Source organism: Periweissella cryptocerci, from assembly GCF_004358325.1.
GTDB lineage: Bacteria > Bacillota > Bacilli > Lactobacillales > Lactobacillaceae > Periweissella > Periweissella cryptocerci.
This window is the reverse complement of sequence record NZ_CP037940.1, coordinates 2768236-2825906: the sequence shown is the minus strand read 5'-3', so window position 1 is coordinate 2825906 and position 57671 is coordinate 2768236. Positions and strand designations below refer to the sequence as shown.

Below are 57671 nucleotides of genomic sequence, written 5' to 3'. Positions count from 1 at the left end.
AATGGGGTAAAGAGTACGAATATTGCGCCGACATATGAAGCAACGATATCGAACATTTTCGACTTCATTCTATCACCTCCAATTTTATGCTGCTTACTATTGACATTGTACCAATATTTGCTGTTTTAGTGAACCTAATAGCTTAGCGTTAATAAAATTTTAATCGATTAGCCTCTTGTTAAAACGTTCATCTATACGCTTTTGTTGATTTTCAACTCGTGTGTTCATTTGATTACGTCTTTTGTTAGCCGCTTCCATTTTTTGTCGAACTTCACGTTGGTGCAGTTCAAATTTCGTATTTTCTTTTTTTAATTTACTAAACATGACTCACTATTTTCTTATATTACAAAGCGCATCCCCCGAATACCAGGGAATGCGCGTACATATTTGACCGTGATGTCGTTAAACTAGTACATGAAAAAAATACCCATAAATTACAGATTCGAAGATCAATAAAGCAATTGACATTTAACATGTATCCATATATTCTGAGGTTACGAAATGATTTCTAGTCCGTCGAGACAAATGAGATCCGGAGCGCAACCTCATGTAAATGGAGTTGCGTTTTTTGTCGTTCAAGGAGGTCTCATGGCTGAACCAGATTCTTGCAATTTCATTTTATTTATGGTGTAATACTCGTATTAATAGGCGGCATCGTCTCACAAAATACCCGTATTACATTCTTTCTTGAATGCGATACGGGTATTTTGCGTTTTATACGAAAAACGTTTCTATGACTGGCCGAATTGAAATACTTAAAAGCGATTACTGAAGTGCTCGAACCGTTTATCAATGACCACTCACTAACGTTTTTCACCATCCATTCACTTATGAGGCACAGGGTAATCTCAAACGTTCAATCAATTAGAGATAAAACCCACGAAATTCACAAGCGTATCATTATGGATAACTGCCCTATTTCGATAAACTTAATATGTACTATTGAAAGTTTTTTCCTTGTGTATTAGGGATAATACTAAATAAGGATGGTGTTATCATGCCAACAAATGACAATAACCAAGCTCATAAAGATGCCCACGACATTGTAAATAGATATACAAAATCACCCGCAGAAGCGAAAGCTGAGCAACAATTACAAGCTGTTCTAGAAATGGAATCTTCAGAAAAAAACGGCAGCAACAAACTCTCAAGATCCACAAAAATAATGTTTCTCGCACTAGGTATTTTACCGGCTTTTTTAACCATTGCTATAATCGCTGCTCCTGCGGATGATTCATTCACTAGCTCTCCTCAAGTTACTCAATCAGCAAGCGGCGGTTCTGATGAAGTTGAGGATTTATCAGAACCAGAAGCATCCGCTGAAGAATACAACCCTGAAGAATTTAATTCCCAAATGGAAGGAAATTTAACAGCTAACGACATCAGCGGTGATATTTACGATTCTTCCGATTTTTTATCTGGGCATGAAGATATTTACAATATTGATGTTGCTCAAAAGGTAAAATACTGGTCTAATTCAGAAAAGCAAGAATTAGCTGATATGTATTTATCAATTTCCGAATTAGCCTTTGCTACGGCAGGCGGAACTGACTCTGATATAAAGCCGGTAATCCATATATATGCCGAAGATGGTACACAAATTGCTCACGAAGGCGTATTTTCTGATGTTATGAAAGTCGATTAGCGATACCTCTTACTGGATAGCTACCCTATTTCAATATACTTATTATATAACCATTGAAAGTTTTTTCTTTGTGTATTAGGGATAATACTAAATAAGGATGGTACAAGACCATGAAAAAAGAACACACACATCGTTTCGCTTTACTTACAATCATTTTATTATCATCTATTTTCATAACTGGTTGCGGTTCAAAAAGCGCTGCAAATAACACAAGCGACTCCGAATCATCTATCTCACAAAGTTCAGAAACTTCTGATGACTCTGCTGATGCGGATGCCGAATGGACTGAAGAAACCGCATCAAGCCTAGACAAAGAAAAATCAGGTATCGATACCGACAGCATTGATCGTGAACAATTGGTAGAAAATTTATCATCCGGTTCCTCTGTTTGGAATACGGAGTATGATTACACTGACAATATGATTGTTATGACCGCAAAAGGTGACGCAATTGATGAAATCAATGGATATACTGATGATTTCGTTGATGGAATCGATATTTCAATTCAATGGAACGCAATCACTGATACCGCAATCGAATTGGCTGATACAATCGACAAAGCAATCCCTGAAATAGGTGTTCGCATTCTTAACCCGCGTGATAGTCGCAGATCGTTATTCGAATATCAAAATGGTTCTGTCACTTATGATTTTATGACTGACGAGACAACTGATTAATTTCGTAAAATACAAAAATGCTAAATTAGATGAACATTCTCGTTCTCATCCATCAACATTCGTCCATTGATATGTTGATCAGTAAACCTAAGTTCCTTTACTTTTATTTTTAAGGTAACGTATACCCCTGCCCCCATTTCTGCTCTCTCGTACTCAACTTCTGTAACATTATTAATTTTAGTGCTGTCAATAAAGAACCCATCAGCATTCTCAGTAAATACTTGACCTGTTTCTGGATATAATTTCATTTGCGATCTCCTTTCGTTTCTTAAGCAACTTTATCATATCAAGCGAAACTTAGCGAATGCAAAAAGCGCATCCCCTGCATGCCAGGAAATGCGCGTACATAAAAACAAAAAAAGAGCCATTATTTGCATTTACAAGCTCAATTTTGGCTGAATAATACAAATAACGGCAATATTTCGATTATTAAAATAGAATTCTCTAACTTTACGGCGATTACGTAGTTGCTGAATGTGTAATGATATGACCGTGATGCCAATAAACTATCTAACTTAAAATGTGCATACATATTAGTCACCCTGACTCTAACTGGTCTACTCTGTCGGGTGGAAAGAAGAATTACTATGGCATCACTATACAAACGTGGTAAAACGTGGACTGCGGTAGTTTCTGTCGTTGAAGATGGCAAACGGAACCGCTTAACCAAATCAGGCTTCAAAACAAAAAAAGACGCTGAACAATATGCTTATGATTTAGAGTCACAAAAGCATTTTGGCAAACGTCTTACAGCTTCAGAAATCACCTTTGCTGCATACTTTAAGAATTGGTACACTCATTATAAACAAGGACAAGTTCGTCCGTCAACTTTGCGCATGTATACAACTTTTGAGAACACTGTTAAAAATCTATTTGGTGACACTACTTTAAAAGAGCTTAACGCTAAGCTGCTACAAGCAAAAATTAGTGAATATTCGCTCTCGCATTCAAAAAACACCATGAAAATGTTAGTGAATGCGATTCGAACAAGCTTGAAAGATGCGGTCATTGATAACTACCTGCCCAAAGACCCTTCTGTAAGGCTCATATCTGGTGGCTACGACGGAAAACAACCGGATGACAAGTATCTAGAGGGTAATCAATTCAAACAGCTACAGCGGCACTTATATTCGCAATCAGACAAATTTTCGGCTATTACGTTGATTGGCTTAGAAACTGGTATGCGATTCGGCGAGATTATCGCATTGAATAAAGATGACATTAATTTACAAAATATGACCATCTCAATCACCAAAGCATTTTCCTCGCCAACTGGTCAAATCACGAAGCCGAAAAATTCACAATCAATCAGAAAAATAGCGATCAGTGAACAATTGGTAAATTACTTACGTGTTTATATGTTCAAAGTGAGAACAATGCAGTTGTTCGTTAATGATGGTCGCTACGCTGGTCAATACATGCAAGACTCTTACATGAATAAAATGTTCAAGCGAATTCTCGATAATGCTCATATTTCCAAGAAAATAACCTTTCACGGCCTTCGTCATTCACATGCTAGTTTTTTACTTGGAGCTGGAGTTGATATCGCATACGTTTCCCGACGGCTTGGGCACAAGAACACACTCGTTACTCAAAAGGTATATGCTCACATGTTATCGAGCCAACTGGCAGAAGAACAGGACAAGACGTTGTCAGCTCTAAGTCAACAAACGTCAACAAATGGCAAAACGAGTGCTCTAAAAGCCCGGTATAAAAGGATTTAATTCTTGCAATATTATACGCCGTATAGCATAATAAAGGTGTCAAATAGATATACTAACGGAGGATAAACTCATGAACACAGGGAAAAAATTATACAAATCAGATGATCGCATCATTGCTGGCGTTATCGGCGGCGTGGCCGATTACTTTAATATCGACCACACTTTAGCACGGATTGTGGTAGTCATCATCGGCTTATTCACAAACTTTGCGCTAGTAATTGCATACATCGTCGCGGCATTGCTTATGCCTGATAAGCCTAAGCGCACGCATCGTGAATCACGCGATGGTTCTTACACCAGTTACTACGATGCTAGTAACGAAGGCGACGTTCAATAGTTAAAAAGGAGTTGAGGCAATCGCCTCAACTCCTTTTGTTTACCTCTATATCTGGCGCCATTTCGGCTGACGTGAGATTGAATAACATTGGCCACTTTGCTCATCACAATATTGTACGTTGCCAGAAAATTTTCAAATGATCTTTCCGTTAATAATGGGCCACTTTTCACACCTATTTCTTGTAAGAACGCCTCGGCTTTTTCTTTATTACTAGAAACTTGAGTAATACCACGCTTCTTTTGAGCATCTTTCGTTAACCAATGCTTTTCTGATTTTGATTTAGTGACTATTGTCTTGTTTCGTCCAAAACCACGTTCAACGGCTAAATTCATACTTTTTTCAAACGACCGCCGTAGTTTACTTTTCCCAAGCGCAAGAAATAATACTTGTGCATTAGTTTTCTTCGCCCTAGACAGCACAGTATTAAAAGGAGTTGAGGCAATCGCCTCAACTCCTTTTGTTTACTTCTATTTATTCTAGTGCGGAATTGTCGTTTCTGGACTTTTCAGCCATCGAATTACTGATACTCTATTGTTAGCGTTGTTTTTCTCTTACTTGTTCAAAATATCATCAATCATTTTGAGCTCTTCAGCAGATAAATCAGCGTTTTCAGCGTATTTTAGGTTGTCTAACAAGTGATTAGTGTGTGATGCACCAATCACGACTGAAGGCACGCGTTCGTCCTTGAGTAACCATGCTAGCGCCATTTGTGAAAGCTTTTGACCACGCTGCTTAGCAATATCATTCAAGGCGTTTAACTTCGCTACCACCTTGTCGCTACCACCTTCACCAAGCATCGCTTTGTTTGACCAGTGTAATGGCATATCAGCTGGAATACCATCTAAGTACCGATCAGTTAGCAAGCCTTCAGCCAATGGGCCATATGGGATTACGCCTGCGTGGTGCTTGGCAGCGGCTTCGAGCAAACCATCTGCTTCAACTTCACGGTTCAACATGTTGTATGAAACTTGGTTACCAACAAATGGTGTGTGCAATTCTTCAAAGATTTCGGCAATTTCGTTGAATTGTTCGGTCGTGTAATTTGAAACCCCAACGTACAATGCCTTACCTTGACGGACCATTAAATCCATCGCTTCGGCGGTTTCGCGCACATTAACTTCTGGATCCCACTTGTGAGCATAAAAAATGTCAACGTAATCCAAGTGCATGCGTTGCAGTGAAAGATCCATCGCTTGCATTACTGATTTTTTTGACATTGATTCCCCAAAAGGACCTGGGAACAAGTGGAAGCCGGCTTTAGTTGTGATAACCAATTCGTTACGGTATGGCTTTAAGTCCTTTTCAAATACGTAACCAAATGTTTCTTCGGCCGTCCCATTAGTTGGGCCGTAGTTTGATGCATTATCAAATGAGAAAATCCCATTATCAAAGGCGTTCAAAATCACTTCGCGGGAATTACTGAGTGGTTGTTGGTCACCCAAGTTACGCCACAAGCCAAATGATAAGCTTGGTAACAACATCCCCGTGTCGGCAACTCGATTATAAGGTAACTTTTCGTAACGATCTTCTGCAGCTGCAAAAACCATGATTTAATATCCTCCAAAAATACGTTTTATCTTTAACTATCCGTTGTCTTGTTCTTTGATTGCCCCAATGGCTGCCGCTAGCTGTGTACCAGCGATAATACCACCCTTCGTAATCAATTGTTCCATTGGAAAATCCAAAATTGGTCGATTAGCGAGTGTGGGTTGTAATAATTGACCATTCTCTAAAATTAAACGGTCGCCGGCAATCATTGTTTTGGTTGCAATGTGATAAAGCGCCAGCATCCCGGCCACGTTCACAAGGACCAGTAATTCACCATTAAATTCCAGCACAGTTTCGTCAGCGATGAATTTAATATTGGTCGTAAACGGTAATTGGATTGGGTCGAGCACCTCATGCGTTCCCATAATTACCAATTCGGGATAATCGGCGACAAATGAACTCAAGTTACCAATCGCATGTTCATTTGCGCTCGTAACCAGCACCCCAAACAAATGCATCCCTGCTAACTCAGCAGTATTTGCAAGTGATTGGATGACCGTCCGATAATGTTTTGTTATCCCTGTATCAATTAACGTATACCGATTACCGTTCGTCAAGACCGTCAAATACTGCCATTCACCGCCAAATTCGACTGGTAGCGCCAAAATATTATCTGCTACGCGCACCGCTTTCATAATTATAATCCTTCAGCTAAGTAATTTCTGACCATCTGCAACATTTCAGCGTTAAATTCGCTACCTTGCAACATACCATCATGATACGCAATCACATTTTCAATGGGAAGCTCAGCTAGCTTGGCCACCGAATCAATGGCAGTTGGGTAGTCGGGCGTGTTCTGCGGTGCTGGCGGCGTTAATTTGTCGCCATCAATACGTAACGCATCCCCAGTGATTAACAATTTGTCTTGTGCATCATACAATGACATGTGCCCTGGCGTGTGGCCTGGGGTCGCAACAAACTGCCATGTTCGCCCAAATGTCATGGTATCGCCATCGCTAACAATTTTGGTGACGTTATCATTGGCGCGGCCAAATTTATCTTGGAAAGCAGCGGGTAGCGTTTGCATCCGTTCCGGTGTTAACTTAACAAATGGCTGTTCACCATTCAAGTATGAAACTTCTTCGTCTAAGGCAATTACGAGGGCTTCTGGATAATCGTTTAGAATCGCTGCGACGCCACCAATGTGATCAAAATCTTGGTGAGTCAAAATAATCCCGACCAACTCTTTTTCACCGAGGCCATCTGCAACGAGCTCTTCTTTAATGAGTGGCCAACCACCTGGCAGCCCACTATCAACAAGCATAATTTGGTCTTCGTTAACTAAAACCGGTAGCCGAAATGAAAATGGGTGGCCACCTAAATCAGCCGTAATGTGTAAAACATGGAGATTTTTATTGATTTGCATAAAGCGCCTCCTTATTTAGTCGGTCGTAGTCTCGCGGACAATTTCGGCATCCAACAAACGAATCAAGAGACGCTTACGGGCCCGTGGGCGTTCGATGGCTTTCGTGTAAATCGCATGCTTAGCTTGAACGAGTTGCCATTCTGCCTCAAAATTGGGGTTAGTTTGTGCTTGTGCTGCTAAATATTCTTCTAAAGTCATGGTATTCACCTCATTAATTTTTTATTAATCTAATAGTTTTATTTTACCAATATTAATGCCAAAAACCTATGAAAATAGCTCAAATTCGCAATTTACGTGAATTTATACACTGGGCCATCTTCGGTATTTTGCACGTCCACGGTTAAATCATAGTCATGAAACAGCCATTCGTCACGCTCGTTGATGTAAAACATGATCCCGGCTTGGCGCACTAAAACGATTGGGTCAAGCGGTTCAGCATCGCGAGACAGCGCTACTGAAAATCCTTGATGCACATTGGTCGTGCCATACGTTTTTCCGTAAAAGCGCACTCCATCACCTGATTTTAACGCCATTTCATTTTGAAACCACTCAAGTGCTTGTTCCGTAATTACTAACTTCATCTTTCCCCGCCCCCGATCTTCAAGTGTTCACAGCCTTACAAGTTCTATTATAATAGAAAATTCACAAAAAAATAGCACTTTAACACTTGTACGTTACTCAATGCCGTGCTACATTTATCTTGCTATATTTAGAAAAAGGACGTGAATAAAAAATGGCTGAAGACAAACAATTTCCTATGACCCAAGATGGTAAGGAAAAACTTGAAGCAGAATTAAACGATATGATTATGGTAACGCGTGGTGAAATTACCAAGCGTATCCAAATCGCCCGCTCTTTTGGTGACCTTTCTGAAAACTCAGAATACCAATCAGCAAAGGACGAACAAGCCTTCGTTGAAGGACGCATCAAGACTTTGCAAAACATGCTCCAATACTCAGTAATTATCGATTCAGATGCAATTGCGGCTGACGAAGTTGCTATCGGTAAAACTGTTACTTTTAAGGAATTACCCGACGAAGAACCTGAAACATACGCAATTGTCGGTGCCGTTGAAGCTGATCCTTTGAGCGGTAAAATTTCAAATGAATCACCAATCGCAGCGGCCCTTAACGGTCACAAAGTTGGCGAAAAGATTGCCGTTCCATTGCCAAACGGTGGCTCAATGGACGTTGAAATCATTAAAGTTGAAAACAACTAATGCAAAAGCGTAAACCAGTATGATTTGGTTTACGCTTTTTTGTTGTTGGAATTGAATAAACTTGGCCACTACGTGCCAGCAAATTACTTGGCGCACCACGCTGGAAGCAGCCTCCCAAGCCAAAGTTCGGTCTTGGTCGGTTCGGACAAGCTGGGAGTCTAAGGAATAAATTCCTTAGACTCCTCATCTTATCCTCAGCGGAAATATGTGATTCACACATATTCCCCCAGTCGCGGTGTAAAGGCTGCGCCCACCAAGCAATTCGCCGGCACTCCGTTAGTTAGTAATAATTTTCAGACTAGCAAAAAGTCGCTGTTCGCTGAAAATCATTGAAAACCAACTGAGTGACTGAAAATCACTTTGTGGCCGGCAGGCTTTACACCGAAATGGGACGAACCTGACACCACGTGTCGGGTTTGTCGCTGAGGGTAGATGAGCAGTCTTTTGGCTTTAGCCATTAGACTGCCAGCTATCCCGAATTGCCAAAGACCGCCCTTTGGCTTGGGCATGTGCTTCCATCTCGGTGCACAATGTGATTTTCTGGCACGCAGTGGCATCATACATCTCATCACATTTTATAAATTCCACGTCAGACGGAATAGAACCGAAATAATCCGCATGAAACTTGTTAGACACAACAAAAAAGCACACTTACCTTGCTCATGGGTAAATGTGCTTTTTAAAACTTTCGCATCGAAAAACTTCAACGTACGCATTGTTATAGTATTCTTCGATATCTCTAATTCTATCTTATTTGCTAGTAATTATGCAAATTTTAGCATAAGGTATCACTCAATCTTCAAACTTACTTCACATTGTAACTGTTTTTGTCTACTAATTTACTTAATTTTAATTGGATAATGCATAAATTGGATTTATTTGACCTTTTTTTATCACTCCAATTTAACTTATAGTTTACACTTGTCGTTGTGCGCTTTTGCTTGATTTTCTTATTAAAATATTGGCAGTTTTTTTATATTGATTTCGGATACTAATCGCCTTGATCCATTTTCCCTTGTACTTTACTTTGTGGATTCTAATGACATCTTCAGAATTATTTTTGATTGGTAAACTATTACCACTATTAAAATGACCTAGCCGAAATAGATTCCCTTTGGCTTGGCCATTTAACATCACTGTCGCTTGATTAATCCCGTTTTATTAAAGGTCCGTGCCACGTAGTATCCTTTTGGGAAACTTTTAGTTTTGTTAAATTGATAGTAAGAACCGCGTAATTTTTTCGGTACTGTCAGGTGAACATTTGGTCGCGCGCTTGAACTAGTTCTCTTACTTGCGGTGACGGCCCCCACCGAAAGCTGTTGCACATTTTTCAAGAGTGGAAGAAACTTAGGCCTTTGGTTATTTAGGCTTAATTTATTCTAACGTTGGATTATCAGTTCTATACTTTTGTGTAAGTACATCACTAAATCGGTTATAACTGATTTGAGTGAATCTGCAATCTGTGGTTGGTAATCGTTTTTCGCTAGTTTGAGTATTATTACTAACTAACGGAGTGCCGGTAAATTGCTTGGTGGGCGCAGCCTTTACACCGCGACTGGGGTGATATGTGTGCAACACATGTCGCCGCTGAGGATGAGATGAGGAGTCTTAGGGATTTATTCCTTAGACTCCCAGCTTATCCGAACCTCACAAGACCGCATTTTGGCTTGGGAGGTTGCTTCCAGCGCGGTGCGCCAAGTAATTTACTGGCACGCAGTGGCAAATTTTATTCAATCCTACATCAGGATAGAGCCATTATGTATGAAAAAAATGCTCACCTCACGTATGAGATGGGCATTTTTGATTATATATTACAAGTTAATCTTGGCGAATGCTTCGTCAGCAATGTCCTTCAATGCCTTAGCAGAAGCAGCCATCTTGGTTGCTTCGCTATCTGACAATGGAGTTTCGATTACTGAAGCAACACCTTGGTTGTTGATGATTGCTGGTGTACCGATGTAGATATCGTTCAAGCCGTATTGGCCGTCCATATATGCGCCAACTGGTAACACAGCGTTTTCGTTCTTCAAGATTGCTTTTGAAATACGCATCAAGGCAGTAGCAACACCGTAGAAAGTGGCACCCTTGCGGTCAATGATTTCGTAAGCCTTGTGAGCAGTTGCGTAAAGAATTGCATCCAAATCTTCGTCAGAGATGTTAGCGTCCTTAGCAAAGGCCTTAATTGAACGACCACCGATAGTAGCTTCGTCAAAGTTAGCGAATTCTGAATCACCGTGTTCACCCAAGATGTAAGCATCAACGGAACGTGGGTCAACGTTGAACTTCTTACCCAAGTCAGCACGCAAACGTGCAGTATCGAGTGAAGTACCTGAACCAAAGACACGCGTAGTTGGCAAACCTGACAACTTTTGTGCGGCAAGAGTCAAGATATCAACTGGGTTAGCAGCAACCAAGATGATACCGTCGAAGCCTGAGGCCATCAATGGTTCGATGATTGACTTCATAATACCCAAGTTCTTATCAACTAAGTCCAAACGAGTTTCACCAGGCTTTTGTGGTGCACCTGCAGTGATAACTACCAAGTCAGCGTCGCCGGCGTCTTCGTAACCACCACCGTAAATGTTCTTAGGTGCAGTGAAGGCTTGGGCATCTTCAATGTCCATTGCGTCCCCAACAGTGCGTTCCTTGAACACGTCAACAATAACGAATTCTTCAGCTAAACCTTGTTGTGCCATGGCAAATGCGTATGATGAACCAACCGCACCGTCACCGACTAAAACTACTTTATGATGTTGTAATGACATGAGAAACATTCCTCCAAATATATGTCTACGGTCTTTATTGACCGGACTATTAACTACTTATTTATATCATTGTTTCGCCTAATAATCTAGCGATATTCGCAATTTTTACAACTGCAACCGTTTCCAGTACCAAATTTTTTCGGTAGAACAATGCAATACATTTATATCTTAGGACCATTGTTGGGCAGATGCAATCATAACGCCTTAAATTTTTAATTCGATTGCTTCGCCCAAACTTAGTGAATACAAGACAACGTGACTCACTGGCAGTGATTGCATTGCGGCTAGGGCTTTGGCGTATAGCCGTAGTTGCCCTTGATAACGCGCAAGTAATTCAGCTTGCCCGCCGACTTTATTATTTGGCCGGATATAATCAGTTTTATAATCGAATAAAACTACCTGCTGATCTGGCGTCGTAAAGTAGCCATCCATAATCCCGTGAATTAAAATCCGTTCATCGCCACCAGAATAATTCTGATAAATATCCCGGGCATGCATCAACAAACTAAATGGCTGTTCCCGTTTAACTGTGGCAGCATTTGCTTGTAACTGCTTGCCAAAACTACTTGTAAACAGGGTCAAAAGCGTATCTACACGAATTAACGTCCCGATATCATTGGTAATAATCTGTTGTTGCACCAAACGGTCAATCTCCGCCTCAATCACTGCCCGTGTAATCGGTTTGGTCAAATCAAGCTGTTGCAAAACTAAGTGAGTCGCTGAACCAACCGCAGTTGCCGATGGCCGGTTTTCACCCTGCGCAATAAATTCAGGTTGGGCAAAATCATTGTCGGCCACTAAACGATTACCCTCTGATTGCCCCGCTCCATCTAAAACTAATTGTGGTGCTTGTAAAACGTCAGGATCATCGAAAAGCCGTTTAACTTCACTGACACTTTGATAAGCGGTCGTTTGCGTTGCCGCAACGTGATTATATTGATACTCCAAGATCTGACGCATTTGTTCAAAGTCAGCGGACACCGCCGCGTGTTGTTCCGGTTCAACCGAATTTTCAGCGCCCAGTGGATTCATGCCGCCAGCAACATGTAACGCTTGTACCTTGGTACCATCAAAAAACTCAACTTGCATTTCACTAGGATTGGCTACTAATTTGCGGTTTGGTGTGACCTCATCAAAAATCGTTGGGAAATTAGGATGCCGCACGATGCCCATTCCGAGCCAGTCCATGAAATTATTGGCTTTCAGCCGGACATATTCTGGTAGAACTAAATCTGGCGTTAAGTCGCCTTGTAACCAGCGGTCTTTGACTTGTTGCGCTGAATCATAGGCCCCAACAATATAAAGTTGTTGTTCCGCCCGTGTTAACGCGACGTATAAGACCCGCATTTGTTCCGCCCAGATTCGGCGTTTTTGTTTTAAGCGAATCAAGGCTTGTTGTGGGGTATCCATAAGCAAGCGTGTCGTTGGTTCCATGTACGTCATGGCAACCCCTTCGTCCGCGTCAATTATCAAATTTTGCCGTAAATCCATTTCGTTGAATTTGTGCGTGGCATCTAATAAGAATACGATTGGGAATTCCAGTCCTTTTGAACCGTGAATTGTCATTACCTGCACTGCATTTTCCGTTACTTCGGCTGAAGCAACGGCTAAATCCTTATCATTTTTACGTAATTGTTCAACGTAACTGATGAAGCGGAACAAACCAATATAACTGCTCTGCTCAAAGCTTTGGGCACGTTCATAAAGTGCATGCAGATTAGCTTGCCGTTGTAGTCCAGCTGGCATACCACCAACATACTCGAGGTAACCGGTATCCTCATAGACCCGCCAAATCAATTCAACGAGTTTGTTTTGCTGTGCAGCTTCACGCCAAGTAGCAAGCTGCGTCATAAATTTGGTCAACTGCTCATTTACTTGCCGGCCGAAAGTCCCACTCATCGCTTCAATTTCAGAACCAGCATCCGCAAATTTTTCTAAAAATAATTGGAGCGCCTCATAAAAATTACCGCTTTTTTTCACGGCTCGAATCAAAGCTAGGCCGTTTTCATCTAGACCAACAATTGGTGAGCGCAACGTTGCCACCAACGGAATGTCTTGGTACGGATTATCAATCACCTGCAATAAGCTCAGCATGACATTAATTTCCGTCGTTTGGAAATAATTGTCCGCATCGTTAATTGCCACTGGGATATTTTCTTGCTTAAAGATATCTAACAATTTCAAATTAGCTTTACGCGTTGATTCCAAAATCGCAATATCTGACCACTGAACTGGACGCATTGCTTGGGCTTTACGATCATAGACTTCACCGGCAGTAATTAACTGCTGGATTTGTTGGGCGACAATTAATAGTTGTCCTGTCATTTTGTCTGGTACAACTTGCGCTGTATCAGTTACTTCATCACCCGCTTCTTCGAGGTAAACCATCATCGTAGCGGTCTGTGGTAATTCACTTGGATAATCGGTGGCACCAGCGACTAACTTTGCGGGTCCGTCATAACTCAAATCACCAAGTTGTTTATCCATTAATTGCGTAAAAATTAAATTGGTAAAGTTCGTGACATTGGCTTGGGACCGGAAATTTTCCGCCAACACGATTCGCTGACCGTCTTGATTATCAGATTCACCAAACTTTTCGTACTTAGCCGTAAACAAACTTGGATCAGCCAGACGAAAGCCGTAAATTGATTGCTTAACATCCCCCACCATAAACATGTTGTGCCCGTTACTCAAGGCACTCAAGACCGTTTCTTGCAATGGGTTAATGTCTTGATATTCATCGACCATTACTTCGCGGAACCGTGCCTGTAAGGTTTGTGCAGTCACATTATCACTCAAAATTTCTAATGCAAAATGTTCCAAGTCACTAAAGTCCAAGACTTGTTTTTTACGTTTAGTCGCATTAAATGCCGCGGTAAACGCTTTGACAACTTTCACTAATTCAGCAACCGCGTCGCCAGTCTTAGCCAAAACTTGGAGCAAACTGTTTTCATCCAGCAAGAAAAAATCATCACGCAATTTCGTCATTTCCGTTTTCACATTATCGCGAATATTTTTGGATAGCGTTAAAGCGTCTTTGGCGTCTGGATCCATGTCTTTACCGGCGCGACCTTGAATAGTTGGCCAAGCAAAGTTGGCGATGGTTTGCCGAATTTCATCCCATTCGCCTGTCAGCAATTGACCAGTAACGGCATTGAGTAATGTCGCTTCCTCTTGGAATTGGGCAAGGCGTTTGGCAATATTTTTATCATCATCAAAAACTTGTAATTCCAAGATGGCGTTGTTGTATTGTTCAACCGACCGTGCAAGTGTGCTTTTTAGTTCCGGCTGAAGCTTTGATTTATAAAAATCACTAGCAACAAAATGCCCATCTGCGAGTGCGTAATGCTGGGCAAGCGTATCTAACCAACCGTCAAAATCAGGGCGTGCGTTGGCAAAATCATACAATTCCAACACTGCCTGTTGCATACCGTTATCGTTACGGTCAGTTGAGAGTGTTTCGACCAAATCACCGAATTGATCATCAGTTTCATATAAATCATTAAACACGATTTCCAAGACGTCTTGTTGCATCAATTCGACTTCGGCAGTATCAGCAAGCAAACGAAACTGTGGGTCCAAGTCAATTACATGGTAGTAGTTTTCAATTAATCGGAGTGCAAATGCATGCAATGTCGAAATGTTTGCATTAGGCAATAATATTAATTGCTGTTGTAAATAAGTTAATCTAGCGGCGTTTTCCGGTTTTTGGATCGCATCCTTCAATGCGACTTCAATCCGGTCGCGCATTTCTCTGGCGGCAGCTTCCGTGAACGTAACAATCAATAATTGATCCACGCTGACTGGGTCAGTTGGCGATAATATTTTTTCAATCACCCGGGCAACTAAGACTGTCGTTTTCCCGGATCCTGCGGAAGCAGAGACTAATATATTATGGCCACTTTCAACGACCGCGCGTTGCTGATTGGGCGTAAATTTAGGCATTGTTCCCCTCCTTTTCAGCTTGTAGTAGCGCCAAGATTTCTTTGCTTGATAGGCTTTCAATCAAGTGATATTTATTATCAATTAGCGCATCAAAACTCATCACTGGTTTGAACGGTGAATACTGGAGCGCCGTTTTTTGATCGGACCATTTAGCTGGAAAGATTGGAAATTCCCCAGCTAAAATATTGGCACCCGTTGCAATTAAGATTGCTTGGTTATGTTCTAACAATAGTTCTAGATCACTTTCTGCAATCAAATCACCGGTTTTACTAAAGTCACCGTTGGCTTTTATTTTGAAGCCAAAATGTTTAGCTGCGCCGTTTTCTTCAAGTCCATCATCCAAACTACTTAAGAAATCTGGATTTTCAACTAATAAACCATGATATTGAAACGCTTCCTGCTGAGCTTTGGTGGCGACTTCAAGTCCCGCTGCATCGAGCACATCTGGCAACCATTGTTTACTACTTAAGTCTTTTAACTTCGTTTTGGGATTATAAATATGCGCAAACACGGCACCACCAATTTCAATTGGTTTGGCAAACTGGTGCGCATTTAGTTGGAGCGCCTGCAAGTATGTCAGCAGTTGCAACGCCATCCCATGATAGGCATCCCGGTAATCGAATTTTTTATCACCGGACTTATAATCGACCACCGAGACAAACAATTTCTCGCCGACTTGATCAACATCCACGCGATCGATTTTTCCCCGAATATCGAGTTTACGGCCTTGACCTAAATCATATACTAGCGGTTGCCAACCTTTCGTTGAGTTAATTCGCCCAAATTGCACTTCAGTTGCAAATGGCACACTATTGTTAGCGCGACTGGCACTAACAATGCCACTGAACGTCGTTTGGAGCGTATTGACTAATTGCCGTTGAATATACTGTAACCGTGGTGAACTTTGCAAAATTTTGAACGTGGGATCCATTAGGACGAGCCCACTTAACTCGTTAACCAATGCCGTTGCTGCTTGCTTTGATAATTGGCCAGGTGTCTGATCTTCTGCAATTAGCCGCTTCATAATTAAATCCAACACACTATGGAAAAACTGACCCGTATCAGCCGGACTAAGTTCAAAGACTTGGCGTTCTTGAAGGCGTAACCCATACCGTAAAAAATACTCGTATGGATTATTGTTATACGCCTCTAATTGTGAAATTGAAGTATGCAATTCCTGACCAAATAACGCATTCACAAATTCTGGCCGCAGTTGCACTGCTTGATTGTGATAATTTAATGCGGTCATCACACTTTGCATAATTGGTTCTTTTTCCAGTAGGTACCGATATAACGCATTCCAGCCGGGCGCAAATGGCTGTTGCTGGGTGGTTAGTTCACGTGCTAATTCAGCAACATAGCTAACCGCTGAGCGTGGTGTTCCAATATATTGCCATAACTGTTCATCAGTAGTTGGTTTTAACGGACTCGCAGTCCACTGACCGATTGGTAAATTGAACGCTTGTTGAATTTGTGCGTAGTATGGCGACATCAACTGTGGTTTGTCACTCGTATCTTTACTTGGAAAAGTCAGCACGACTGCCTGACTAGCGTGTAACCAACTCAAATAGGCAAGTAAGGGTTCTGCTGCCATTTGCTCGCGACTAGTATCCCGTAAGTACCGTGGCACTTCAAAATCAGCTAACATCGGGGTTAATTTTTCGCGGTCCGCATCGCTCAACAGCGCGTGGGTTTGAATTTGGGCTGGCAAATTTTGACGGGTACCACCAATCATAATTACTGCTTTGTAGTGATTCATTTGGACAATCCCGGCTTCAGAAATTTGAACCTTATCGATTGTTGAGGGAATCCCTGAGAATTTCGCCCCACTGAACCCCGCTAACAGAATTTCTAGGAAGTCATCGCTAGAAAATGGTTGGTCACCCCATAAATTAACGTATTCGTCGAGCGTGCTCGTGAGCATTTGCCAGACTTCTTCCGGTTGCCCGGCTGCAGTTATCTCACCTTGCTCAAGTTTTTGATTACGCCATTTTTGTAAAGTAACAATCACACCAAAATCATCTAACCAGTGATACAGCGCACTCGCTGCCTCGCGACCATTTTTTACCGCTTGCATCACATCCCGAAATTTAGTTAGCGCCGTCACTGTCAAATGTCTAATTTGGTTAATCTGTGTATTGCGTTTTGCTTCAGTGGGTGTGGGTTCCCAATCATCCTCTGAACCAAATGAACCGTGTGCTACCCAAGCTTTAGTACTTTCCCAATCATCGCGGCGTGGATTATTCGCTAAAATATAGTTTTCCGTCACATCCAAAGCATCCCGAAATTCAGGCGCCGTCATGTCAGTTGGTACTAATAATTCAGTTTTTAATAGCCGCATCAGCGGTTGGTACGCGTACGAATCTTGTAATGTAAACAGTGCCCCGATGAATTCCACTAAGGGGTGACTCTTCATGGCATAGTCTAAATCCGTAAAAATCGGGATTTGATAGCGGTTAAAGGTTGGCGCAATCATTGTGGCATACTGCGTCAAATCGCGCGCAATCACCAAAACATCGCGGTAACGAAAATCAGGCCGCACCGCAACCCACTGCCGAATCATGCGTGCAACTTGTTCAAGCTCGGTTTGGCGTGAATCGGCCCGATAAATTTGTATCGGTTTTAAATTGTCAGTAGCCGCTAATTCCGGTTGCTTCGTTACGCGCCCGGTTTGTTGTAATTCAAGCCAAAATTTTTCTAACGCTAACAAGCCAGGTTGCATGCCGAGTCGGGGCGTATTAACCACTTCGGTGCGCACTGAAATTGCATGCATTTTAGCCCAATCGGTTAATTCAGCCATGATTTTTTTAGGCCGGTTAAACAATGCTCCTTGTAATGGCTGATCATCGGCAATCATTGCGATTGTGACATCGGCTTTTTTGATCAATACTTCAACGATTTCGCGCTCTTGAATGGTAAACGCTGAAAAACCTTCAAAATAAAAGTGCGCCGTACTTAAATCAGCCTGTTGCAACCACTGACTAAAGATGTTCATCATGTCCGCACTCGTTAACAACACATCCCCGAGTGCACCTTGGAGGGCATCGGCAATTATCGCCAAATCGTGCAGTTTAGCGCTCAATTCGTAATCACTGGCCTCAATCGATGCAATCTGTAGCAGTTCGGTTCCCGTGATTTGGGACATTCTTAATTCACTAATTTGTTGTGCTAATTGGTCAATAAATCCGGGCTTGCGTGCGAGCTGTTGGAAAATTGTTAGCGTATCAACTTTTTCGACTAAGACGCGCTTTACTAGCATAAAGAGCCCCGCCGAACTCAAGCGTTTCGTCCGATATGCCGGCGTATTTGCCATAAAATACCACGCTAACCGCGTTAACGAAAATACTTGTAACTGGCTTTCCGCTAATAGTTCTGTGTTCGGATGCCGAAGTGTTCCATAGCGGGTCAGAATTTCAACTTCAGATTCAAATTTAATGTGGTTTGGAACGAGGTAAAAAAGCTGTTCATTCGGAGTGGTCGTTGCTTGTTCGTTGACCTTGGTGAGCATTGCCCCTTGGTGATCGCGGCTCGCACTCCCGGTTATAAATGTTAATGTCATCAGTTCCCCCTTAAATTACCGTTAATTTCAGACGCTCGGATGCCCGCATTTGCTTCGATAAACAATGCTGGTCGTTTTTTTAGTTTATTTTATGCCATTACCAAGTACACCCTAATACATCCATGTTCCTAGATAATTATTAGTGGCATAACTTAAATCGTGCCGCGTTACGGATTTACCTGGATAGTTATGTAACTTGCAAATTTCCTGCAAAAACCACCATGTGTATTAGCAACTATCATTATACAATAAATGATAAAAATATGCGAACTTTTGTTCTGTTCGAAAAAATAATTTGGCTGCTACTGCCATTGCGTTTTTACATTGGAATAATCGGCAGACTGCGCTTAGTTCATTCTATTATCCTTGAAATTTCGCAATTACACAATTGCATAACTTAAATAATTGGCGGGTATTAACAGAATGTTTTCGTTCCCACCCATCCGTCTAATACGCGCTGTTATCCACTCACACAACGCGACACAACAATATCCTGACACCGACCTCCGCATTCGTGAAATTAATCACTTATAATAAATAAGCGAAACCCATTGTAAACGTTTTCAATAACCACTATACTTAAGGTCATTAAAGAATAACGCCCTGCTAGTCATCTTTGCTGATACTTGCCACACCGCCTTTGACTGGTACCGAATTTTCGCGCTAGCAAACGCCGTGGCAGTGATTTTCACAATTAAGCACTAGCAGTGCAATAATATATTACGGGGGTTTTATATCATGACAGATACAATCAAAGCAAGTGTCGCTATGTTACGTGTGATTGAATCATATGGGGTCGACCATCTTTATGGCTTACCTGGGGGTTCATTTAGCACAACAATGGATGCATTGTACGACGAACAAGCCAAGTTGAAGTTTATTCAAGTTAAGCACGAAGAAGTCGGTGCAATGGCCGCTACTGCTGACGCCAAATTAACTGGTAAAATTGGGGTTGCCTTTGGGTCAGCAGGTCCTGGCGCGACACACTTATTTAATGGATTATATGATGCCAAAATGGACGGTGTGCCAATGTTGGCTTTGATCGGCCAAGTTAAGCAAAGTGCGATGAATTTTGATTCATTCCAAGAAATGGACGAAGTACCAATGTTTGGCGATGTTTCAGTATACAATCGTACTGTGACCACGGCGGAAAGTTTGCCACACGTGATTGATGAAGCTATTCGGATTGCCTACCAACAACACGGTGTAGCCACAGTAGTTATTCCGAATGATTTAGGTGCCAAATTAATTCCAGACACACCTTATTCCTCAGCTGAAAGTTACCGCGAACCAACCGCTACCATGGCACCAAATGAAGAAGATGTTTTGGCGGCTTTGAACTTAATCAAGTCTGCCAAGCGGCCGGTCTTATTTGTCGGAATGGGTGCCAAAAATGCACCCGACGAAGTAATTGCATTGGCCAAACGCCTTTCAATGCCAATTATTACCACGGCAATTGCCAAGGGTGTCTTACCTGACGATACGGAAATGCACCTTGGTTCTGCTAATCGGGTTGCACAAAAGCCAGCAAACGATGCCCTCAAGGAAGCCGATTTGGTCGTTATGATCGGTTCCAACTGGCCATTTGCGGTTGGTAATTTGTTACCAGAACAAAAATTCATCCAAATTGACAATGATTCATCCAAATTTGGCCGCCGGCACCACGTCGACGTTGGTATTTTAGCCGATGCGAAGGCCGTCATTGAACGCCTCTTAGCTTTGACTAAGGATAGCGAACCAACTGCTTGGTACAACGCTAACCTCGCTAATATCAAGAACTGGCGGGCTTACTTGACGATGATGATGAATCGGACCGATGCTGATGGTCCGCTGGGCGTTGAACCAGTATTCAAAGAAATTAACCGGATTAGTACTGCCGATGCCGTTTACGGGATTGATGTTGGTGATATTAATATGAATTCCGTTCGTTATTTGAACATGACCGGTGAACAAAAATGGGTCACCTCTGGTTTGTTTGCAACAATGGGCTACGGTGTCCCTGCCGCATTGGCTGGTAAGTTGAGTTTCCCAGATCGCCAAGTCTTTAATTTGGCTGGGGATGGTGCTTTCTCAATGGTCATGCAAGATATTGATACCGAAGTGCGCAACAACTTACAAATCATTAACGTCATCTTCACTAACCGTCAACTCGGCTTTATCGTTGACGAACAAGAAGATGCCCAACAACCAAGGTTTGGTGTTTACATGACGGACAATGACTATGCTAAAATAGCCGAAGCACAAGGTGCAATCGGAATTACCGTGACTAAGCAAAGTGAACTAGCAGCCGCGTTTGATCGTGCCCGCGATGCTGACAAGCCCGTCTTGATTGATGTCAAGGTTACAGCTGACCGCCCTATTCCAGTTGAAGCTCTTCAACTAGACCCTGCGAAATTCAGTGCCGAAGAAATCGCCACCTTCAAGGAACGTTATCATGCTGATGATTTAGTACCTTTCAGTGCTTTCTTGACAGAGTATGGCGTTGCTGAAAAATAAATTTATTAATTATATGTAGCAAAAATGCGACTGCCAAATTGACAGTCGCATTTTTTATTTGATATTAGTATTTGTCGTATGATTCAGTTTCAAATCCGAAACGACCAACTAAGGCTGCCAAGGCACCACCTACTAATGGAGCAAGTAAGAAGACCCAATATTGTGAAAGTGCTTTACCACCATCAAAGATTGCTGGGGCAAATGAACGAGCAGGGTTCAATGAACCACCAGTCGTTGAAAGACCAACCACAATCAATAATGCCAAAGTAAGACCAATCACGATACCAGTTGCGCTACCAGCTGAGTACTTTTCGCTCGTAACCAAGATGATTACCAAGACGAAGATGAACGTCAACACAGTTTCAATGGCAAAGGCAGTACCAGCACCGAAAGTGAAGCCGTTAGCACCAAGGCCATTGAGGTTCTTCACGTTTGCACCTGTAGCCAACAACTTGACCACAGCAGTACCAGCCAAGGCACCGATAAATTGGCTAACAACGTAACCAATAAAATCAGGCAAGCTAAGACGGCCGTTAATCAACATTGCCAATGAAACGGCTGGGTTGAAGTGACCACCTGAGATAGCACCAAATGAGTAGGCACCAGCAACAACTGCGATACCAAATGCCAAACCAATCGTTAAAGCATTACCAAGTCCGGCAAAGACCACTGCGCCGGTACCGACAAAAACAAGTACAAAAGTCCCAAATAATTCTGCGAGATATTTTTGCATGAGAAAATCCTCCAATAATTTCAATATATGAGTACTGGTTAAGCTTATCATGTTTTCTTAATAATTATTAGTTAGTAATCTGCGTTTTACCCACTTCTTAATACTTGCTTAACATTCACGTTACCTAAACCATAACTAATTTGTGTGTAATTGCCACCGTTTGTCGGCAAATTACTGCCCGTATTTCATGGTGGGGACAACTTTGTGCAGTCAAAAAAAGTGGGTAACCAAATTTAAAGCGCAAATTAATGTGCCGCATTTTGCCAGCTAAGGCGTTTGTTACAAACCACGCAAGATAGTCATAATATGGAAACGTTTTACCAAAAACACCTTGCATTTCTCATTAAAAGCGCCACCACAATTGTGAAAATCTGCTTTTCATGGCCAATTGTCAAGTAAATACATGGAAGTACTTCACAAACCCTTCATAATTTGATATATTGATTTGTGAAGTATAGAACACATTTACAAAAAATCTGTAGGAGATTATATAATGAAGAAGATTGTTCTTTCTGTTGCTACTTTAGCAACTGCCCTCGTCTTGGCTGCTTGTGGTTCAAACAGCTCAAGCAAAAAAGATTCATCATCAAAACCAGCTAACGATTTGGTTATGAAGCAAGCTGAAGTTTCACCACACGGTGACATGGGCTTTGGTGTTGCAACTGTCGCTATGAGCGGTGACAAAATCGTTGGTGCACACTTGGATGAATTCCAAATCGTTGCTACTTCTGGTAAGGAAGCAATGAAGGATGCCAAGGGCGTTCCTAACTCTAACTCTGATTTTGGTAAGGGTGTTAAAGCCGGTAGCGTTTTGATTTCTAAAGATGAAAATGATGCAGCTTACTCAGCAGTTATGAAGGTTGCTGGTAAGGCAACTCAATCTCACGGTAAGTCACTTGACGCAATCCAATCTTACGTAACTGGTAAGACTGTTGCTCAACTTAAGAAGGCTATCCAAGACAACAAGTCAAACAAGACTTTCGTTTCTGGTGCTACTTTGACTGACACTGCCGGATATGTACAAGCATTTATCGATGCTGCTACTAAGGGTAAGACTGAAGCTGGTATCAAGAACTTCAAGTCAACTGATAAAGTTAAGATGGGTTACGCCCTCTCAGCTCCTCACGGTACACAATCATTTGGTATCTCAACTGTTGCCATGGTAAATGGTAAGGTTGGCGCTGTTTACTCAGACGAATTCCAATTTGTTGCTAAGTCAGGTAAAGAAGCACTTAAGGGTGCTATCTCAGTTCCTAACTCAGACAAGACATTTGGTAAGGGCTTTGCAGATGGTCAAACTTTGATTTCTAAGGAAACTAACGATAAAGCTTACTCAGGTTTGATGAAGACTATCGCTAAGTCAACTAAGGATCGCGCTAAGTCAATGAATGCTATCGAAGCATACACTGTTGGCAAGTCTACTGACCAAATCTTAAACGGTTTGACTAAGGACAACGCTACTAAGACTATCTCAGGTTCAACTTTGGCTGATACTTTCGGATACGTTAACGGTATCGTTGATGCTGCCAAAGCTGCTAAGTAATCTTAGTTAACTTTATCAATTGTGTGTTTTAATACTTCAATATGAAACATTAATTTAAAGAAAAATCCTCAGTGAGTAATCACTGGGGATTTTTTTATGCTTACTTATCGATTAAAACTAAAATGTAAATTCGCGATTGGCGCTAGTTCACGATTGCAATATTGAACTTTGTACTTATCATTTTCTACCGTCACAACTACATACGTCCCGCCAAGCCGGCTATACTGCCCTCTTGGTTGACTAATTGAACCCGGATTAATCGCTAGAATGCCGTTAATCATTTCAACACCGAGCTGATGGGTATGCCCAAATGTCGCAATATTCGCACCTACTTCTTCGGCACGGAGCAGCAAACTCGTTAGTGATGTATTGACCCCTAATAGATGTCCGTGCGCCTGAAACACTGTTACATTGTCATCTTGATAGGTCTGTTCATTTGCAAAATCGAAATCGAAATCCATATTGCCCTTAACGGTTGATACATCCGTAAAGACGCTATCATTGGCGGCCAATTCAGAATCACCATTGTAAAAAATCTGGGTGGCTGTATCTGCATATTTTTTGAAAATATCCACTAAAATGCCACGATCGCCATGAGTGTCACTCACAATTACATATTGCATTGTTTAGTCCTCGTTCCACCATTTTTCAAAATTCTTCATCAATTCTTGGAGTGCACGACCGCGGTGACTCACTTGGTTTTTCTCAGTTGCGGTTGCTTCGGCAAAAGTTTTGCCTAATTCTGGTGCATAGAAAATTGGGTCGTAACCAAAGCCCCCCTTGCCCCGTGGTGCGGTCGTAATAAAACCGTGCACTTCGCCTGAAGCGACCAGTTCCTTACCATTTGGCTTGACGGCGACAATTGTCGTGTGGAAAGTTGCGGCCCGTTCGGCTTCCGGTAAATTGCCTAATTGGCGCAAAACTTTCTTCACGTTCGCTGAATCATCATGGTCACCAGCATAGCGGGCAGAGTGAATACCAGGTTCCCCGTTCAACGCTTCAACCATCAGTCCTGAATCATCGGCAATTACGGGAATATCAAGAGTCGTTTTCGCAATTGCCGTGGCCTTGGTTGTGGCATTTTCTGCAAATGACACCCCATTTTCCTCAATATCTGGGACATTTTGTAAATCCTTGAGTCCTAACACCTGAATTCCAAATGGTGCAAACATTTCCGTGAATTCTGCCAATTTGCCAGCGTTATTTGTTGCAATAATAATTTTATCTTGATTCATTTCATTTCCCCCTGTGTGTTTTGGAATTACTTATAAATGATATTACAATACCAACCCGTCACTCGTAATGTTGAGATGGCGGACATTTAAATCCTCGTTATCCAACCAGTGGCCGGCCATCATTTTGAATACTGAAGCAGAACCAGTCGTGTAATATTCATCAAGTTGCCGTTCAACTGGCGCGACGTTGCTTAAGCCGGCTTCATCTAAGACACCTGAAACATTTTCAATTGCGACTGCTCCGGAATTAACCAATTTGACTTCGGGTCCCATCGCCGCCGCAATTGCGACATCCAATAATGGAAAGTGCGTGCAACCTAATACGAGTGTATCAATATTCTTATCAGCAAAATATTGTAATTTTTCTTCCACAACGTGCGTGGTGTGTGCGGTATTATATTGGTTGGCTTCCACGATTTGGACAAATTCAGGACATGCGAGTTGTTCAACAACCACGCTCTTATCCTTTGCTTCCAAGGCATCAGCGTACGCGCGTGACTTCACAGTACCTTCTGTTGCGATGACACCGATGCGCTTGTTTTTGGTGGAACGTAATGCCCCCCGCACACCTGGCGCAATCACACCAATAACGGGAATATCAAGTTTTGCACGTAATTCTGGTAACGCTGCCGCAGTGGCGGTATTACAAGCAATCACTAGCATCTTGATGTCTTTAGTTAATAAGAAATTAACCATCTCCCACGTAAACTTAATCACTTCTTCTGTTGGGCGGGGTCCATATGGCATGCGCGCTGTATCACCAACGTAGTAAACCGTTTCATTTGGTAATTGCCGGAGGGCTTCACGCACAACCGTAATCCCACCAATTCCTGAATCAATAAACCCAATTGCTTGCTTTGACATCTGCTCTCACACTTCCCTTTGTTTAATAACTTCTATTATACCGCGATTCACTAATTAGCGTGTGTATTTGTCGCAATGCGTGTTATTATTACCCGCTCCGCGTAAAAATTTGCTAAAATATAATTAATAGATATCGGAGATAAAAATACATGATTGATGCAACATATGAAAAACTAATTGCCGCTGATGGCCAACCCAATGCATTTGCCGTCAATGTCTTACGGGACGTCTTGATTCCAGACGTTTTACAAGAAGACACTGCCAGCATTTTATACTGGGCTGGTAAGAGTTTAGCTAGAAAATACCCACTCGCGTCTGCAGATGAGATTGTCATTTTTTTCTTGAATGCCGGTTTCGGTGAACTCGAACTCATCAAAGACGACACAAATCAACAATATTGGCGCATTACCGGTGCCTTCGTTGATAATCGTTTCACTGCCAACGAAAATGTCCCAGACTTTAATCTTGAAGCCGGCTTTATCGCGCAACAAACGGAACAACAAGGCGACTTAGCTGCCGAAGCTAATTTTGAAGTTAACGCTAAGAAACACGAAGTCAAAATTCACGTTCAGATTGATTTCACTGCCGACGTGGCTTTGTAGCATTTTGGTCACGTAGTTTAAGTTTCATTCACACAAAAATACCCCTGATTCAATTCACAATGGAATTGGTATCGGAGGTATTTTTTTATCAATTAAATGACTTGACGTTCAAATGGATCAGTTGAGATGCCACGTGACAAAATCAACTTAGCCCATTCCTTAGCACTGAATAGACTGTGGTTCTTGTAATTCCCACAACTTTCAATGTTAGTTCCTGGCACATCGGCCCATTCAATATCATTAGCAATTTCTTCCAAAGCACTCTTCAAGGCTTTGGCAACTTCAGTATTATCTTGTTCACCCCAAGTGATCAAGTGGAACCCAGTTTGACAACCAAATGGTGAACAATCAATCACGCCACTCAACCGGGTGCGTAATAAACCGGCTAACAGGTGTTCAATCGTGTGCAATCCGGCCATCCCAATGGCTTCTTCATTTGGTTGGACCAAACGTAAATCAAAATTAGTGATTTTATCTCCCGCAGGTCCATTTTCAACCGTAATCTTGCGGACATATGGTGCTTTAACGGCGGTGTGATCTAATTCAAAACTTTCAACATTTGCTTGTGGCATGCGCATATTTCCTCTTATTCTATAAACTCGGAGCTGACGCAAGTTTGAATCAAATATCGGCAATTCAAAACTTAGGTAGCTGCGGCGCTTATTACTTATCTAATATAATAAGCGACTACAGTTAGTTTGTATACCTTTAATTAAAATTTGCTCATTATTGGGAATGTATAGGTATGAAATTGTATGGGTACTGGGTCGATTTTTAATATTTAAGCAGTCTATAATCGGAAAATGCTGGTGGCTAATCCAAAGTCAAAAAGGAGTTGATGAGCACATTTGCCTCAACTCCTTTCGACGCTACCCTTTTGATTTCGCTTTAAAAACGAGGCGCTGACTGATGAAATAATTCAAAATAACTACAACAATATTTTCGATAATTTTCCATAACAGCGGATTTTCATGCAAATATTGGACTCCATACCAAATGATGAGCATTTCCACGAACAAGGTCGCAATACGTCCGCTAAAAAACCGCCCAATCTCCTTAGCAACTGCTTTGACACCCTGATTTGTCGACGTAAATACCCACATTCGATTTGTGATATACGCAACGACAGCTGTCACAATCCATGCAATAATTACCGCTATTTGTACATTTACATCTAACAACAGCAACAGCCAGTAACTTATCAGGTTCACCATTGTCGTGACGCCACCAAAGAACAGGTACCAGCATTGACGCTTATGTTGCTGATACTGGTTACGCATTACATTATGCATACATCCCCCATACCAAAGCCGAATTTGTCCAACTTACTGAACCAATGGCTATCACACTATATTAGTTTAATCATAAAAAGCCAGGTGTGATGCACCTGATTATTAGTGCTAAAGGACTGCTTCCTGATTTCCTCAAAGCCGTTCTTTTCATAGAACATTGCGTTAAGTTCTGTGTTGGTAATTAAGCACAATGTATGTCCGCCGGCTTCCTTGACTACCTTTTTAATTTTAGTTAACGTCCTAGAACCGATTTTCTGTCCTTGAAACTTGGGCGAAACAACGAGCGTATCCAAATACCAATACTCAGTAATCGCACCATCCAAAATCTTGTTCGCTTTGTCCAAATTATGGAGCAACTGCTTTGAAATTGTTCGCGAACCATTAAAGAAAATGCGCCAACCCCCACTCAGCAGATACGCCATTAAACTCGTATGCTGATGCTTTGGGGCTTTTAATATGAATGAGGCGACAATTTCATCATTTTCAACACATACAAAGCTATCCTGGCTTTTAATATTTACCGCTGTATTTAACCTAAGGAGAAAATGCAAAGCCTTTTTCAACTTTGCTTTATTATCTGACACGGCAAATAATGGGTAGTCCTTAAAGGCCGCATACGTTAAATCAGTGACAACTGCTAAATCTTTTTTGGTTGCTTTTCGAATAATCATTCCACAATCTCCATTCGTACAAAACGATTTCGTCTTTATTATATCTAACTTTCATGTTCAATTCTCGATTTGATTAGCACGAATCGATTCAATATTCAGCGCGGTTTGTTCGCGATTTCTTTTTATTTCTGCAATCACGTTTTTGACATTTGATTCGTCATACGTTGCCACGGCCTTCGTGTCTTCAGTTGCCAATAACTTGGTAAGTACGAGCTTTGTATACACGTCGTTGGTAAATGCAATAATTGGGTGCCGCGCATCTTGCGTTTTACCGCCTTTTTTCACAAGCACTGCTTTTTCAATCTTTTCTTGTTGGTCAGTGAACAACACCACTTGCCCAATTTTCGTAAATTCACCCGCACTGTTAGTATCAACCATCAAGTATATCATTTGATCATCCACCACGCATTGCTCGACAAATGTGCCACTAATTGGAACCCCAACAAATAATTCGTTACTCTCTTTTTCCATCACTAGCCCCCAACTGTTAAAATCATTTTCCAAAGTATTGTCTCAGCATATTGGAATATTGGTACGAATCGTTCATATTGATGCATTAAAATTAATAGCTTATGTGCGTTATTAATATTATCTGCCCGTGATGTACTTCCCAATTTATAATCAGTACTGAGTTTTTCAAAGCATGCTTTCACGTCTTCGCCAAAATTAAATTGCGGCGAATTAATTATTGTGGTCAACGCTTGTTGTACTTCCCACACATTTTTAGGCACTTTGCTTGCGCTTAAATTAACAAGTATCTTATGTCCATTTTCAAAGATACTGCTAATTTCATATAATGTGCCGTTGCTGTAATTACTTGCCGTCAGTGGCACATATAAGATATAGCCGTTTTTATAGCGGGTCAATACTTCCCGTTGCTTTCTTAATTCATAAAACAAAATCCTAATTTCACCGCAAATTTTTTGACCATTTTCGACGATTTGTAAACCCAATTCCTGGTCGGACATGCTACGATATCGTTTTAAAAAAATAAATTTATTAATACTCATGTAACCACCGCCCTCCATTATTCATTAATGTTTTTCACCGCAATCAGCTTGCCCACTACATATACCCGTTTTGTTGCGCCCGTAAAGTATGGTGGTTCTTCGTAACATGTAATTAGCGTGATGATGTGATTTTGCTGACCGTCTTCAATCACGCCCACTTGGTACTGGTCGATAACTTTTTTCGTAATTACTTGATATTTGTATACTTTGATTGCGTTTTGTAAGTATATGTTCATGCCAACTTTCAGCTGGTTTTGTAACGGGCTAAAAAAAGTTTTATTATCGGCCATATTATGTGCACCAATCGCATAATTTTTCTCGCCCATATGCTGCCCAGGTTTCAACGTACCCGCACCTAGCGCCAAAACTTTATTCGAGGCGCCTTCATATAATGGTAACTTCACTTCAATTTGCGGAATTGAAATGTAGCCACGTAAAGTTAGCACACCTTTGGTTTTAGCCACTTTACGTAAATCACTTAAACTTTTTACATTCAAGTTCCCGTTATACTGCGCCCCGCGTGATTCTTTATTATCCGCCGTTATTTTGAGTTGCTTTGCGTACTTCATGCTTTCACTTTGGGCAAATCGCCCGATATACAGCGATGGATGTGTGCCCACATAAATAATAACTAAACCAATTAGTGCAACAATAATTCCCAACAATACCGACATTTTTCTTCGTCTCATCCCATTAACTCCCCCTAGCTTTTATGTCAAACAATATACGACAAATAAATTTTTATGTACGACTCAGGAATTCCTTCCCAAGCCAATGGTCACTTATTATTACAATATTTATTTGTTCACATGTCGTCCTTCGAAATACCAGCCGACAATCGTCAAAATCAGTAATCCCCAACCAATAATAGTTGTTACTGTAAATTCATCCATTTATGCTCCCCCATAATCGCTAATTTCTGAATACAAGCAACGAGTCTTAGCTTTTATTCATTTTTCTTGCGCTTACCGAGACCAACTAAGCCCATCGCCAACGCTAATAAAGCAAGCCCTATCGCAATTAATCCACGATTACTTTGGTTTTCAAAACCAGTTTGAACTAGTTTTTGCTTACCGGAAGGTGCATCCGTTGTTTGTAGTGTCTTCGGTGCGGTTTGTTTATTCACTTGTGGCTTGTCTTTTGTAATTTTCGCACCATCATTGCCGCCATTTTTCTTCGCTTTGGCTGTACTCTTATCGCCGGGTGTTTTCTTAGTTTTAGTTGCCCCACCATCGGCAGGCGTTTTCTGCTTATTCGTCTTCCCTGGCGTTGGGGTAGGCTGTGGTTCTGGTGTTGGTGTTGGTTCTGGTGTTGGTTCTGGTGTGGGTTCCGCAGCCGGTGTAAGTTTATAGATATAAGTTACCACCGTTTCGTCACTCGTCAACGTTCCCGTCGTATTCCCATCTACCTTATCAAACGTGTACCCAGCAATGTCTGCTTGCTTCGTACTGTAATCATCACCAACTGTTCCATTGATTGTTTCATCTGGTGCGATTGTCTTACCGTTTTGGTCGACGTAGTGAGCCACGGCACTTCCGTTTTGGCTGTACACGTAAGTTACTGACTCCCCATTTGCGCTCAACTTACCACTCGTATTCCCGTCTACCTTAACAAATGTGTAACCGGCAATGTCTGCTTGCTTTGTACTGTAATCATCACCGACTGTTCCGTTGATTGTTTCATCTGGTGCGATTGTCTTGCCGTTTTGATCAACGTAGCGCGCGACTACATTCCCGTTTTGAACATAGTAGAATGTTACGGTTTGCGTTCCTTGAATGTAGTCTGTCGTGTATGTGCCATTTTTGTTTGCGGTAATCGACGCTGTCTTACCATCATCTGCAATACCAGTCACGTCAGTCAATTCGTAGCCATCCGCGGTGCTATATAATGATGCCAAGTCAGTACTTGTGCCCCATTTTTGATCAGCTTTGGTAACGGTTTGCATCGTTTCATTTGTCGTTTTGTTAACATACTTAACAACTAATGGATACGCCGTCTTCGTATATACGTTTACAATTGTTTGTGGCGTCGTTGTAAATGTAACGGTATTCGTGTTACCGTTATAATTCTTGCTATCGCTTGGCGTCACTGACGTCAATGTATACCCTGGAATATCTAGTGCTGGTACAACAAGTGTGTCACCAATTGTCCCTCCATTTTCAACGGCCGGGCTAATCGTTTCACCCGCATCAGCGTCAATATACGTGTTCGTATTGGTTCCATAAGCAACATAATCAAATGAAGTAATCGCGAATTGTTGTAAATTAGTGGCTGAACCCGTCGAACCTAGCACTGATAACGCATAACCAGCTGCATCTGTGGATGTCAAATCGGCTAAATTTTTGGCCCAAGTTTGCCCATTATACGACACCGTTAGCACTTTGCTCGAGCCATCGTAATCAAAAATAATCGGCAAGAAATTATTATTAGCTGGTTGCGCGATTGCTTGAGCAGGTGCATCAGTACCATTGTATGTTGTCGCGACCCCATTACTATCAGTTGTTACAAAACTACCAAATGGAATCCCATTTCCTGTGGCACTGCCAAATTCCTTTGGATCAGCTAAGGCCGTCAATACCGTACCATTTGTATTGCTACCCGTGGTTGGATTATACATAACGTTTCCGGCATTAACCCACGTGTCCAGTTTAAAACCAAATGCGTTGTCTAATCCACCGATACCATTTGCTCCCCCAGGTAACCCAACTTCATTAATATCTCCAGGGTTAAACGCAAATCCTACACCGTCTGCGCCACGTTCTTGTTGTGTCTTGTCACCAATGTTAATTGTCCCGACCAAAGTAAAACCCTGTGACATATCGATTTTGTTCTTTAACACAAAGTCACCAACTTGGTTCTCAGTATTTGTTGTTAATGTCACAGTACCGGTCGTTGGATCGTATGTTGCCGACCCATTCAAATTAAAATAATCTAAAAAGTTTGCCGCATCAACGTGTTGTACTCCCGGAATGGTACTAATTTCGGCTGCTTGAAGATTGGCTTGTTTGACCGCACGAGCAGTTGGCTTCATATCTTTTACGTCAGCTGATTGTTTATCAGCTTCGTCGGTACCATTTTGCGCTTGGACTGCTGCCGTAGTCACTGACTCATCATCAGCTGAGTCTTTTGTACTTGGCACAACCGTCGAGCTAGTGGTTGCCGTTGTCGCCGTTGTACTCTTTTGGACACTGGCTGGTACGGATTGCGTAGTAGCTGGTGCGGTTACCGCATCAGGAGTTGCGGTAACCGATTGATTCTCAGAATTAGTATTCGTCGTTGCTGAATCCGCAGTATCAGTGGTATCAGGAGTTCCTGACTTCACTGTTTTATTATCACTCGCAGTCGCCGTTACATCTGAGGATGACTGAACACTTGCTTCTGCTGCTAAGACAGAATCCGCGTCGTTTGTGCTCTGGGTATCTTTTGAATCTGTACTTACAACACTACTTGAAGCAGGTTCGGTGCTTGCTTGACTGGTTTGTGTGGTAGTATCGGCAGCTACATCCGCTGAAGCTGTCCCTTGAAACATTAAACCACCGAGTATTAACCCTGAAACGGCGACGCTAGCAAACAACCATTGTTTACCAGCTTTGTACATTTTGTAATGTGTGTTACTGTTAAATCCTTTTAACCTATCCATAATATTCTCCCTTGTTGTTATGTGGCGAAATCATCCCTAAGTTCACCTCAAATGTACAATATACACACTTCTGTAAATTAACGATTGTAAAAAAACACGCGATTTGTATTTTTTAACAGTAAATTGGTGATTAAATTGAAAAATTTTCAAGCGACTCATTTTAATTAGATATAGTTACTACGGGGAATCTCACTGTCGCGCCGATAACTTGAAGGTAAGATGCCCATGTACTCTTTAAACGCCTTAGAAAATGCACCACTATCAAAGTAATTCAGCATGCTCGCAATCTCGGTAATTGTCATCCCGGTATTCCGCAACAGGTTTTTTGCTTCTTCCAACTTACAATTACGAATATAATGCGGCAGCGATATGCCCGTCTCCGTTTTGAAAGTCGAATATAACGTCCGCGGCGCAAAGCCCAATGCATCGGCAATCATTTTAGGGGTCACGTCATTAAACATCTCGATATTCACATAGTCTTTGACCAGTAACACCGTTTTTGAAACCGGTGGCTGATCAGGCAAGTGGCTCTCATATAACCTGCCATAGCGCGTGATTATCTCGCAGATGAGTTCAAAAACGTTGATACTATTTTTAATCTCATTTATTTTTTGTCTATAAAACTCCCGTAACCGCACAAAATCAGTGTGAGATTGGCCTTCACTTAAGCCAATCCCCGTGAAATCGACAACCAAGTTCATCAGAAAATCATTTTGGAATGCGACATCATGCCGCGATAACAATATTGCCAAATCCTCGTGCACATTTTTTAAACGCTTAATTGCTTTTGCAGCGTCTGGTATTTTCATAAAATAGATAAAATCATGCTCCAATAGTGCTAATTTCAATTCATCAATTTCAGTTTTTGCAGATAAATTCATTTTGTAAGTTTGAAACTCATCGTTTTTCTCTTTCTCCATATTTTTTCCACCTTCCATACATTACTCAGAAGTTATCATTGTCAGTAAATTGCGCGTCACAAAGCAATATCGCTGACTTTTTGTAAGCAACTCCCCTTATCTTCATTATGGAGTACTTCGCCAAATCCGAATAGTAATTAACGACACCAAACCGTAAAAAAGTACATTAGTTTCAATTTTTTTGACAGTAAAATTCGAAAGAGTGCGATGGCAGTCCGATGATATTGTCGCGTTTTAACCGGCTACAAAAAATATTCAAATGTACACAAAAACATCCCCTAACCTTAACGATTAGGGGATGTTCTTGTATGACTAGGTTACCAACTCGCTACCTTTAATTAACTGTAAACATTAAATTGAGGCATAATATGCTTTAACTAATTGGTAGAAATCATTCATTGTGTAGTTAGTTCCAAACCATTGCGTACCAGATGCTTTCCAGTAAGCCACTGGATCAGTGTGGTCTGTGCCACCAAGCCAATTTGAGACATCATTATGTGACCATAACGTACCAGTCGCATTCTTGTTAGCCAATGATGGTTTCAAACCGTATTGTTTCAAAATGTAAGCTGAGTAGTACGCCGCGTTGTTGATTTCTTTGGCAAAATCATTTTTTGAGTGCACTCGAACTTGTTCAAATTGGACGAAACGTTGGTTAGCATAGTAACCAGAGCCCCATGCCAAATAGCTCGTGTCCGCGATATTTTCAATGGTGCTACCATCAATAAAGGTATGCACAAACGCATTTTGGTAGTGCGCCTTCATATATGCAATTTCATTTTTCAAAGTTGACGTTGGATTTGCCGTTTCGTGAACCACAATTCCTTCAGGTTTAGACACACCCTTGCGCCACTTATTCTTAGGGAAAATTTTATCGATTTTCTTGGTTACTTTAGCATTTTTACCGAAGTAATTGCTCATAATATACGTGTTAACTTTGTTGCTACCAACACTCGCGCTCGCACCAGGGGACTTGATTTTGACAGCCTTTAATTTATAAGCATAGGCCTTTTTAGTTGCTGAGAGATAACCGCCCTTAACCTTCAAGCGTGGTGTTCCACCCTTGGTCCAACTAACACCGGTTACGTTGACAGCTGTGCCTTTTTTGTATGCCTTAACCCGTTTTTTCAAGTTAGCATCTTTATACAAGTAGAGTTTCTTTACCAACTTGGTCTTGCCAAGCTTAATCGTCCAGTAGTTGCTAATCGTTTTCACAAGCTTCGTCCGGTATGACTTTTTCGCCGCTGTCACATACAAACCATTACTCAACTTAAAACGTGGTACGCCTGCGCTAGTATATTCGAGAGCCTTAACTGTAAAGTATGTTCCCGCTGCAAAACCATTGTTTTTAGAAGAAGCTGGGGCGGCCACTTCGCGGTAACCGTTAACTTTTTTAACACTAACTAACTTCTTAGGATTAGTGACATAATAGCTCTTAATATTTTTAGTTGGTACAATCACATTCGCGACATTTGCGGTTAAATAGTGCCCGTTCGCCATTTTCAAGCGGGGAGTGCCACCATTTGACCATGCCAAGCCCGAAATCTTAACAATTGTACCCATTTTCAATGATTTAACTTTGTTTTTCAAGTTAACATCACCGTATTCGTTAGTACTCTTCTTCAAGATAACTTGTGACGCGTTGGCCGTTAAGTAATTGGTCAACTTACCGGTAATCACTTTAAAATTACTCTTGTCGTTTTCAACGTAGCCACCGCTAACTTGGAGCATGGCCTTACCAGTACTTGCAAATGAAACCGCAGTTACTGTTGCCAAACTATCTTTTGCGATCGTTCCCTTCGCGACAGTACCTTCAGCGTCACTGTAAAGCGTCACATTTTTTTGCGCGACGACATTACCTGGATTATCAATGAAGACTTTATTGGCATCAACGACTTGCACATATTCGGTATTTCCCGAAATATAGTAACCATTAGCCGTCTTCAAGCGCGTCGTGTTACCTGATTGTACAATTGGGTTAGCAGCCAACGGAATCAATGTTCCCGCCTTCACGAGTGGAGTCACTTTCCCAGTGGTTAAATCCGGTTGTTGGTAGTAGTAAATTCCTTTGGTGTTGTTAACTACCACATACTTAATATTGTTGTCATTTAAGTATGACGCCGCAACTGCAACCACGCCATTATCGGTGGTTGCTTGACTGCTCTGCGCTGAATTGGCATCATCGGCACTAACAGACATAACACTGGCAATTGGTGACAGCACGGCACTAGCGAAGACCACTGCGGTCATTATACAAACAGGTAATTTTTTCATTTATTTGTTTTCCTCGTAATTATTATGTTTTTATTGATGTTCTTAGCTTACCAATTAAACGTTGCAACAATGTTGCATTCTCAAGTTTTAGTAATTCATTTGATTGCAATCAAGTTACGTAAATTCGAAGATTCTGTGAAATGCGCAATTACGCGGCCTTAATTATGGTATTTGTCCGGCAAAAAAGCAGCGAACCGCCACCGGCTCACTGCTCTTTAAACTGAATCCTATAAACTAAACTAGACACAAAAAAACTGCAAGCCAATACCAAGTTCAATCAAATGAACTGAAAACAAAATAAACTTTTTGCTCAATTGAAAACCTACTTCTTCGAATTTGATTGATTACATCCTAACTCACCGTGTTTCCCTATTTAGATGACATAAATGACACATACATTGCCACTCCAACTGCAATCAAGATCATGAACTTGGTTGCATCCCCAAAAATAATTAGATTGAGTAATCCCAGTATTATGAACGCAAACGTGATAAGCGTTCCAAACCTTTGTCTATTCATTGGTATCCTTTCCAGCGTTTAATATCTCATCAACCGTAATGTTATATAGCTTTGCAAGTGCGATCAACATAACATTTGGAATATTATACATATCGTGCTCCCAACCTGAAATCAGTTGATGCGTCACATGTAGCTCTTTCGCTAACCCCTCTTGCGTATAGCCATGCTGCTTCCTTAAATTTTTCAGAAAATTACCCATATTTCCATTTCCCCAGTTGCTGTGATTAGTTTCACATAATAATATCACATTTATTACGCGTGTTGCTTACATATTAGTCAAATGCAAGTACTACGTGCAAAAAACCACAACAAACGAGCGTATACTTAAAAATGTTCAAAAAGCTATTTTTTGACGTACAAGCAGCTAATCTAGCATCACTTTCAGTATGTTCTTTAGGCACATAAAATGAAATTAGTAATTCGGTGTCAGCGGTGGTTCTGTAAAGTAAGTATAAAAAGCAAATCAGAGGAAAAGGAATCATGCCAACAGTAATACGCTCCCATAAAATAGTCTCAATCATTACCGGCACAATTATCCTTTTTATTGGCATCGCATGGGCAATAAATTTTCCACTGCAAAAACAAGCTTCAAAAAAGGATGCTATAAGTTTCATTCAACACGAGCAACATTTGAGCCCTACACTAATCAAATCAATTAAGTTGAAAAAGGATTACGTAGTTAACGGATATAATGTAATTGTGCAATTCAAGGATGATTCCAAGTATTATTACGTTTATGAGAGAAACATGTCGAGCTGGGGCAAACTTCCGTACCATACCTATCTAAGCATCCAAGATAAAAACGGTGATGAAGTGGCCAATAATGCCAAATCAATCAAACATCCATTTGCCAACTGATACCGGGCGTTAATCAAGAACGCCTGAATTATTCAAATTAAAAAACAAAACTGCGCCGAACCTTTATATGTATAGGTTTCGGCGCAGTTTTAAATTTTCATCATTCTGATGTGGTAACAAGACCTCCATAAGGGTTATTCTGAGACGTCAAACTCAAATACTTCACAGCCTATCATTACAATATGGAAGGTACTTCCATTTCTAGGTATATATAATTCAGGGAAAAGCATTGTAGCTAACACAACTTATCCAACCACCATCACCAATACAACGCTTTAATCATCCCATTCATTTGCCTGCGTTCAAAATTTCATCAACCGTAATACCATATAGCTTTGAAATGGCAATCAACATAACGTTTGGAATGTCATACATATCGTGCTCCCAACCTGAAATCAGTTGATGCGTCACGTGTAACTCCTTCGCTAACCCCTCTTGCGTATAACCGTGTTGCTTCCTTAAATTTTTCAGAAAATTCCCCATATTACGTTCTCCATTTATTAAATACGTGCTATTTGCATACTGAACTATCATAACTTTACGCGTGTTACTTGTATATTAGACAATTACAAGTATTACGTCCCAAAAAACACGCCTTCGCGCCACACACTTGAGTTCGTCACTAGATTCATTGATTTTCATGTCTCATTTTTTACTAACCTAAAAAATATACATATTCTTAATCGGTTGGAGAAATATACATGAAGCACCTTAGTACAATTACTAGCATATTAGGCGCATTAGCGGTGGCACTCTCGTTTTATCTCAAGTTGCCAATATGGATTATATTAATAGTTCTCGTGTTAACACTATTAATCCCAAGTATGATTGACAAAAAATTCAACTCATAATCAAGTCGGTAACCCGTAAGACACGATTACTGATTATTCCTTCAAAATAACCCACAAGAAGTATTAATATTCTACAGTAAAATCTTCTTATTATGTTAATACTATACAACCTTTAAATGACCAATAATTGTATAAATAAACGTACATCCGTAAATTTATGCACCTCAATATTTAAATGACCATATTTATTTGCTATTTCGATATGTGATTTTTTCTGACGTAGAAAAATAGACTGAATGAAAAAATATCTACATTAAATAATTAGCATTCCCTCAAAACTAAAAATCGTAATGCACCGGTAATTAAATATCGATTCATTACGATTTTTTTCATATGCTCATCTTCACTTAGTAATACCACAATCTTGCACGTAGTACTTGCATATCATCCAATTGCAAGTACTACGTGCAAAACATAACAATAAAACGGCGTATACTCAGATTTATTCAACAAATAATATTTTCTAATAAGGAGATTTATATTATGACTAAATTTACACCAAAATTTTCAGCCGTATTAATGTCATTGGTTATTGCTAGTTCAGTCGCCCTTCCCGAAATTAGTGCCAATTCTGATAAATATTCAGTCTCGTGGACCACACATATGGATGGTGGCATCGTCAAAGGAGACCACAACGATCAGTATCATAACTTTCGTGAAGGAAAACATGTCTCTGTTACCGTGTCTAGCTGCAGTGGGGCTGGGACTGCGTATGTCCAACTTTACCGGTCTAAACTATTCGCAGACCTTGATTTAGGTACTGAAACTATTAACTTAAGTAATCCTAAAACCGCGAAATTCTCTAAGAAAACCGATAAAACCTCCGGATCATATTATTTCTGGTTCTGGGGTGGAAATTCGAAAAAAGTTTCTTTAAAAGGTACCATGCATGATTAAAATCGGAGATAAATACTTTATGCCAAACCTGTTGTTAAAACCGCTGGTTGCTTTGCCTGTTATTTTGTTTATTTGGCTCATTATATTAATAAATAAGAAGAAGCATCAAAAAGCTATCGTTTCCTTGATATTGGATATACCTTTTATGTTGTATATTTATTTGCTTTTAGGGCAGACGATATTTCCTATAGCGGTTTTTCTTAATGGCAAACTGCCAAATATAATTAGTAAATATGGCATTGGTAGGCAATATTTTATTCAATTAAACCCCATGGCAATATTTAAATATTCTATGACTTACTACGGATTTATAAATATTGTTGGAAATGTAATTTTACTAGTTCCTTTAGTAATTTTCATTTCTTTTTACTGGCCACAATTGAATAATTTTAAATCAGCAGTCCAAATAGCCTTCTTTGGATCTTTAACCATTGAATTGATTCAACTTGTAATGAACCTTTTTTATATTAGTAATAGATTGTTTGATGTTGATGATTTAATTTTAAATACGCTTGGCGGTATTATTGCCTTCTTTATTTTAAAAATATTCAAACGAATTTTTCCCAATATTTTTAATGTATTATCAACTGAAGGAGCGTAAACAATGACTTCAAAAAACAATAACCGAATTACCACTTTTTGTTTTTGTATCTTTATTTTCTTTATTGGGATACAAACTGTTTTTCATGTTCTACCTGGTGTTGTTGCTTTTATTTTCACTGCATTCCTTGCCACGGTAATAGCCCTGTTACAAGAATTTGACCCATCACTTAACGACGATAAAACGCACTCATTAACGTGAATTTATACCTTGTTAAGTTAGTTGCAGTTCACCCGGAAAGAATCACTCAACCGCAACATTTTCATAGTATACACTAACGTAATGAGTGAGGTTAGTGTATGGAAATTTTAGAAAGGCTTGTGCTCAGTATGATTAAAGTTTACTAAGCGGTGCCGCTAGATATAATCCGTATGGAATTTCTGCGCTTTCGTTTGAGCAACAAGACTTCCATAAGGGTTATTCTAAAGACATCAAAATCAACAATATTAACAGAAACGTCTGCATACAAAAACTTATTCTTAATTGATTGGAGAAACATACAATCACTGGCATATTGGGCGCATTAACGATGGCACTGTCGTTTTATCTCAAGTTACCAATATGGATTATGTTGACAATACTTGCGTTAATACTATTAATCGCAAGTATGATTGACAAAAAATTCAAGTCATATTGAAGTCGGCAATCGCCAAGGTCTAAACTGCACTTAGCGCACTAGATTCCATGCCAATCGTTTTATTCTTCTACAACTACCGCAAAAATTATTTCTCCCACCACTTATCATGATAAGGTCTTATCATTAACTGGTTATCCACACCAGGAGCAACCCTTTTTTCATCACTAATACTTCCGTCTGGTGCCTTAACGCCTGCTGGAATCAGTAAAATTGAGATTTTTTGACCTACAATGGCAATCGCATTGGCACCCAATAAGTTGACTTTGTAATATCCTTTAATTTTTTGAGGTAAATTCTTTTTGTCTAATGTGTAATTAGCATGCATACCCCCTTCCCAATATCCGTCTTTTGTTATGAAATCAAAATTCGTGGTCCTATTTTCCAAATAATCTTTTTTAGTATATCCACCAAGAGTGTAGTTTGAATCCTTAATTGCTTTCTCGAACGCATCATTTGAATATTGGCCGGCAAACGACGATAAATCACCTACCAGAATTGCTTTATTATCCGCATCCGTAAGTACGGCTTTTTCACTTCTAAAAGTTAGTGTGTGAGCTTTATTCCCATCGGTCATGGTTAATATTATTAATGGCTTACTGCCGGCGAAATCAACCATTATTTCCATCTTAAACGCTGTGTTGCCGTCTGATTTTTTCATTGGCGTGGCCGACGAAACAACGCCACCACCAACTTGCCACTTAGGCGTAAAGGTTGCCGTTACTTGCCCATCAGCTGTTGAATAGTGAATCTCATACGAACCATCACTGCTTTTATTTACAGTTGCCGTGTCAGCAGTTGCTGGTTCAAAATAAGTGCCCGACAAATTTTTTGGAGCATCGACCGGAACATTTTTTTGTGAAGTCGTTGAACTACTCGTATCACGACTAGCAATGGCTTTTGATGAGTTGTTTGCATTCTTATTTGAAACCGTTGAGGCAACTTTTTGGGGTTCTTCTTTACCCTGATTATTGCCACGTAGCATATAACCTCCCAAGACTCCGCCACCGACAAGGGCAACAGCGGCTAGCCCAATAATCAATGTCGACTTTGCTCTTGGGTTCTTATGCTTCGCCTGCGATCGATGCCGTTCTTGACTATCATTTACCATGAGTTTGGCCTCCTTTAGTTGATTATATTTAGATTCTCTTCATGTGAAAAATTTAAATTATTACTTCCAATATTTTGAAGTAATTTCAGGACTTGTCAATGAGATTTAAATTACAACTCCAACTCCATATTCAGGTACTTTTGGTAATCCGGGCTTATCCCAGGATTTATTTTTCTGATACGCATATTGTATTTACCAATATGTAATCCCTGGAGCAGCTGCGTTATTAATCAGTACAATCAATACATACAAAAACTCAATTGTATTTAAAAAATAAAACAGATAATCAATTTTTGCTAACTTTACGTTTGTAATGGCAAGTAACATTAGTGAAATCACTAACCCAGTGGCTTGGATTATTAATTGACGTACTGAAAAACCAAATAATAATATTGTAATTATGAATACTAAAAAATTGAAATGTTTTGCGGTAAAATCACATAATTTTTTATTTTCATTAATCGGTTTAAGCGCGACTGAGTTTACCCCAAAATCCACTTTTTTAATTTTGGGTTCCTTGCTATTTCTCACTATTAGAAACAACCACATCATTACTATAAATCCAAAACCCAAAACAGCCAGCAGAATTACTTTCACCTTAAAATAGCTATATTTTGGAGGAGTATATGATTTATTTGATCCGGGCATATTTGATTTGGTCTTAAGCGCCAATTTTTGCGCCCCATTTGATTCGTCTTTTCTTATTGTTGTGCCAGGGATATTAATTGCGCTAGTTGGCGTGAAATTACCAGTAATATTTGTTGCATTAGTTGGGTTAGTCGAAATTGGAGAAGCATAAACATGTATGGCAAAAAGGCTAATAATTAGTGGTAATAATAATAAACTGTTCCGTAATAGCTTTGTCATAAGTTTCTCACCTCCATCTGTATTGTTTCCCATACACACATTATACTGCGCCCCTAATCCTCTATGTTGCCTGCTGGATATACTCACAATAAAATCATATTCATGTCATGCAAACACAGCTAATAGACAGCCTTTGATATTTGCAGCTAAATTTTAAATTAGGCTTGCTTTTATCTGACAGCCACCTACCCTTTAATTATCACGTGACACGTCCTGTGACACCTCAATTCTGCTCACCCGTCACGCTCAAACCCCAGTAATATCAACGTTTCAACCAATTCGTGACACGTCAGGCCCAAAATCGCCTAACCTTTTACTCTTATACATATACACCCATTTATTAGATGAAAAAGGCTACTTACCCGTCACTACAAACTTACAATGCCTTGATACTATTAGGTTCAAGGCGGTGACACGTACCCCAAATCACACGTCATTTACGCGTCACTGACCCGTCACACCCGTCACTGTTATCAAATGACACGTCAGGCCCAAAATTGGCTAACCTTTTACTCTTATACATATACACACATTTATTAGACCAAAAAAGTTACTTACCTGTCATATTGCTTACTGGAGCCTTTGCGACCACTGAGTTTGTGACTATGACACGTACCCCAATTTATGCGTCATTTACCCGTCATTTACCCGTCATTGACGTGTCATACGTGTCATTCACTTACCCGCATGTGATTACTTGATAATCTAATCTTAATATTTTATGTACGAAATTGAAAATTATATTTTTACCCCCTTATTCTAGTGGTTTTACCAAAAATCAGCCCAAACTAGGCAAAAACACCCAAAATCACTGCATTTTTGCCGTATTTTATGCTAAATTTCAAAAAACCACTAAAATACACCCCCTAAAATATATTTCGTATTCCATCTGCGGAGTTGTTAAACTATTTATATAATATCGCAACGTTTAATGAATTTAGGCTTTTTAGTTTGTTAATAATTCCGGCTGGGACGGTATATATCCGATTATTAAGAACGCCGGAGAAATCCACATTGCAGCTATGTATCGGCCACGCCAACTGTAACTACAAAAGGTATCTTTAAGGTGCTAATTGTCAGCCGCAAAAGTTAAAGATGAACAGATTACCTTTTGCGGTTGACAATTAGAATACAATAAGTGATTATTAGAACAAATTAACTATTGAACACTTTTTATTAAAGAACTATTATACAAGTGTTCGAACGGTAAATATTTCAATTGGCGTATGGGTTTATAAATGAGAGGAAAAAGCATGAAAAAAATAAAGGCAATCACGAGATTTCAATTTGCATTACTTTTTGCAAATAAAACATCATTTATTTACACGTTGCTATTTCCAGTTGGTTACTTGTTATATATGTTAGCAACAACTCAAAATCATAGTACAGATACAATGAATAGCATCGTGTTTCTATCGCCGTATTTATCATATATTATTGTTGGCGCAGTATTAAATGGCTGGATTAGTAATTTAATATCAACTCGTGAAAATAATTTTTTGAAGGTGTTTACTTCTATTGTTGGCGATAAAAAATATATATTATTTTCGAATTTTATAGTTGTAGTGTTGAGCAGCCTTGTTCAAATATTGTTATTTTGCCTTTTTTTCTTTGTAATGACTAAATCCTTTAGTTTACTTGTGTTAACAATGGCGCTAATAGTAGCAATTAGCGCTGATGTTATTGTCGCACTTGGAAGTGTAATTTTTCTCTTTTTGAGAGTTCCAGTGGCAACTATGTCGATATATTTAACGGGGTATTTGTTATTTGGATTATTACTGTTAAACGTACAAACAAATAATTTAATATTCAACATAATATTGAATACTCTGGATGCATATTATTTTGTTACAACGTTAGTACTCAATTTGGGTGATTTCATGGTGTCTGGTCAAGTAATGTCAACTAATGACGTATTAGCTATTTTAGTTGTTATGGTACTCTATTCATTACTCGGCGGTGTGCTAATTAACAAAATACCGATTTCCTCAAGATATTCAAGGGCTTAAATGGGAGAAAAAATGGAAATTAAAAATTTTTCGTATAGTATTGGCAAACAGTTGTTATTTGATGACATTAGTCTGGATATTAAACCAGCAATGATGAATATTATAGTTGGGCGAAATGGGATCGGAAAAACGGTGTTGTTAGATTTAATTTCAAATTTGGATAATAATCGACCAATTGAGTTTATTGGATTTCCTACGAATAAAGAAATTATATACCAAACGCAAGGCGTGCCGTTTATGAGTGATGCCACTATTCAAGATATGGTTCGAATGGTTTACGATATTGCAGGAATTGAGTGTGTCGAAAATTTGACCTTACCGGCAGAAATTAAACAAAATTGGAATAAAAGATTTGGTGATTTATCGGGTGGTGAACGGCGGTTAGTTACAATTTGGATTAGCTCGATAGTTCCGCGTGACATGTATATTTTTGATGAACCCTTAGCCAATTTAGATCCTAATATGGCTAATAAGGTCATGAATATTATGTACGGGTTAACTAAAAGCGGGAAAACTGTAATTTTAGCAACACACCAATATGATGATATTCAAATAAACGATACGCATATGGTCTATTTGAAGGATAGACATGTTGTGTATGATGGGTTAGTGAGTGCGTATTTGAATGAAGTTGGCGGTGAAACGCTGCAAGAACTGTTTAAAAAAGGGCTTTAAAATGGGCTTGATGAAATATATTTAGCGGAAGTCACTAAACGCCTTGTAATCATAGATACGTGGGCACACAACAACAATTGTTTTTTATCAGGTCTGTAACACCGAAAGGAAGAGTTGATATGAAAAAGATTACATTCAAGTAATTAGAAATGAGCAACACAAAAAATGCATTGCTCACTTCTTTAACAAAACCTATCCCTATTTTGATTGAAAAGATTTTATGAATAACTAAAAAACCGCCCTTAGGCGTTTTTTTTAGTTTGTTCTGCATCTAATTTTTTTAAATACGAAAATGCGAAGTCCACGCAATCTCGCATGCTAAACGTTCGTAATTCCCCATTATTTAATTTGATACTTCGCTTGTTTTCAATTGTATTAAGAAATGCCGTTTCGATGGCTTTAAAGTTTTCGTATCTATCCAAAGCCACATTTTTAAATTCAATCAGTTGTTTCTGTGGTTCTAAGAAAGATCCTACTTCAACGGGGGCTATTTCTGTCGTTACATCCCGGTTTAATCGACTTTCCGCTAGGTGTATCGATGTATTAGTTTCAAAATCCGTGCCAATCATCACTATTTTTGCATCATGCTTATACAACTTTCCCAATACCCCGTCATCACCAAATGGAAAATCATAATTATCAAGCGTGGCTATTTCGTCTGCATCTTTACCCCAAACGGAAAATGAGTCCAATGGATGCTCGGTTCTAAGAACATTTGGATATGTCCGAAATAATTCTGCAACCCTACCTTGTCCAATCACTGGGGTTAACATCTTGTCATATCCCATAATGCTGTCTCGTATGTCATCCCATTCAGCTTCTGGTGCTGGGTCTTCGGTCCACGTTGATGGATCTGATAACTCTGGCGTTTGGCTTGGCATCACAACATTACCATCTTCACCAACTGCTGTACAAAGCGCTGTAATAACAGCTCGCTCCCCTCCTGATATCCATCCCAAGCTTTTCATTGAGGTATGGACAATAATTGAGTCACCTTGCTCGATACCGACTAATTTCAACTGTGCTAGTAATTCCGACATCCCATATTTACTGGTCATTCCATTCTCCTTCAATAAAAATTATATTTTAATTAGATTATGATTCTATGTTATCATCCTTTTATCATTTCCGCTCAAAATATTTATGTTTCCCCATCTATAAAAAAGTCGTCACCACTTAAATTGACGACTACTAAATTATTGTTTAAATGTCTGATACACTCAAAAACAAGAATACCGGGACTGCTACAAATCCAAAAATGCCTAAAGCGACCCAGATGTCATAGTTAATTAAACCGTACACGAAAGCAGCTATTGGTAATGTTAATCCCACTATCAAATTCAGTACTCCCATAGCCCCGCTAGAATCAAGGCCCCACCTTCTCAATTGCAAATAATCCGTGATTAGTGCAACAATTGTAAATAGAATCGCACCTACTAATTCATACTGAGACCAGCCATATGCCCAGCCAACAATTGGAAAGACCCCCATCACGAAAACTTTTAAGACAGTTTTAGCCATCCAGTAACTCCATTCAAACACATATTTTTCCTAAGATTAACAGATTATCATTTTCAATACTAGTAATGTTTGATTTTGTTTCTACGCCATTGCTTAATCATTCGTTGATTTCATCCATGGTCCTGTACAAGAATAATTTTCGAGTCCCACTTATAATTTACTTGCAGCTACTTCTATAATTTCAGCGCGCCACTCGATTCACTTTGCTAACGTAATTTTATTACGCTGTATTACATACCCTAGCAGGCAAGCCGGTAACGTCAACGCGCTCTACTAACGTGACAGCTTACGCGCCTCACTACCACTAACCATAGCATGAGACCCTATGAGACTACAAAAAACGCCCTTCGATGTGTTCCCACACTCAAGGACGTTTAACGAACGGTTGCTTGACAGCGTAAACAACTTAAAGCAATCGTTCTTATACCAACTATTAGAAATAATAGTGACGGTCGCACCCGTCTTAGTTTGGTTAGTTAAAACTTTGCTGCATTACTTCTAATAGTAACACCGTACTACTAAAACCATTATAGTAGTATGGTCGTAAGCTATCAAGTGTTATCGCTTAGTAGTTTACGACTATATTACTACTACAAGCAATAAAGGAGCCACAAACATGCTAGATAAACTCATTGTACTGTTTACTATACTAACCACGGTCGCGCTAGTCATTGCCGGTATTGTCTACCTACTCAACTTATGAATGAATATCACGCACATGATGCGCCATGCGTTCGTCACCTTTGCTATCAGTGCTAGAATGAACGAACGTGATGTTATGAATTATGTTGGCCACGCAACCATTACTATGACCCAAGAATACAATTTAGGGACGATTGAGGGATTGGATAAAGTTGCAAACACACTGCATAACGCTAATCTATAAATATTTTCTGTCTTTTGTCCAACGTGGCGCTTCCATTTCGGCGCCATTTCGACGCCAAGCGGCGCCAAAAATGGACAAATATAGACAAAAAACGCAAGTATGTTCCCCTGTTCGGAAGCAAACAAAAACCCTTAGAAACGTTGCTATAACAGCATTCCTAAGGGTTTTACATTATTCACAAACAATAAGGAGATAACAGGATTTGAACCTGCGCACCCGCTCAACACGGGTTCGACGGATTTCGAGTCCGTTGCATTACCGCTCTGCCATATCTCCGAAATATATTAGTACATCTTCTAGTATACTAAAAAAACGTCACCGTGAAAAGGTGGCGTTTCAAAAATCTTAAATTTGAATTGGTACCGGTTGATCAAAACCTAACGCGCGGTAAATTACAAAGCGGTGGCAGCCATCCATTACGACTAACTGCCCACCCCGCTGCTTGATGTGCAAAGCAATTGCCATATACTTCTGGTCTTCAGTTGCCAAATTATATAATATCCGTTTCAAACTGAAAATATTAACACTTGGATCATGTAGTAAATCACGGAGTGTGTGTTCTGCCGTTTTGTCATACCACCCATCCAATGCTTGCACCGGCAATGAATCCGCGGGTAAACATGGTTCTTGATGTTTTTCACATTGTTGATTAAGTAAATTTCGCCCATACAATTCATCAATCACGTTAATTAATTGCGTCGTGGTTATTGGGAACTCATCAATTTCGCTACTAGAACTCATTGTTGCTGGATCTGCTCCCAATGTTTTCAGAATGTCGGACGCGGCATGATGTGCGTTCATGATATCCACCGACCTTTCATGAATGAGAGCAAGCTATATATATTTACACTTAGATTATAACGCGAATGGCGCCAAATAAAAAAAGATATGCCCACCGGAGTGAACATACCCTTACGTACTAAGTTTGAGCACATAACCAAATCAATGATAACCGATTTGATTAAATCTGCACCTCAACGAATTGTTTGATTAAACTTGCGCATTATTTCAGCGGCTTAGTTGGTTTTCAATACGCTTCGGGCCACAATGTTTTTTGTTAGTTTGAGAATTATTACTAACTAACGGAGTGCCGGCAAATTGCTTGACGGGCGCAGCCTTTACACCGCGACTGGGGGAATATGTGTGAAGCACATATTTTCGCTGAGGATAAGATGAGGACTCTTGGGGATTTATCCCCTTAGAGTCCCAGCTTGTCCGAACCTCCCAAGACCGCACTCTGGCTTGGGAGGCTGCTTCCAGCGTGGTGCGCCAAGCAGTTTGCTGGCACGCAGTGACCTATTCCAACGTCAAACGGAATACAATCGCTAATCCTTCACAATCCGCACACTAACGCCCATTTCAAACTGGGTCGTGTCCAACGTTGCGTTTGGTTGGAGATGTTGATAGAAATCGGTATCGTTAGCCACTAATTCACTCACTTGATAACGCCATGGTACTAGTGGTAATTTGGCTAAAATCGTCTTATCCGTTTCAGTCATCGCATTGATGAACATCCGAATAATTAAACGCCACCAATTAATACCGGTGATTTTGTTCATGAAAGCGACTTGGCCATATGGCATTGGCCGCATGTCACTTGCTTGCACGTCCCGTGGTAATGGGAAATGCTCACTAACAACTTGATACAGCCCCGGTGTGTCAAAATCCAGTGTTGGCAACGGCACATTTTCGGCTAGATAAGTCGTCAATACTTGATGGTCCATCATTAATTTACCTTGAACGTGATCCGTTAAACTAATTAACCGTAATTGGTTACCATCGTATAAATAGTTGGCGGCATATTCGTGCACGTCTTTGGCAGGGCCGGCTGGGCTGTACTTTTCTTTAGCTAAGACGCGGACATTCACCTTACGATCACGGAGTGCGTTAATTAATTTAATCCGATTCCCCGGCACAATGACGACTGCTGGTTCTTCTAACTCAACCACATTCATCACATCCGAGATTTCCAAAGGCTCAATATATTGTTTATCTGCCAACTGGGGTGTTAATGACAAATCATTGGGATTATTGTTCATAATTATCGAGCGAATGTTATTACGGCGTAACTCATCCAATACAACTGCGGTCGTATATGACCCACTCGCCCCATCCCCGAGACGAAATGCCCCCGTCCCAATCACAAGGACTGGTTTTTCGCTCAACCGGGTCGATTCGTTTTCCATCTCAAACGTACTATAGTATAACGTCACATTTTCAGGGAACTCACCAGCTGAAGGTTCAATTGCTTTATAGGTTGGTACCAAATTATTTTCCCGCCCAAGTCGGCGCACGTCATCAAATTCCTGATGCCATAATTTAGCAATCAAACCATCCGACAAGCCGTAATACTTGGCTTGCGTCAATAAACCAATATCGCCGGGATGTTCAGCTACATCGCGTTCCAATTGCATAATGTGCTGTAATTTATAAAAATAGTATTCATCAATTTTCGTTAATTCAGCTAACTCATCGACCGTGTATCCCCGACGTAATGCTTCAATTAGCAGCAAGACCCGATTATCACGGGGGTGAATTAATTGTTGAATCAAATCATTTTCGGGCACGGCGTTCATAATCGTTGGTGAAAAGCTCCGATTACTAAAGTGCGCCGCCCGAATTGCTTTTTCCAGCGCTTCTTCAATCGAACGCCCCACCCCAATCGTTGACCCGACTGATTTTTGCATCGTGTTTAACTCACGGTTAACTTGGATGCCGGCATTTTCGATTTCACCAAAAGCAAACACAGGGAACCGAACAACGATGTGATCCATGACAGGTTCAATCATCGCCATCTTTTTGGCAAAGACACTTGGTAAGCGTACTTTAGTCAGTGGAATTCCTAAGACCACACTGGCCATCACTAATGCCATCGGATACCCGGTTGAACGAGCGACCAACGCACTGGTCATGTCAAAATATGGGCTAACTTTAATAATAAAGTACGTATCAGTTTTTGGATCAAGGGCAAATTGAATATGGGCTAGGCCGACAATATTCAAAGCGCGCATAATCCGAAATGCTGATGAACGCAAGCGTTGGAATTCGCGGTCGGTCAACGTTTGGACGGGACTAACAATGATTGAGTCAGCCGCATGAATACCAATTGGATCAATATCCTCGACTGCCCCGATAAACATCTTCGTGTCACGCATATCACGCATAACTTCCAAACCAACTTCACGCAACCCGTTAATGCCTTGGTCAATCACAACTTGGTTCGTCAAACTTTGGCGGAAAGCAACTGTCAGCGCTCGATCCAAATCATCTGAATCATTAGCTTGTTGGCGGCTGGCCTCAAACTGCGGTGCCACCGGTTTAACAATAACCGGGAACCCCACAGTCCGCGCAATATCAAACGCCGCTTCAATCGAATTGGCGACTTGTGACATAATCACAGGTTCATTAATTGCCCGTAAACGTTCATTCAACAAACCTGGATTGTTAATCATTGAGACCGTGTTTAGTTTGACCCCTAACAATGAAATATGCTTTTCATTATCATCATTTTGCATCAATTCTTCGACTAAACGAAATGCGGTCGTACCACCAACGGCCGGAAAAACGGCATCAGGGTGCTCAAGATCAATAACTTCTTGAATACTGCGCATCGTCAATGGCCGCATATAGGCCGTGGTGTGGTCACTTTCCAACGCGTAGGAATATGGATTGTCATCAACTAAGACGGTCGCAATCCCTAACTGTTTGAAAGCATCAATCACTTGGTAGGCCGCCGTATCTAATTCTGACTCACGGCCAAAATCATTAGCGCCCGCACCAATTAACAAAACTTTTTTAATTTTTTTATTCAACATCAGCTAGAACCTGTCCTTCGTATCCATCATGTCAAAGAAATCATCGATGACATCGGTTGCTTCTAGAGGTCCTGGGGCAGAATCTGGGAAAAAGGCCACTGAAAAGGCAGGGAAATCCCGGTGCCGCAACCCTTGAACTGAACCATCAATCACATCAAGGTGTGTTGTAATCAACCGATTATGATCAATTGACACCGGATCAATTGCGTAACCGGCTCCTTGACTGACATACATCAGCGCGTTCGTAATAACTTCACTGACGGGGTGATTAGTCCCATGATGTTCAAATGGTAATTCAATTAATTGGGCATCATTAGCTAAAGCAAAGATTTCATGCCCCAACCCGATTCCAAGCAGTGGTACCCGCGTTTGTAAGACACGCATTAATTCAAATACGGATTCTGGTAAATCGCGCGGATCACCAGGCCCGGTTGAAAAAATAACCCCATCTGGATCCAGACTCAGCACTGCTTCTGGATCGGTTGTGTATGGCAAGACCGTTACATCCGCATCCCGTTGCCCCAACTGGCGCAGAATCCCATGTTTCAAGCCAAAATCAATCACGACGACCGTCAACCCATTCCCTGGGTTCGGATATGCGCGTGGTGTCGCCACAGCAGCAACTTGTTGATTAGTGAGCACCGTGGCATTTAATTGGTCAAATGCGTGGTCGTCGGGAAAATCAACGATACTAGCCTTTTGCGGACCAGTTTCACGCAAATGCCGAATTAATGCCCGCGTATCAATTCCCGCAATTCCGGGAATATTATGTTGCGTCAAAAATTCATTCAAATTCATACGCTTTTGCCGATTAGTCGAAACTGATGCCACATCGCGGACGATGACCCCTTTGGCAGTTGGCATAATTGACTCATATGCATCATGATTAATCCCAGCCGCACCAATTGTTGGTGCACTAAAAATAATTATTTGGTTGTGATAAATCTGATTGGTAATAATTTCTTGATAGCCGGTCATGGATGTATTAAATACGACGTGCCCAAATGTCGTGGCACGTGAACCAAAACCAACCCCCTCATAGGTACTACCATCAGCTAAAATTAAATAGCGATTGCTCATATTAACGCAACGCTCCTTTCAGTTGAATCTTCAAAATGTGATTATTCGCCGATATAAACACCATCTGAGCCATCAATTTCTTCGACTTCAACTTTAATACGTTCGTTTTGCGCCGTTGGAATATTTTTACCAACAAAGTCCGCCCGAATTGGTAATTCACGGTGTCCTCGGTCAACCAGCACAGCCAAATTAATGCTTGCGGGGCGCCCGTTATCCATGATTGCATCCAAAGCTGCCCGAATTGTCCGACCAGTATACAACACATCATCGACCAAAATTACGCGCTTGTTGGTTAAATCAACATCAATGTCAACAATTCCGTGATCAGGGTTTTCAACGTCATCACGGTAATGCGAAATATCCAATTCACCAACTGGAATTTCAGTATTTTCAAGCTGTTGTAAACGCGCAGCAATCCGATTAGCGAGATAAACCCCACGTGTTTTAATTCCCACTAACACTAATTCGTTAATCCCCCGGTTACGTTCGATAATTTCATAGGTAATCCGTGTCAATGCCCGTTGCATTGCCATTGCGTCCACTACTTGTTTTGCCATCATGTCCTCCTATTGAGTTGCATTTTATATGCTCATTCTCATGTAAATTTCAGCGCAATTTGGTTCCTGAATCAAAAAAATAGGCTCTATTCCGGCTGACGTGGGATTCTCATTTCTATGCTTTTGTTTAAGCGCACTCACGTATCACGGAATATATCCTAGCCACTAGTTTGAGCACATCACAAAATCAGTGATAACCAATCTGCTCGATTTGCCCACCAACGACTTTTTTCTAGCCTGAGCATTATTACTAACTAACGGAGTGCCGGCAAATTGCTTGGTGGGCGCAGCCTTTACACCGCGACTGGGGGAATATGTGTGCAGCACATATTTCCGCTGAGGGTAAGATGAGGAGTCTTAGGAATTTATTCCTTAGACTCCCAGCTTATCCGAACCTCCCAAGACCGCATTTTGGCTTGGGAGGTTGCTTCCAGCGTGGTGCACCAAGCAATTTGTTGGCACGTAGTGGCCAAGTTTATTCAAGCCCACGGCAGAAGGAATAGAGCTAAAAAACACCACCCGTCAAAAATTGGCGAGTGGTGTTTTCAAAGTCAAAGCACATTTGAAATCCTCTCGTCTCTCTGGACGAAGTTAAGGAAAATCTTCTATTACAAATGTACACTTAAATGCCTAATAAATCAATCTTTTTGGTTGTTGTAACTATAAGCTGCTAACGTCAATTTCATTACCGTCATCAACTGGTTTTAACTTGCCCAAAGCAGCTTGGAACCAATCTGGTAATGGCGTATCAAAGACCAATTCTTCCCCGGTCGTTGGCTGGGTTAATCCTAAAGTCTTGGCATGCAAATATTGACCATTACCGGCCAATGTTTTCTTAGGCCCATAAAGTGGATCACCCGCTAGAGCGTGGCCAATGTATGCTAGGTGAACCCGGATTTGGTGGGTGCGCCCAGTTTCCAAAATGGCTTTAATTAAAGTATACCCTTCGTAGCGTTTCAACACTTCAAAGTGGGTCACTGCGTCGCGACCGTCCTTGACGACTGCTTGTTTCTTGCGATCATTTGTCGAACGCCCAAGTGGCGCATTAATCGTGCCCCGGTCTTCTTTGATATTGCCATGCACTAACGCAATATACTCACGCAAATTCTTCTTTGCTTTCAATTGGGCTTGCAAACTTTGGTGTGCCTTGTCATTCTTAGCGACCATCAACAATCCTGAGGTATCCTTGTCAATCCGGTGCACAATCCCTGGTCGAAAAGTGCCATTGATAGTTGAAAGTGGACTATGGAAAAGCAACGCATTCACTAACGTTCCATCTTCATGACCGGCAGCCGGATGCACAACCATGCCTTGGGGTTTGTTAACCACCAACAAATCATCGTCTTCATACACAATATCTAACGGAATGTCTTGCGGCGTCAAATCTAATTCAACGGGTGCTGGGGGATTAATCACAATCGCATCACCATTTTTCACGGCATACTTTGTTTTCACGGTCTTACCATTTACCGTCACTAACCCCGCTTTAATCCAATCGGCGAGTTGTGAGCGCGTAAAATCAGCAAATTCTTCACTTAAAACTTTATCAATACGGCCAGTCTGGTCGGTGATAATCACAGTTGTTTCATCCATTATTGCATCTCCCGATCCGTCAAAATCCCAATAAACAAGCCAATTACACCAACCGTTAAGGCCACGTCAGCGATATTAAAAATGGGAAAGTTAATAAATTGTAAATCAAACATATCCACGACAAATCCTTGCCGTACGCGGTCAATTAAATTACCCAGCGTTCCTGCAATCATGAGCGCTAATGAAATGTTAAACCAGCGATGCCCATATGTTTGCCGATAAATGTAAACTAACACGATAATCGCAATCGCACTAACAACATAAAAGAACCACATCCGCCCCGACATTACGCTCCAAGCAGCACCATCATTATGTAGCTTAGTTAAGCTGATGACACCGGGAATTAATTTTTGTTCGACTAAGGTTTGGCCGTGGACACCTAGTTGCGTACCTTGAATCCAGACCTTTAATAATTGGTCACCAATTAAAACAATTATCGCAATGATAATATCACGTACTAAATATTTTTTCTTCATGGAATGAATTTCCCTCATTAATTATTTAATTGTCGCCGGAGTTGATCTAAAACGGCCGCACCAACATAGTATTGGTACCTTTCACCATTCAACGTAAATTTGATTTGATGTTTCGTAAAAACAACGTCTTTTAATTGGGCTAAATCAACGGTATCAAAATGATAAAACATGCGCCCCAAAAACAATTTATTATTGTCAACGTAAATCGTGCGGCGTTTAATTGCGGTAATCACCAACAAAATAAATAATACTAAGGTCACCGCCGACCAGAAATTAAAGTGGGTAATTTCAAGTTGAATGATTAATGATAGTAACCCAATGCAGAGGACCCAACTCCAACTAACGATACACATTAGGCCGCTCGGTTGGTAAAATGATTGTATAGGTTTCAAATAACTCACCTCGAGGTTTTCTATATGATTAAATTATATACTGATGCAGCGACGCGCGGGAATCCCGGTCCGAGTGCAGCCGGCGTGCTCGTCGTTACCGACACCGAACAAATCCAACTAAAATTTCCACTGGGACAAATGAGTAATCACGAGGCAGAATTTGCCGCCGCCCTCATTGCTTTTCAACAATTACCAAAGTATGCCCAGCCAAACGAATCAATCTTCTTTTTTACCGACAGTAAAATCGTCGATAATAGCCTAACAACCGGCTACGCCAAAAATTTTCAAGCTTACGTTGACCAAATTAATGCCATCCAGGATCAATTTTCATTGGTTATTTCGCAATGGTTGCCCGAACGCGACAATCATGGCGCACACAATCTGGCGAATCAAGCGCTTCACGCAATGTAACCCAATCCAGCAGTCATCACGGCTACTGGACTTTTTATTATACTTCCTATTCAGGTTGGATATAGTTTTCAATTGGCTTTGTATATTTAGCAACGTCAATCGTTGTCCCTGTTGCCATCTCAGCTAATAACTTACCAATCAATGGGCCAGTCGTTAAGCCAGATGAACCTAGACCACTAGCTACCAGCACATCAGTATTCGTTGGCAATGGGCCAAAAAACGGCGCAAAGTCTTCGGTATACGCCCGCGTGCCGACACGAACACCCGTAATATCACTTTCACGTAGTGTCGGATTAATCCGGACGGAACTAGCAAACAAATCCTTTTTAACTTCGTCGGTTACCGTCAAATCATAACCCATGTCATTTTCATGCGTGGCACCCATGATTAATTTACCATGGCCGGCTGGAATGTAGTCGCGTTCGCCTTCGGGCATTAAGACCGGTTGTTGCATATCCGCACTGAATGCGGGTACCTTAAGTTCCAACAATTGTCCCTTTTGTGGCCGAACCTTCACGTCTAAATTCAACGGCGCTAACACCGCAGGCAGCCACGCGCCCACGGCCAAAATAACTTTATCAAAGTGTTCAGCGCCGTCAATTTGACCTGTCGCAGTTAAAGTAACTGCCTGTTCTTGCACATCAATATCTGTCGCAGCCAATAATTCACGGACAAATTCAGCCCCATCAATTTCAGCACCACCGCTAATAAACACGCCTGGCTTCACATTCGTTGCCCCAGGAACTAGCTCAGTGATTTCGGCAGGCAACAATGTCCGAATTTGCCCCATTGTTGGTGCTGCCATCGAACGCGTCAAAGCCAACGTCAATAATTCGGTCAAATCTTCTTTCGTTGATCGCGTAATAATCGTTCCATTTTGTCGATAGGCCGCCGTTGTTAACCCTGCATCCGTTACTAATTCTGGATACAACGCCGCACCGTCCTTGGCCAATTCATACCAACGCTTATTGCGCCGCTTAGAAAGCCATGGCGAAATAATCCCAGCTGATGCCTTCGTTGCTTGACCAGTTGCCTCATCAAAAACCACCACGTCCGCATGTAAATGTTTTTTCAAGTAATATGCCGTTGTTGCACCAACAATCCCTGCCCCAACCACAGCAATTTTCAAATTTTCAGTCATCAATCATTTGCTGTTGCGCGAATCTCACGTAACATACTCCTCAATTTTTAATTTAATTACTCTATTATATCAAAATTTTACCAACTACTTCGATAAAAGAAAAACAAACGTGATTTTTGTTGCGACATACATGTTTGTATTAGACAAATTTCAAGTAAGCTGTTGTTTATTCTTAGCCCACTACTATTTTTGGCTAAAATTTTTCTAGCGTGGAATTTGGATATGTGTCTCAGATTGATTCCCACTACAAGGCTGGAACCAGTCTGGACACCGTGATGGAAGACAAGCATTTGAAGCCACAGTGCGGTCTTCAAATGTTTGCGAAGCTTGGTTCGCTAATGCGGTAACCATTTTCACAAATCCATAATCAGTAACGAACACCGTTACTGATTATGCCATCACGGTGCGAGCTAAAGTCCAGCCTGTTTCCAGCCTCTTCGTTAGTTTGAGCAGGCAGTGGCATCATACATCTCATCACATTTTATAAATCCCACATCAGACGAAATAGGACTATTTTTGCGTTTATTCCACAGCCACCTTTTTAATATCATCTTTTGAGATCTTTTTACTGCACATGGTTGCAAAAAAACTGCTCCCAAACCCTTAAGTACAAGGATTCAAGGCTGTATTTTTTTTAGCGTGGGATTTCAATATCTCACGCTTTTTTGGTATTCAAATTTCACAAACTTTTCCCAAAATAAAAAGACATACA

Annotated in this window: 54 protein-coding genes and 1 tRNA gene (1 of these 55 running past the window's edge); 15 read left to right on the top strand and 40 right to left on the bottom strand. The window is 40.8% G+C overall.

From position 1 onward, the window contains the following. Both EQG49_RS12615 and EQG49_RS13795 read right to left on the bottom strand, forming a co-directional pair. Positions 1–68 carry the 5' end (the start) of a hypothetical protein gene (locus EQG49_RS12615; RefSeq protein WP_133364317.1) on the bottom strand. The gene continues 121 nt to the left of window position 1, outside the view, so the window shows 68 of its 189 coding nt (coding positions 1–68); it begins with the start codon at positions 66–68; its stop codon lies beyond the left edge, outside the window. Positions 69–159: 91 nt separating this feature from the next. Continuing rightward, positions 160–324, bottom strand: coding sequence for a hypothetical protein (locus tag EQG49_RS13795; protein ID WP_165964902.1), 165 nt, complete (start codon positions 322–324; stop codon positions 160–162). 673 nt (positions 325–997) lie between these two features. Here EQG49_RS13795 and EQG49_RS12610 point away from each other — a divergent pair. After that, a complete protein-coding gene (locus EQG49_RS12610; protein ID WP_133364316.1) occupies positions 998–1645 on the top strand; it encodes a hypothetical protein in 648 nt (215 codons plus the stop codon). 110 nt (positions 1646–1755) lie between these two features. Continuing rightward, a complete protein-coding gene (locus EQG49_RS12605) occupies positions 1756–2322 on the top strand; it encodes a hypothetical protein (RefSeq protein ID WP_133364315.1) in 567 nt (188 codons plus the stop codon). A 20-nt stretch (positions 2323–2342) separates the two neighbouring features. On the opposite strand, the gene EQG49_RS12600 is transcribed toward EQG49_RS12605, so the two are convergent. Then, positions 2343–2570, bottom strand: coding sequence for a hypothetical protein (locus EQG49_RS12600; protein WP_133364314.1), 228 nt, complete (start codon positions 2568–2570; stop codon positions 2343–2345). Between the two features lie 339 nt (positions 2571–2909). Between EQG49_RS12600 and EQG49_RS12595 the strand changes: the two genes are divergently transcribed. Both EQG49_RS12595 and EQG49_RS12590 read left to right on the top strand, forming a co-directional pair. Then, the gene (locus EQG49_RS12595; protein WP_133364313.1) at positions 2910–4046 is read left to right on the top strand and encodes a site-specific integrase; all 1137 of its coding nucleotides are present in this window, start codon (positions 2910–2912) and stop codon (positions 4044–4046) included. Between the two features lie 70 nt (positions 4047–4116). Then, a complete protein-coding gene (locus EQG49_RS12590; RefSeq protein WP_133364312.1) occupies positions 4117–4383 on the top strand; it encodes a PspC domain-containing protein in 267 nt (88 codons plus the stop codon). Here EQG49_RS12590 and EQG49_RS12585 read toward each other — a convergent pair. The 6 genes from EQG49_RS12585 to EQG49_RS12560 all read right to left on the bottom strand — a co-directional run bounded on the left by EQG49_RS12585 (position 4377) and on the right by EQG49_RS12560 (position 7878). Beyond that, entirely contained in the window at positions 4377–4715 is a 339-nt protein-coding gene (locus tag EQG49_RS12585) for a hypothetical protein (protein ID WP_133364311.1), read from the bottom strand. The genes EQG49_RS12590 and EQG49_RS12585 overlap by 7 nt on opposite strands. A gap of 219 nt (positions 4716–4934) precedes the next feature. Continuing rightward, positions 4935–5930: an aldo/keto reductase gene (locus EQG49_RS12580; protein WP_133364310.1), complete on the bottom strand. Its 996-nt coding sequence runs from the start codon at positions 5928–5930 to the stop codon at positions 4935–4937. Positions 5931–5966: 36 nt separating this feature from the next. Beyond that, entirely contained in the window at positions 5967–6566 is a 600-nt protein-coding gene (locus EQG49_RS12575) for an MBL fold metallo-hydrolase (RefSeq protein WP_133364309.1), read from the bottom strand. A gap of 2 nt (positions 6567–6568) precedes the next feature. Continuing rightward, complete coding sequence (locus tag EQG49_RS12570; RefSeq protein WP_133364308.1) at positions 6569–7297, bottom strand: MBL fold metallo-hydrolase; 729 nt, start codon at positions 7295–7297, stop codon at positions 6569–6571. A 15-nt stretch (positions 7298–7312) separates the two neighbouring features. Continuing rightward, the gene (locus EQG49_RS12565) at positions 7313–7495 is read right to left on the bottom strand and encodes a hypothetical protein (protein ID WP_133364307.1); all 183 of its coding nucleotides are present in this window, start codon (positions 7493–7495) and stop codon (positions 7313–7315) included. 92 nt (positions 7496–7587) lie between these two features. Then, positions 7588–7878: a HesB/YadR/YfhF family protein gene (locus tag EQG49_RS12560; RefSeq protein ID WP_133364306.1), complete on the bottom strand. Its 291-nt coding sequence runs from the start codon at positions 7876–7878 to the stop codon at positions 7588–7590. 152 nt (positions 7879–8030) lie between these two features. Between EQG49_RS12560 and greA the strand changes: the two genes are divergently transcribed. Continuing rightward, a complete protein-coding gene (greA, locus tag EQG49_RS12555) occupies positions 8031–8516 on the top strand; it encodes a transcription elongation factor GreA (protein ID WP_133364305.1) in 486 nt (161 codons plus the stop codon). A gap of 1811 nt (positions 8517–10327) precedes the next feature. Here the strand turns inward: greA and EQG49_RS12550 are convergent. From EQG49_RS12550 to EQG49_RS12540, 3 genes are all read right to left on the bottom strand, one after another. Further along, the gene (locus tag EQG49_RS12550) at positions 10328–11281 is read right to left on the bottom strand and encodes an L-lactate dehydrogenase (RefSeq protein WP_133364304.1); all 954 of its coding nucleotides are present in this window, start codon (positions 11279–11281) and stop codon (positions 10328–10330) included. A 204-nt stretch (positions 11282–11485) separates the two neighbouring features. After that, positions 11486–15226, bottom strand: a complete 3741-nt coding sequence (addA, locus tag EQG49_RS12545; protein ID WP_133364303.1) for a helicase-exonuclease AddAB subunit AddA — start codon at positions 15224–15226, stop codon at positions 11486–11488. Further along, the gene (locus EQG49_RS12540; protein WP_133364302.1) at positions 15219–18785 is read right to left on the bottom strand and encodes a PD-(D/E)XK nuclease family protein; all 3567 of its coding nucleotides are present in this window, start codon (positions 18783–18785) and stop codon (positions 15219–15221) included. The genes addA and EQG49_RS12540 overlap by 8 nt, the downstream gene beginning before the upstream one ends. A 738-nt stretch (positions 18786–19523) precedes the next feature. On the opposite strand from EQG49_RS12540, the gene spxB reads away from it, so the two are divergent. After that, positions 19524–21281: a pyruvate oxidase gene (gene spxB, locus EQG49_RS12535; protein ID WP_133364301.1), complete on the top strand. Its 1758-nt coding sequence runs from the start codon at positions 19524–19526 to the stop codon at positions 21279–21281. Positions 21282–21345: 64 nt separating this feature from the next. Here the strand turns inward: spxB and EQG49_RS12530 are convergent, their stop codons facing one another. Continuing rightward, positions 21346–22014 carry an MIP/aquaporin family protein gene (locus EQG49_RS12530; RefSeq protein WP_133364300.1) on the bottom strand — a complete coding sequence of 223 codons (669 nt, stop codon included), beginning with the start codon at positions 22012–22014 and terminating at the stop codon, positions 21346–21348. Positions 22015–22507: 493 nt separating this feature from the next. On the opposite strand from EQG49_RS12530, the gene EQG49_RS12520 reads away from it, so the two are divergent. Then, complete coding sequence (locus tag EQG49_RS12520) at positions 22508–23557, top strand: hypothetical protein (protein ID WP_165964901.1); 1050 nt, start codon at positions 22508–22510, stop codon at positions 23555–23557. A gap of 104 nt (positions 23558–23661) precedes the next feature. Here the strand turns inward: EQG49_RS12520 and EQG49_RS12515 are convergent, their stop codons facing one another. From EQG49_RS12515 to racE, 3 genes are read right to left on the bottom strand one after another with little or no spacing between them, the layout of a single operon-like run. Continuing rightward, on the bottom strand, positions 23662–24180 hold the full coding sequence (locus EQG49_RS12515; RefSeq protein ID WP_133364297.1) for a YfcE family phosphodiesterase: 519 nt from the start codon (positions 24178–24180) through the stop codon (positions 23662–23664). A gap of 3 nt (positions 24181–24183) precedes the next feature. Next, positions 24184–24792, bottom strand: coding sequence for an XTP/dITP diphosphatase (locus tag EQG49_RS12510; RefSeq protein ID WP_133364296.1), 609 nt, complete (start codon positions 24790–24792; stop codon positions 24184–24186). Positions 24793–24834: 42 nt separating this feature from the next. Continuing rightward, positions 24835–25656, bottom strand: coding sequence for a glutamate racemase (gene racE / locus EQG49_RS12505; RefSeq protein WP_133364295.1), 822 nt, complete (start codon positions 25654–25656; stop codon positions 24835–24837). Positions 25657–25805: 149 nt separating this feature from the next. Here racE and EQG49_RS12500 point away from each other — a divergent pair, with 149 nt between their 5' ends. Further along, positions 25806–26258, top strand: coding sequence for a YslB family protein (locus tag EQG49_RS12500; RefSeq protein ID WP_133364294.1), 453 nt, complete (start codon positions 25806–25808; stop codon positions 26256–26258). Positions 26259–26350: 92 nt separating this feature from the next. On the opposite strand, the gene EQG49_RS12495 is transcribed toward EQG49_RS12500, so the two are convergent. From EQG49_RS12495 to EQG49_RS12450, 10 genes are all read right to left on the bottom strand, one after another. Further along, on the bottom strand, positions 26351–26830 hold the full coding sequence (locus tag EQG49_RS12495) for an S-ribosylhomocysteine lyase (RefSeq protein WP_133364293.1): 480 nt from the start codon (positions 26828–26830) through the stop codon (positions 26351–26353). A 297-nt stretch (positions 26831–27127) separates the two neighbouring features. Next, complete coding sequence (locus EQG49_RS12490) at positions 27128–27550, bottom strand: GtrA family protein (protein ID WP_133364292.1); 423 nt, start codon at positions 27548–27550, stop codon at positions 27128–27130. A gap of 56 nt (positions 27551–27606) precedes the next feature. Continuing rightward, positions 27607–28221 carry a GNAT family N-acetyltransferase gene (locus EQG49_RS12485; RefSeq protein WP_133364291.1) on the bottom strand — a complete coding sequence of 205 codons (615 nt, stop codon included), beginning with the start codon at positions 28219–28221 and terminating at the stop codon, positions 27607–27609. Positions 28222–28278: 57 nt separating this feature from the next. Then, on the bottom strand, positions 28279–28692 hold the full coding sequence (locus EQG49_RS12480) for a hypothetical protein (protein ID WP_133364290.1): 414 nt from the start codon (positions 28690–28692) through the stop codon (positions 28279–28281). A gap of 2 nt (positions 28693–28694) precedes the next feature. After that, positions 28695–29231: a hypothetical protein gene (locus tag EQG49_RS12475; RefSeq protein ID WP_133364289.1), complete on the bottom strand. Its 537-nt coding sequence runs from the start codon at positions 29229–29231 to the stop codon at positions 28695–28697. A gap of 17 nt (positions 29232–29248) precedes the next feature. Further along, on the bottom strand, positions 29249–29920 hold the full coding sequence (locus EQG49_RS12470) for a class A sortase (RefSeq protein WP_133364288.1): 672 nt from the start codon (positions 29918–29920) through the stop codon (positions 29249–29251). Positions 29921–30177: 257 nt separating this feature from the next. Next, positions 30178–32871, bottom strand: coding sequence for a lectin-like domain-containing protein (locus EQG49_RS12465; protein WP_133364287.1), 2694 nt, complete (start codon positions 32869–32871; stop codon positions 30178–30180). A 164-nt stretch (positions 32872–33035) separates the two neighbouring features. Next, a complete protein-coding gene (locus tag EQG49_RS12460; protein WP_165964900.1) occupies positions 33036–33791 on the bottom strand; it encodes a helix-turn-helix transcriptional regulator in 756 nt (251 codons plus the stop codon). 351 nt (positions 33792–34142) lie between these two features. Then, a complete protein-coding gene (locus EQG49_RS13995; protein ID WP_243115718.1) occupies positions 34143–36065 on the bottom strand; it encodes a DUF5776 domain-containing protein in 1923 nt (640 codons plus the stop codon). A 511-nt stretch (positions 36066–36576) separates the two neighbouring features. Next, a complete protein-coding gene (locus EQG49_RS12450; protein ID WP_133364285.1) occupies positions 36577–36783 on the bottom strand; it encodes a helix-turn-helix transcriptional regulator in 207 nt (68 codons plus the stop codon). Positions 36784–37064: 281 nt separating this feature from the next. Between EQG49_RS12450 and EQG49_RS12445 the strand changes: the two genes are divergently transcribed. Beyond that, positions 37065–37442, top strand: a complete 378-nt coding sequence (locus EQG49_RS12445) for a DUF3139 domain-containing protein (RefSeq protein WP_133364284.1) — start codon at positions 37065–37067, stop codon at positions 37440–37442. A gap of 288 nt (positions 37443–37730) precedes the next feature. On the opposite strand, the gene EQG49_RS12440 is transcribed toward EQG49_RS12445, so the two are convergent. Beyond that, on the bottom strand, positions 37731–37925 hold the full coding sequence (locus tag EQG49_RS12440) for a helix-turn-helix transcriptional regulator (protein ID WP_165964899.1): 195 nt from the start codon (positions 37923–37925) through the stop codon (positions 37731–37733). An 851-nt stretch (positions 37926–38776) separates the two neighbouring features. Between EQG49_RS12440 and EQG49_RS12435 the strand changes: the two genes are divergently transcribed. Together EQG49_RS12435 and EQG49_RS12430 are read left to right on the top strand one after the other, a co-directional pair. Continuing rightward, positions 38777–39190: a hypothetical protein gene (locus EQG49_RS12435; RefSeq protein WP_133364282.1), complete on the top strand. Its 414-nt coding sequence runs from the start codon at positions 38777–38779 to the stop codon at positions 39188–39190. Next, entirely contained in the window at positions 39183–39791 is a 609-nt protein-coding gene (locus EQG49_RS12430) for a VanZ family protein (protein ID WP_133364281.1), read from the top strand. Before EQG49_RS12435 ends, EQG49_RS12430 begins: the two co-directional genes overlap by 8 nt. 722 nt (positions 39792–40513) lie before the next feature. Here the strand turns inward: EQG49_RS12430 and EQG49_RS12425 are convergent. Then, a complete protein-coding gene (locus tag EQG49_RS12425; RefSeq protein ID WP_133364280.1) occupies positions 40514–41536 on the bottom strand; it encodes a hypothetical protein in 1023 nt (340 codons plus the stop codon). A 192-nt stretch (positions 41537–41728) separates the two neighbouring features. Beyond that, positions 41729–42403 carry a hypothetical protein gene (locus tag EQG49_RS12420; protein WP_133364279.1) on the bottom strand — a complete coding sequence of 225 codons (675 nt, stop codon included), beginning with the start codon at positions 42401–42403 and terminating at the stop codon, positions 41729–41731. 1253 nt (positions 42404–43656) lie between these two features. On the opposite strand from EQG49_RS12420, the gene EQG49_RS12415 reads away from it, so the two are divergent. Both EQG49_RS12415 and EQG49_RS12410 read left to right on the top strand, forming a co-directional pair. Further along, the gene (locus EQG49_RS12415) at positions 43657–44412 is read left to right on the top strand and encodes a hypothetical protein (protein ID WP_133364278.1); all 756 of its coding nucleotides are present in this window, start codon (positions 43657–43659) and stop codon (positions 44410–44412) included. A gap of 12 nt (positions 44413–44424) precedes the next feature. After that, entirely contained in the window at positions 44425–45087 is a 663-nt protein-coding gene (locus tag EQG49_RS12410; protein WP_165964898.1) for an ATP-binding cassette domain-containing protein, read from the top strand. A gap of 242 nt (positions 45088–45329) precedes the next feature. On the opposite strand, the gene EQG49_RS12405 is transcribed toward EQG49_RS12410, so the two are convergent. Beyond that, a complete protein-coding gene (locus EQG49_RS12405; RefSeq protein WP_133364276.1) occupies positions 45330–46145 on the bottom strand; it encodes an AAC(3) family N-acetyltransferase in 816 nt (271 codons plus the stop codon). Between the two features lie 145 nt (positions 46146–46290). Beyond that, positions 46291–46608: a hypothetical protein gene (locus EQG49_RS12400; RefSeq protein WP_133364275.1), complete on the bottom strand. Its 318-nt coding sequence runs from the start codon at positions 46606–46608 to the stop codon at positions 46291–46293. A 703-nt stretch (positions 46609–47311) separates the two neighbouring features. Between EQG49_RS12400 and EQG49_RS12395 the strand changes: the two genes are divergently transcribed. Further along, on the top strand, positions 47312–47494 hold the full coding sequence (locus EQG49_RS12395; RefSeq protein ID WP_133364274.1) for a site-specific integrase: 183 nt from the start codon (positions 47312–47314) through the stop codon (positions 47492–47494). A 187-nt stretch (positions 47495–47681) separates the two neighbouring features. Here the strand turns inward: EQG49_RS12395 and EQG49_RS12390 are convergent. The 8 genes from EQG49_RS12390 to EQG49_RS12355 all read right to left on the bottom strand — a co-directional run bounded on the left by EQG49_RS12390 (position 47682) and on the right by EQG49_RS12355 (position 55416). Then, positions 47682–47770 (bottom strand) — tRNA-Ser (locus tag EQG49_RS12390). 69 nt (positions 47771–47839) lie between these two features. Next, positions 47840–48295 carry a hypothetical protein gene (locus tag EQG49_RS12385; RefSeq protein WP_133364273.1) on the bottom strand — a complete coding sequence of 152 codons (456 nt, stop codon included), beginning with the start codon at positions 48293–48295 and terminating at the stop codon, positions 47840–47842. Positions 48296–48819: 524 nt separating this feature from the next. Then, positions 48820–51309 (bottom strand): carbamoyl phosphate synthase preATP-grasp domain-containing protein, encoded by a 2490-nt coding sequence (locus EQG49_RS12380; protein WP_133364272.1) that lies wholly within the window; start codon positions 51307–51309, stop codon positions 48820–48822. Between the two features lie 3 nt (positions 51310–51312). After that, complete coding sequence (locus EQG49_RS12375; protein ID WP_133364271.1) at positions 51313–52389, bottom strand: carbamoyl phosphate synthase small subunit; 1077 nt, start codon at positions 52387–52389, stop codon at positions 51313–51315. A 41-nt stretch (positions 52390–52430) separates the two neighbouring features. Further along, a complete protein-coding gene (gene pyrR / locus EQG49_RS12370) occupies positions 52431–52946 on the bottom strand; it encodes a bifunctional pyr operon transcriptional regulator/uracil phosphoribosyltransferase PyrR (RefSeq protein WP_133364270.1) in 516 nt (171 codons plus the stop codon). A 660-nt stretch (positions 52947–53606) separates the two neighbouring features. After that, positions 53607–54539: an RluA family pseudouridine synthase gene (locus EQG49_RS12365; RefSeq protein WP_133364269.1), complete on the bottom strand. Its 933-nt coding sequence runs from the start codon at positions 54537–54539 to the stop codon at positions 53607–53609. Then, the gene (gene lspA, locus EQG49_RS12360) at positions 54539–55015 is read right to left on the bottom strand and encodes a signal peptidase II (RefSeq protein WP_133364268.1); all 477 of its coding nucleotides are present in this window, start codon (positions 55013–55015) and stop codon (positions 54539–54541) included. The genes EQG49_RS12365 and lspA overlap by 1 nt, the downstream gene beginning before the upstream one ends. A gap of 17 nt (positions 55016–55032) precedes the next feature. Beyond that, complete coding sequence (locus EQG49_RS12355; protein WP_279232811.1) at positions 55033–55416, bottom strand: EbsA family protein; 384 nt, start codon at positions 55414–55416, stop codon at positions 55033–55035. Positions 55417–55431: 15 nt separating this feature from the next. Between EQG49_RS12355 and EQG49_RS12350 the strand changes: the two genes are divergently transcribed. Further along, positions 55432–55818 (top strand): ribonuclease HI family protein, encoded by a 387-nt coding sequence (locus tag EQG49_RS12350; RefSeq protein WP_133364266.1) that lies wholly within the window; start codon positions 55432–55434, stop codon positions 55816–55818. Positions 55819–55864: 46 nt separating this feature from the next. Here EQG49_RS12350 and EQG49_RS12345 read toward each other — a convergent pair whose 3' ends face one another. Continuing rightward, positions 55865–56959, bottom strand: a complete 1095-nt coding sequence (locus EQG49_RS12345; protein ID WP_133364265.1) for an NAD(P)/FAD-dependent oxidoreductase — start codon at positions 56957–56959, stop codon at positions 55865–55867. Between the last annotated feature and the right edge of the window lie 712 nt (positions 56960–57671).

Excerpts from the sequence above, each read along its gene's own strand:
- EQG49_RS12395 (WP_133364274.1), top strand. The coding sequence starts at position 47,312 with ATGAATATCACGCACATGATGCGCCATGCGTTCGTCACCTTTGCTATC.
- EQG49_RS12345 (WP_133364265.1), bottom strand. The coding sequence starts at position 56,959 with ATGACTGAAAATTTGAAAATTGCTGTGGTTGGGGCAGGGATTGTTGGT.
- EQG49_RS12550 (WP_133364304.1), bottom strand. The coding sequence starts at position 11,281 with ATGTCATTACAACATCATAAAGTAGTTTTAGTCGGTGACGGTGCGGTT.
- EQG49_RS12385 (WP_133364273.1), bottom strand. The coding sequence starts at position 48,295 with ATGAACGCACATCATGCCGCGTCCGACATTCTGAAAACATTGGGAGCA.
- EQG49_RS12510 (WP_133364296.1), bottom strand. The coding sequence starts at position 24,792 with ATGAATCAAGATAAAATTATTATTGCAACAAATAACGCTGGCAAATTG.
- EQG49_RS12575 (WP_133364309.1), bottom strand. The coding sequence starts at position 6,566 with ATGAAAGCGGTGCGCGTAGCAGATAATATTTTGGCGCTACCAGTCGAA.
- EQG49_RS12485 (WP_133364291.1), bottom strand. The coding sequence starts at position 28,221 with ATGATTATTCGAAAAGCAACCAAAAAAGATTTAGCAGTTGTCACTGAT.
- EQG49_RS12500 (WP_133364294.1), top strand. The coding sequence starts at position 25,806 with ATGATTGATGCAACATATGAAAAACTAATTGCCGCTGATGGCCAACCC.
- pyrR (WP_133364270.1), bottom strand. The coding sequence starts at position 52,946 with ATGGCAAAACAAGTAGTGGACGCAATGGCAATGCAACGGGCATTGACA.
- EQG49_RS12495 (WP_133364293.1), bottom strand. The coding sequence starts at position 26,830 with ATGCCACAAGCAAATGTTGAAAGTTTTGAATTAGATCACACCGCCGTT.
- EQG49_RS12465 (WP_133364287.1), bottom strand. The coding sequence starts at position 32,871 with ATGGATAGGTTAAAAGGATTTAACAGTAACACACATTACAAAATGTAC.
- EQG49_RS12435 (WP_133364282.1), top strand. The coding sequence starts at position 38,777 with ATGACTAAATTTACACCAAAATTTTCAGCCGTATTAATGTCATTGGTT.
- EQG49_RS12460 (WP_165964900.1), bottom strand. The coding sequence starts at position 33,791 with ATGGAGAAAGAGAAAAACGATGAGTTTCAAACTTACAAAATGAATTTA.
- EQG49_RS12450 (WP_133364285.1), bottom strand. The coding sequence starts at position 36,783 with ATGGGTAATTTTCTGAAAAATTTAAGGAAGCAGCATGGCTATACGCAA.
- EQG49_RS12365 (WP_133364269.1), bottom strand. The coding sequence starts at position 54,539 with ATGGATGAAACAACTGTGATTATCACCGACCAGACTGGCCGTATTGAT.
- EQG49_RS12400 (WP_133364275.1), bottom strand. The coding sequence starts at position 46,608 with ATGGCTAAAACTGTCTTAAAAGTTTTCGTGATGGGGGTCTTTCCAATT.
- EQG49_RS12490 (WP_133364292.1), bottom strand. The coding sequence starts at position 27,550 with ATGCATAATGTAATGCGTAACCAGTATCAGCAACATAAGCGTCAATGC.
- EQG49_RS12380 (WP_133364272.1), bottom strand. The coding sequence starts at position 51,309 with ATGTTGAATAAAAAAATTAAAAAAGTTTTGTTAATTGGTGCGGGCGCT.
- EQG49_RS12595 (WP_133364313.1), top strand. The coding sequence starts at position 2,910 with ATGGCATCACTATACAAACGTGGTAAAACGTGGACTGCGGTAGTTTCT.
- EQG49_RS12430 (WP_133364281.1), top strand. The coding sequence starts at position 39,183 with ATGATTAAAATCGGAGATAAATACTTTATGCCAAACCTGTTGTTAAAA.
- EQG49_RS12570 (WP_133364308.1), bottom strand. The coding sequence starts at position 7,297 with ATGCAAATCAATAAAAATCTCCATGTTTTACACATTACGGCTGATTTA.
- lspA (WP_133364268.1), bottom strand. The coding sequence starts at position 55,015 with ATGAAGAAAAAATATTTAGTACGTGATATTATCATTGCGATAATTGTT.
- EQG49_RS12610 (WP_133364316.1), top strand. The coding sequence starts at position 998 with ATGCCAACAAATGACAATAACCAAGCTCATAAAGATGCCCACGACATT.
- EQG49_RS12530 (WP_133364300.1), bottom strand. The coding sequence starts at position 22,014 with ATGCAAAAATATCTCGCAGAATTATTTGGGACTTTTGTACTTGTTTTT.
- EQG49_RS12585 (WP_133364311.1), bottom strand. The coding sequence starts at position 4,715 with ATGAATTTAGCCGTTGAACGTGGTTTTGGACGAAACAAGACAATAGTC.
- spxB (WP_133364301.1), top strand. The coding sequence starts at position 19,524 with ATGACAGATACAATCAAAGCAAGTGTCGCTATGTTACGTGTGATTGAA.
- EQG49_RS12475 (WP_133364289.1), bottom strand. The coding sequence starts at position 29,231 with ATGAGTATTAATAAATTTATTTTTTTAAAACGATATCGTAGCATGTCC.
- greA (WP_133364305.1), top strand. The coding sequence starts at position 8,031 with ATGGCTGAAGACAAACAATTTCCTATGACCCAAGATGGTAAGGAAAAA.
- EQG49_RS13795 (WP_165964902.1), bottom strand. The coding sequence starts at position 324 with ATGTTTAGTAAATTAAAAAAAGAAAATACGAAATTTGAACTGCACCAA.
- EQG49_RS12590 (WP_133364312.1), top strand. The coding sequence starts at position 4,117 with ATGAACACAGGGAAAAAATTATACAAATCAGATGATCGCATCATTGCT.
- EQG49_RS12520 (WP_165964901.1), top strand. The coding sequence starts at position 22,508 with ATGAAGAAGATTGTTCTTTCTGTTGCTACTTTAGCAACTGCCCTCGTC.
- EQG49_RS12540 (WP_133364302.1), bottom strand. The coding sequence starts at position 18,785 with ATGACATTAACATTTATAACCGGGAGTGCGAGCCGCGATCACCAAGGG.
- EQG49_RS12440 (WP_165964899.1), bottom strand. The coding sequence starts at position 37,925 with ATGGGGAATTTTCTGAAAAATTTAAGGAAGCAACACGGTTATACGCAA.
- EQG49_RS12425 (WP_133364280.1), bottom strand. The coding sequence starts at position 41,536 with ATGGTAAATGATAGTCAAGAACGGCATCGATCGCAGGCGAAGCATAAG.
- EQG49_RS12600 (WP_133364314.1), bottom strand. The coding sequence starts at position 2,570 with ATGAAATTATATCCAGAAACAGGTCAAGTATTTACTGAGAATGCTGAT.
- EQG49_RS12410 (WP_165964898.1), top strand. The coding sequence starts at position 44,425 with ATGGAAATTAAAAATTTTTCGTATAGTATTGGCAAACAGTTGTTATTT.
- EQG49_RS12515 (WP_133364297.1), bottom strand. The coding sequence starts at position 24,180 with ATGCAATATGTAATTGTGAGTGACACTCATGGCGATCGTGGCATTTTA.
- EQG49_RS12565 (WP_133364307.1), bottom strand. The coding sequence starts at position 7,495 with ATGACTTTAGAAGAATATTTAGCAGCACAAGCACAAACTAACCCCAAT.
- EQG49_RS12415 (WP_133364278.1), top strand. The coding sequence starts at position 43,657 with ATGAAAAAAATAAAGGCAATCACGAGATTTCAATTTGCATTACTTTTT.
- EQG49_RS12420 (WP_133364279.1), bottom strand. The coding sequence starts at position 42,403 with ATGACAAAGCTATTACGGAACAGTTTATTATTATTACCACTAATTATT.
- racE (WP_133364295.1), bottom strand. The coding sequence starts at position 25,656 with ATGTCAAAGCAAGCAATTGGGTTTATTGATTCAGGAATTGGTGGGATT.
- EQG49_RS13995 (WP_243115718.1), bottom strand. The coding sequence starts at position 36,065 with ATGAAAAAATTACCTGTTTGTATAATGACCGCAGTGGTCTTCGCTAGT.
- EQG49_RS12375 (WP_133364271.1), bottom strand. The coding sequence starts at position 52,389 with ATGAGCAATCGCTATTTAATTTTAGCTGATGGTAGTACCTATGAGGGG.
- EQG49_RS12405 (WP_133364276.1), bottom strand. The coding sequence starts at position 46,145 with ATGACCAGTAAATATGGGATGTCGGAATTACTAGCACAGTTGAAATTA.
- EQG49_RS12350 (WP_133364266.1), top strand. The coding sequence starts at position 55,432 with ATGATTAAATTATATACTGATGCAGCGACGCGCGGGAATCCCGGTCCG.
- EQG49_RS12560 (WP_133364306.1), bottom strand. The coding sequence starts at position 7,878 with ATGAAGTTAGTAATTACGGAACAAGCACTTGAGTGGTTTCAAAATGAA.
- EQG49_RS12605 (WP_133364315.1), top strand. The coding sequence starts at position 1,756 with ATGAAAAAAGAACACACACATCGTTTCGCTTTACTTACAATCATTTTA.
- addA (WP_133364303.1), bottom strand. The coding sequence starts at position 15,226 with ATGCCTAAATTTACGCCCAATCAGCAACGCGCGGTCGTTGAAAGTGGC.
- EQG49_RS12470 (WP_133364288.1), bottom strand. The coding sequence starts at position 29,920 with ATGAGACGAAGAAAAATGTCGGTATTGTTGGGAATTATTGTTGCACTA.
- EQG49_RS12580 (WP_133364310.1), bottom strand. The coding sequence starts at position 5,930 with ATGGTTTTTGCAGCTGCAGAAGATCGTTACGAAAAGTTACCTTATAAT.
- EQG49_RS12445 (WP_133364284.1), top strand. The coding sequence starts at position 37,065 with ATGCCAACAGTAATACGCTCCCATAAAATAGTCTCAATCATTACCGGC.
- EQG49_RS12480 (WP_133364290.1), bottom strand. The coding sequence starts at position 28,692 with ATGGAAAAAGAGAGTAACGAATTATTTGTTGGGGTTCCAATTAGTGGC.